Annotated in this window: 54 protein-coding genes and 1 tRNA gene (2 of these 55 only partly in view); 23 read left to right on the plus strand and 32 right to left on the minus strand. The window is 36.9% G+C overall.

The features are described from left to right. The 7 genes from CSP5_RS06185 to CSP5_RS06215 form a co-directional block, all read right to left on the minus strand. Positions 1–537, minus strand: partial view of a cytochrome c oxidase subunit I gene (locus CSP5_RS06185; protein ID WP_148689930.1) — the start only. 1,185 nt of this gene lie to the left of the window's left edge; only the first 537 of its 1,722 coding nucleotides appear in the window; its start codon is at positions 535–537; its stop codon lies off the left edge, out of view. Next, positions 537–1,016 carry a cupredoxin domain-containing protein gene (locus CSP5_RS06190; RefSeq protein ID WP_148689931.1) on the minus strand — a complete coding sequence of 160 codons (480 nt, stop codon included), beginning with the start codon at positions 1,014–1,016 and terminating at the stop codon, positions 537–539. The genes CSP5_RS06185 and CSP5_RS06190 overlap by 1 nt, the downstream gene beginning before the upstream one ends. Next, positions 1,013–1,261, minus strand: a complete 249-nt coding sequence (locus CSP5_RS06195) for a hypothetical protein (RefSeq protein WP_077076431.1) — start codon at positions 1,259–1,261, stop codon at positions 1,013–1,015. Before CSP5_RS06195 ends, CSP5_RS06190 begins: the two co-directional genes overlap by 4 nt. 43 nt (positions 1,262–1,304) lie before the next feature. Further along, a complete protein-coding gene (locus tag CSP5_RS06200) occupies positions 1,305–1,745 on the minus strand; it encodes a multiprotein bridging factor aMBF1 (RefSeq protein WP_148689932.1) in 441 nt (146 codons plus the stop codon). A gap of 85 nt (positions 1,746–1,830) precedes the next feature. Beyond that, positions 1,831–2,445 (minus strand): zinc metalloprotease, encoded by a 615-nt coding sequence (locus CSP5_RS06205; RefSeq protein WP_148689933.1) that lies wholly within the window; start codon positions 2,443–2,445, stop codon positions 1,831–1,833. After that, a complete protein-coding gene (locus CSP5_RS06210; RefSeq protein ID WP_148689934.1) occupies positions 2,445–6,086 on the minus strand; it encodes a tetratricopeptide repeat protein in 3,642 nt (1,213 codons plus the stop codon). The genes CSP5_RS06205 and CSP5_RS06210 overlap by 1 nt, the downstream gene beginning before the upstream one ends. Before the next feature lie 166 nt (positions 6,087–6,252). Further along, positions 6,253–6,732 carry a gamma carbonic anhydrase family protein gene (locus CSP5_RS06215; RefSeq protein ID WP_077076434.1) on the minus strand — a complete coding sequence of 160 codons (480 nt, stop codon included), beginning with the start codon at positions 6,730–6,732 and terminating at the stop codon, positions 6,253–6,255. Positions 6,733–6,837: 105 nt separating this feature from the next. Between CSP5_RS06215 and CSP5_RS06220 the strand changes: the two genes are divergently transcribed. From CSP5_RS06220 to CSP5_RS06230, 3 genes are all read left to right on the plus strand, one after another. Further along, the gene (locus CSP5_RS06220) at positions 6,838–7,278 is read left to right on the plus strand and encodes a 30S ribosomal protein S15 (RefSeq protein ID WP_021788965.1); all 441 of its coding nucleotides are present in this window, start codon (positions 6,838–6,840) and stop codon (positions 7,276–7,278) included. Between the two features lie 2 nt (positions 7,279–7,280). Beyond that, positions 7,281–8,627: a single-stranded-DNA-specific exonuclease RecJ gene (locus tag CSP5_RS06225; protein WP_148689935.1), complete on the plus strand. Its 1,347-nt coding sequence runs from the start codon at positions 7,281–7,283 to the stop codon at positions 8,625–8,627. Positions 8,628–8,707: 80 nt separating this feature from the next. Continuing rightward, complete coding sequence (locus tag CSP5_RS06230; RefSeq protein ID WP_148689936.1) at positions 8,708–9,355, plus strand: hypothetical protein; 648 nt, start codon at positions 8,708–8,710, stop codon at positions 9,353–9,355. Here the strand turns inward: CSP5_RS06230 and CSP5_RS06235 are convergent, their stop codons facing one another. From CSP5_RS06235 to CSP5_RS06250, 4 genes are all read right to left on the minus strand, one after another. After that, entirely contained in the window at positions 9,356–10,237 is an 882-nt protein-coding gene (locus CSP5_RS06235; RefSeq protein WP_077076437.1) for a hypothetical protein, read from the minus strand. Continuing rightward, a complete protein-coding gene (locus CSP5_RS06240) occupies positions 10,234–16,521 on the minus strand; it encodes a glycosyltransferase family 39 protein (RefSeq protein ID WP_148689937.1) in 6,288 nt (2,095 codons plus the stop codon). The genes CSP5_RS06235 and CSP5_RS06240 overlap by 4 nt, the downstream gene beginning before the upstream one ends. Positions 16,522–16,618: 97 nt before the next feature. After that, complete coding sequence (locus CSP5_RS06245; RefSeq protein WP_148689938.1) at positions 16,619–18,205, minus strand: phenylalanine--tRNA ligase beta subunit-related protein; 1,587 nt, start codon at positions 18,203–18,205, stop codon at positions 16,619–16,621. Between the two features lie 5 nt (positions 18,206–18,210). Beyond that, on the minus strand, positions 18,211–18,537 hold the full coding sequence (locus tag CSP5_RS06250) for a ribbon-helix-helix domain-containing protein (protein ID WP_021788956.1): 327 nt from the start codon (positions 18,535–18,537) through the stop codon (positions 18,211–18,213). Positions 18,538–19,116: 579 nt separating this feature from the next. On the opposite strand from CSP5_RS06250, the gene tes reads away from it, so the two are divergent. From tes to CSP5_RS06275, 5 genes are all read left to right on the plus strand, one after another. After that, positions 19,117–20,832: a tetraether lipid synthase Tes gene (gene tes / locus CSP5_RS06255; protein WP_077076858.1), complete on the plus strand. Its 1,716-nt coding sequence runs from the start codon at positions 19,117–19,119 to the stop codon at positions 20,830–20,832. A 14-nt stretch (positions 20,833–20,846) separates the two neighbouring features. Then, the gene (locus tag CSP5_RS06260; protein ID WP_021788954.1) at positions 20,847–21,254 is read left to right on the plus strand and encodes an archease; all 408 of its coding nucleotides are present in this window, start codon (positions 20,847–20,849) and stop codon (positions 21,252–21,254) included. Between the two features lie 80 nt (positions 21,255–21,334). Then, positions 21,335–21,883: a pyruvoyl-dependent arginine decarboxylase gene (locus CSP5_RS06265; RefSeq protein WP_021788953.1), complete on the plus strand. Its 549-nt coding sequence runs from the start codon at positions 21,335–21,337 to the stop codon at positions 21,881–21,883. A gap of 5 nt (positions 21,884–21,888) precedes the next feature. Further along, the gene (leuS, locus tag CSP5_RS06270; RefSeq protein WP_171970457.1) at positions 21,889–24,579 is read left to right on the plus strand and encodes a leucine--tRNA ligase; all 2,691 of its coding nucleotides are present in this window, start codon (positions 21,889–21,891) and stop codon (positions 24,577–24,579) included. Further along, positions 24,572–26,509, plus strand: a complete 1,938-nt coding sequence (locus CSP5_RS06275) for a bifunctional aldolase/short-chain dehydrogenase (RefSeq protein WP_021788951.1) — start codon at positions 24,572–24,574, stop codon at positions 26,507–26,509. Before leuS ends, CSP5_RS06275 begins: the two co-directional genes overlap by 8 nt. Here CSP5_RS06275 and CSP5_RS06280 read toward each other — a convergent pair. Then, a complete protein-coding gene (locus CSP5_RS06280) occupies positions 26,504–27,466 on the minus strand; it encodes an NAD(P)/FAD-dependent oxidoreductase (protein ID WP_021788950.1) in 963 nt (320 codons plus the stop codon). The two genes, CSP5_RS06275 and CSP5_RS06280, sit on opposite strands and share 6 nt — an antisense overlap. Before the next feature lie 104 nt (positions 27,467–27,570). On the opposite strand from CSP5_RS06280, the gene CSP5_RS06285 reads away from it, so the two are divergent. Then, a complete protein-coding gene (locus CSP5_RS06285; RefSeq protein ID WP_148689939.1) occupies positions 27,571–28,341 on the plus strand; it encodes a tRNA pseudouridine synthase A in 771 nt (256 codons plus the stop codon). Positions 28,342–28,372: 31 nt separating this feature from the next. Beyond that, a complete protein-coding gene (locus CSP5_RS06290) occupies positions 28,373–29,083 on the plus strand; it encodes an SDR family NAD(P)-dependent oxidoreductase (protein WP_021788948.1) in 711 nt (236 codons plus the stop codon). Between the two features lie 27 nt (positions 29,084–29,110). Here the strand turns inward: CSP5_RS06290 and CSP5_RS06295 are convergent, their stop codons facing one another. After that, positions 29,111–30,148, minus strand: a complete 1,038-nt coding sequence (locus CSP5_RS06295) for an SLAC1 family transporter (protein ID WP_077076443.1) — start codon at positions 30,146–30,148, stop codon at positions 29,111–29,113. A 240-nt stretch (positions 30,149–30,388) separates the two neighbouring features. Between CSP5_RS06295 and CSP5_RS06300 the strand changes: the two genes are divergently transcribed. Continuing rightward, entirely contained in the window at positions 30,389–31,939 is a 1,551-nt protein-coding gene (locus CSP5_RS06300; protein ID WP_077076444.1) for an aldehyde dehydrogenase family protein, read from the plus strand. Between the two features lie 19 nt (positions 31,940–31,958). On the opposite strand, the gene lipB is transcribed toward CSP5_RS06300, so the two are convergent. Continuing rightward, the gene (lipB, locus tag CSP5_RS06305) at positions 31,959–32,603 is read right to left on the minus strand and encodes a lipoyl(octanoyl) transferase LipB (protein WP_171970458.1); all 645 of its coding nucleotides are present in this window, start codon (positions 32,601–32,603) and stop codon (positions 31,959–31,961) included. Next, complete coding sequence (locus CSP5_RS06310; protein WP_145983979.1) at positions 32,575–34,425, minus strand: phosphoenolpyruvate carboxykinase (GTP); 1,851 nt, start codon at positions 34,423–34,425, stop codon at positions 32,575–32,577. Before CSP5_RS06310 ends, lipB begins: the two co-directional genes overlap by 29 nt. A gap of 161 nt (positions 34,426–34,586) precedes the next feature. On the opposite strand from CSP5_RS06310, the gene CSP5_RS06315 reads away from it, so the two are divergent. The 3 genes from CSP5_RS06315 to CSP5_RS06325 all read left to right on the plus strand — a co-directional run bounded on the left by CSP5_RS06315 (position 34,587) and on the right by CSP5_RS06325 (position 36,842). Beyond that, complete coding sequence (locus tag CSP5_RS06315) at positions 34,587–35,369, plus strand: hypothetical protein (RefSeq protein WP_077076446.1); 783 nt, start codon at positions 34,587–34,589, stop codon at positions 35,367–35,369. A gap of 220 nt (positions 35,370–35,589) precedes the next feature. Continuing rightward, a complete protein-coding gene (gene speD, locus CSP5_RS06320; protein ID WP_241810796.1) occupies positions 35,590–35,925 on the plus strand; it encodes an adenosylmethionine decarboxylase in 336 nt (111 codons plus the stop codon). An 8-nt stretch (positions 35,926–35,933) separates the two neighbouring features. Then, positions 35,934–36,842 (plus strand): hypothetical protein, encoded by a 909-nt coding sequence (locus CSP5_RS06325; protein WP_148689940.1) that lies wholly within the window; start codon positions 35,934–35,936, stop codon positions 36,840–36,842. Positions 36,843–36,957: 115 nt separating this feature from the next. Here CSP5_RS06325 and infB read toward each other — a convergent pair whose 3' ends face one another. The 6 genes from infB to CSP5_RS06355 form a co-directional block, all read right to left on the minus strand. Then, positions 36,958–38,700, minus strand: a complete 1,743-nt coding sequence (infB, locus tag CSP5_RS06330) for a translation initiation factor IF-2 (RefSeq protein ID WP_077076449.1) — start codon at positions 38,698–38,700, stop codon at positions 36,958–36,960. A gap of 16 nt (positions 38,701–38,716) precedes the next feature. Beyond that, a complete protein-coding gene (gene ndk / locus CSP5_RS06335) occupies positions 38,717–39,166 on the minus strand; it encodes a nucleoside-diphosphate kinase (protein WP_021788938.1) in 450 nt (149 codons plus the stop codon). Then, positions 39,166–39,447, minus strand: a complete 282-nt coding sequence (locus tag CSP5_RS06340) for a 50S ribosomal protein L24e (protein ID WP_021788937.1) — start codon at positions 39,445–39,447, stop codon at positions 39,166–39,168. Before CSP5_RS06340 ends, ndk begins: the two co-directional genes overlap by 1 nt. A gap of 5 nt (positions 39,448–39,452) precedes the next feature. Further along, on the minus strand, positions 39,453–39,662 hold the full coding sequence (locus CSP5_RS06345) for a 30S ribosomal protein S28e (RefSeq protein ID WP_021788936.1): 210 nt from the start codon (positions 39,660–39,662) through the stop codon (positions 39,453–39,455). 10 nt (positions 39,663–39,672) lie between these two features. Continuing rightward, positions 39,673–40,041, minus strand: a complete 369-nt coding sequence (rpl7ae, locus tag CSP5_RS06350) for a 50S ribosomal protein L7Ae (protein ID WP_077076860.1) — start codon at positions 40,039–40,041, stop codon at positions 39,673–39,675. A 72-nt stretch (positions 40,042–40,113) separates the two neighbouring features. Beyond that, entirely contained in the window at positions 40,114–41,004 is an 891-nt protein-coding gene (locus CSP5_RS06355; RefSeq protein WP_148689941.1) for a dihydrodipicolinate synthase family protein, read from the minus strand. Positions 41,005–41,110: 106 nt separating this feature from the next. Between CSP5_RS06355 and CSP5_RS06360 the strand changes: the two genes are divergently transcribed. Beyond that, positions 41,111–41,452 (plus strand): rhodanese-like domain-containing protein, encoded by a 342-nt coding sequence (locus CSP5_RS06360; RefSeq protein ID WP_021788933.1) that lies wholly within the window; start codon positions 41,111–41,113, stop codon positions 41,450–41,452. A 1-nt stretch (position 41,453) separates the two neighbouring features. Here the strand turns inward: CSP5_RS06360 and CSP5_RS06365 are convergent, their stop codons facing one another. Further along, complete coding sequence (locus CSP5_RS06365; RefSeq protein WP_148689942.1) at positions 41,454–42,059, minus strand: class I SAM-dependent methyltransferase; 606 nt, start codon at positions 42,057–42,059, stop codon at positions 41,454–41,456. Between the two features lie 230 nt (positions 42,060–42,289). Then, positions 42,290–42,363: transfer RNA gene (locus CSP5_RS06370), tRNA-Arg, on the minus strand. A 181-nt stretch (positions 42,364–42,544) separates the two neighbouring features. Here CSP5_RS06370 and CSP5_RS06375 point away from each other — a divergent pair. From CSP5_RS06375 to CSP5_RS06390, 5 genes are read left to right on the plus strand one after another with little or no spacing between them, the layout of a single operon-like run. Next, positions 42,545–43,132, plus strand: coding sequence for an exosome complex RNA-binding protein Csl4 (locus CSP5_RS06375; protein WP_077076452.1), 588 nt, complete (start codon positions 42,545–42,547; stop codon positions 43,130–43,132). Beyond that, positions 43,129–43,281, plus strand: a complete 153-nt coding sequence (locus CSP5_RS09790; RefSeq protein WP_021788930.1) for a hypothetical protein — start codon at positions 43,129–43,131, stop codon at positions 43,279–43,281. Before CSP5_RS06375 ends, CSP5_RS09790 begins: the two co-directional genes overlap by 4 nt. 9 nt (positions 43,282–43,290) lie before the next feature. Further along, a complete protein-coding gene (locus CSP5_RS06380; protein WP_077076453.1) occupies positions 43,291–43,506 on the plus strand; it encodes an LSM domain-containing protein in 216 nt (71 codons plus the stop codon). Positions 43,507–43,557: 51 nt separating this feature from the next. Beyond that, positions 43,558–43,875 (plus strand): hypothetical protein, encoded by a 318-nt coding sequence (locus CSP5_RS06385; RefSeq protein ID WP_021788928.1) that lies wholly within the window; start codon positions 43,558–43,560, stop codon positions 43,873–43,875. Beyond that, positions 43,872–44,474: an METTL5 family protein gene (locus CSP5_RS06390; RefSeq protein ID WP_021788927.1), complete on the plus strand. Its 603-nt coding sequence runs from the start codon at positions 43,872–43,874 to the stop codon at positions 44,472–44,474. The genes CSP5_RS06385 and CSP5_RS06390 overlap by 4 nt, the downstream gene beginning before the upstream one ends. Before the next feature lie 8 nt (positions 44,475–44,482). Here the strand turns inward: CSP5_RS06390 and CSP5_RS09990 are convergent, their stop codons facing one another. The 9 genes from CSP5_RS09990 to CSP5_RS06430 all read right to left on the minus strand — a co-directional run bounded on the left by CSP5_RS09990 (position 44,483) and on the right by CSP5_RS06430 (position 53,667). After that, on the minus strand, positions 44,483–44,614 hold the full coding sequence (locus tag CSP5_RS09990; protein WP_277868659.1) for a hypothetical protein: 132 nt from the start codon (positions 44,612–44,614) through the stop codon (positions 44,483–44,485). Beyond that, positions 44,611–45,402 carry a dienelactone hydrolase family protein gene (locus tag CSP5_RS06395; protein WP_083705323.1) on the minus strand — a complete coding sequence of 264 codons (792 nt, stop codon included), beginning with the start codon at positions 45,400–45,402 and terminating at the stop codon, positions 44,611–44,613. Before CSP5_RS06395 ends, CSP5_RS09990 begins: the two co-directional genes overlap by 4 nt. Positions 45,403–45,444: 42 nt before the next feature. Beyond that, positions 45,445–46,362 (minus strand): ornithine carbamoyltransferase, encoded by a 918-nt coding sequence (argF, locus tag CSP5_RS06400; protein WP_197683161.1) that lies wholly within the window; start codon positions 46,360–46,362, stop codon positions 45,445–45,447. Positions 46,363–46,367: 5 nt separating this feature from the next. Then, the gene (gene sucD / locus CSP5_RS06405) at positions 46,368–47,225 is read right to left on the minus strand and encodes a succinate--CoA ligase subunit alpha (protein ID WP_021788923.1); all 858 of its coding nucleotides are present in this window, start codon (positions 47,223–47,225) and stop codon (positions 46,368–46,370) included. A gap of 1 nt (position 47,226) precedes the next feature. Beyond that, the gene (gene sucC / locus CSP5_RS06410; RefSeq protein WP_021788922.1) at positions 47,227–48,333 is read right to left on the minus strand and encodes an ADP-forming succinate--CoA ligase subunit beta; all 1,107 of its coding nucleotides are present in this window, start codon (positions 48,331–48,333) and stop codon (positions 47,227–47,229) included. 241 nt (positions 48,334–48,574) lie between these two features. Continuing rightward, positions 48,575–50,215, minus strand: coding sequence for a thermosome subunit beta (gene thsB, locus CSP5_RS06415; protein ID WP_077076455.1), 1,641 nt, complete (start codon positions 50,213–50,215; stop codon positions 48,575–48,577). A 203-nt stretch (positions 50,216–50,418) separates the two neighbouring features. Beyond that, the gene (locus CSP5_RS06420; protein ID WP_148689943.1) at positions 50,419–51,912 is read right to left on the minus strand and encodes an FAD-dependent thymidylate synthase; all 1,494 of its coding nucleotides are present in this window, start codon (positions 51,910–51,912) and stop codon (positions 50,419–50,421) included. 4 nt (positions 51,913–51,916) lie between these two features. After that, the gene (locus CSP5_RS06425; RefSeq protein ID WP_021788919.1) at positions 51,917–52,408 is read right to left on the minus strand and encodes a Zn-ribbon domain-containing OB-fold protein; all 492 of its coding nucleotides are present in this window, start codon (positions 52,406–52,408) and stop codon (positions 51,917–51,919) included. Beyond that, positions 52,405–53,667: a thiolase domain-containing protein gene (locus tag CSP5_RS06430; RefSeq protein ID WP_148689944.1), complete on the minus strand. Its 1,263-nt coding sequence runs from the start codon at positions 53,665–53,667 to the stop codon at positions 52,405–52,407. Before CSP5_RS06430 ends, CSP5_RS06425 begins: the two co-directional genes overlap by 4 nt. Before the next feature lie 167 nt (positions 53,668–53,834). Between CSP5_RS06430 and CSP5_RS06435 the strand changes: the two genes are divergently transcribed. The 3 genes in view from CSP5_RS06435 to CSP5_RS06445 are tightly spaced (at most 1 nt apart) and all read left to right on the plus strand, a layout consistent with a single transcriptional unit that may run on beyond the window. Beyond that, positions 53,835–55,274, plus strand: coding sequence for an ABC transporter substrate-binding protein (locus tag CSP5_RS06435; protein ID WP_021788917.1), 1,440 nt, complete (start codon positions 53,835–53,837; stop codon positions 55,272–55,274). A 1-nt stretch (position 55,275) separates the two neighbouring features. Then, entirely contained in the window at positions 55,276–56,988 is a 1,713-nt protein-coding gene (locus CSP5_RS06440) for an ABC transporter permease (protein WP_021788916.1), read from the plus strand. Continuing rightward, a protein-coding gene (locus CSP5_RS06445; RefSeq protein WP_021788915.1) for an ABC transporter ATP-binding protein crosses the window boundary here: on the plus strand, positions 56,985–57,671 show its 5' portion. The gene runs 318 nt beyond the window's last position; only the first 687 of its 1,005 coding nucleotides appear in the window; its start codon is at positions 56,985–56,987; its stop codon lies beyond the right edge, outside the window. Before CSP5_RS06440 ends, CSP5_RS06445 begins: the two co-directional genes overlap by 4 nt.

Raw genomic sequence — 57,671 nt, forward strand, 5'->3', positions numbered from 1 at the left:
TGTGGATGTTCTTGATAAAAGTATGAATACACCTCCGAGAAGATATATCCAGAATGCAGTGGATGAAATTGACCCATATTTATCAGCCTTTACCTTTAGGAAAGAAGGCAGCAAATAATAGGCTATTCCCATTGCCCCCCCAAGTGCCCACATGTATATCATAAGTATTGAGTGTTCTGTTGTCAGAACGTCATAAAGCACTTCTCTTCCTGCAAAAAGGGTTGGATTTGGCTCAACCAGACTTACTCTCATCAGTAGCCCAAAAGATCCTGCAATGAAGAAGAATACAATTGCGCTCATGATATATCTCATTCCAATGCTCTTTGAGTCATTCAGAATAAAATTGTTTGGTGATAGGAAACCCCCCTTCCTTTTATTTTCTCTAAGATATGACCCATAGTCGTAATAATTATTTTCGTTTGCTGCAACATCCGCCTCTGTTTTTGCATTCAGGTACTTGTAATACATGAAGAAAAGAATTGCAAAACCTATTGAGAGTATTAAGGAAAGTTCAACAAGAAGTGTAGTTGATGACATTACTTAACCACCGTCAAATATCCTCTCATGAGGTAATGATCATATCCACAGTACTCCACACATTCGAATATAAATACACCCGTATGAACTGGTGTGAATGTTATTGTATTGTTTTGACCAGGTACTGCATAAATCTGGATGTCGAACTGAGCTATGTAAAGATCGTGTATAACTGCAAAATGATGAGAACCTTTCGAAGAACTCACAATTAAGGTATATGTTGTATTAACATGTATTGTCAATGAATCAGTACAGGTATGCGTCCCAGTGGCGTTTTCCTTTGTAAAGACCCATGCCCACTGCTCTCCTGTTACATCAATAATATGATTATTAGGATTTATGTTCGTGTGAGGCGTTTCCTTAGTGGCTATTGAGAAAGCAGGTAAGCCTGTGGTATAAATATTTAAGCCTGCCGCTGCCCCTAGCACAACCAATACACCTATAAGCCATAAAGCTTCAATTTTCATTTTCTTATTCATCTAAAATCCTCCCACTGATGACTCCTATCTCCTTTCTTAAATACTGGATAAAACAGTAAAAGACTTGTAAAGACTCCAGAAGCTATTCCTGCTCCATAGAAAGGAGAGGCATAAGTTGCCTCGATCTGCCCTTGCGTCGTAGCTTCGTAACCTGTCAGGAATATTGTTAACAGGATACTACTCACAATTCCAACAATTATAGAAATAATGAGGAAAATAGTTACAACATTTGCCCCTTTGCTCATAAGTCACCAATTATTAATTTTTATTAATAGTTTATGTTTCGCTTCAGAATTTTTCAACCAGTTTTATTTTAAGAAAAAGCTCTATTTTTCTTGCTGTTTTTATATCTGGTTTAAGACTCCCTCTTTCAATTGCAGCAATAGATGTCCTTTTTTCCTTTATTTTGGCGGCAAATTCATCCTGTGTCATACCAGTTTTTTCCCTTGTTTCTCTTATCAGGACAGCGAAGTCTGGAACTATTTCAAGTTCATCAATATCAGCCTCTTTAGTGGTCTTTTTCCTTGGTTTTTGCTGTGGAATGAAAACAGGTTTGGCACTTATATTTGATTGGCTGTGGGTGGAAACGCTTTTGATAACTGGTTTATTTCTGTAATTCTCAAGTGGAGTTCCGAATTTCTCACAGTCACTGCATACAGCCATCACCGCGCCATCAATTTTTACTTTCTTAAGGTGATCAGTCTTTTTACCACATAATTCACATTCCATCTCTATTCACTACCTCAATTTGTCATTTTCATTATGTTTATTTACTTTTTTCCTTTTCTGGCATGTTTTATAGGACCGCACTACTTCAAATAAATCCATGACCCAGAGAGACAAGAAAGGTAACTGAGAAAGCAAGCTCAATTATGTATATGTAAAAGTTCCATTTTAGGATACTGTATCCCGGTAGTGGGGGAACTGGCAATGAAGAAAAGACCGCAACCATTAAGCTTGAACCACTAATTATAATAAATATTTCACTCAGAGTACCAGAGCTAATGAATGAGAAGGCTGATAGAAGGGCTCCAAGGACAATATTCATAAGGGGAGAACTAAGAGCTATTTTTCCCTCAATTTCGTTGTTGACTGAACCTATGATCCTGGTGCACCCTGGGAGTGATATAATAAAACCAAATATGGAAGTAACTAGGGCAAATATAATGCCTGAGGTAAACAGAGTAAAATTTACCCTATATCCATACCTTTCAGAAAAAAAACTCATGCTGCCATAGCTTAGTCCTATTGCAATTAATGAGGAAAGGAATCCAACAGGAAGCAGCAGAAACAGGAATTTTTCTGGGGAGTAACCTGATATTATACGTCTATAGGCAATGCTGAGAGCTAAACCAAGTACAATGAATGAAATCAAGAAATCTTCTTTCGCGGAATGATGCTGCCTGATGTTGAAATTCAGGATGTCCATTAAGCAAACCCACCATCAAGACTCTGCACCGCTGCCTTGAGTTTCAATGCCCCCCTTATTCCAAGATTGAATTTTACGCTATATACAAATGGATTGGAATAGGGCATAGAAGCAGCCTGCTGTAATAATTTTATTGTAAGTGGGTCCTTTGGAACCTGACGAACCTTGAAGTGATAATACGAGTCATCAACGTAATCCTTGATCATCTTAACCAGTTCTATATCTTTTGAACCATTACCAAGAAAGAAAATTGGTAATGTTAATTCTTCAACTGTAGTTATTCCGGTCTTTTTGTAAATGTTCTTCATTATTCTACATGATTCCTGCTCGAGATATTCCATATCAATACCCTCAAAATTCGAGGGTGCATTCAGAAATTCATATATTTCATCAATCATGTTCACCTTTATCTTTGTATACATAACTGCTTCCCTTTTGTCTAGAAACTTATTATGCTTTATACAGGCCTTCATCAATCTTTCAGAAAGAATAATTATTTCTGCCCTGTTTTCTGTGTTCTTCAAAATGTTCATTAGATCGGTGAACTTTTCCTGGGTAATCGTTTTCTGATGCTCTCGCGATAGTAGATTTTCAGCTATATCAAAATTTTTTGTATTGATTAGAGTGAGTGCCACTGTTTCCGTTGAGTCTGCGTTTAATAGATCAGGGAACATTTCATAGAGCTTTAATACGTCTTTGTAAAGACCATTGTTAAAATTTATTCTTTCCATTCTAGCAAGAACTTCAATTTTATCTGTTCTTTGAGTGTTCAATTTCAGGTACTGGAAACAATCAGTATTTGCCTCCTCAAATTTACCGGCCTCCGCTAGCTTTTCCATTAGAACCGTTATTATCCTTACATCTGCAGGGTTATTCCTGAAAAGCATGCGCAGTATTTCCAGACTATCGTTGCTTTTCTGTTCAGATATCATTCTCGAGGATATATCAAGTCCAAGACTTGTATTGCTTGTCTTCTTGAGAAGAGAGATCAATTGATTTTTAATTATCCTGTTTTCCCAGTATTTATCAACTATATTCTCCAGAACAGCCTCCATTGGTTCATCGATTTTTCCAATACCCTTAATGGTGTTTGCAAGTTTTTCGACGTTTCCAGATGCCTCATATAGTTTTAGAGTGAATGCTGACTTATTTTTTAGTTTTTCAATAAAAATTTCGGCTTCCTTGAATTTACCCTGTTCTAATAATGATTCTACAAGTCCACCAGTAGTTTCCTCCCTAAATTCTTCCTGAAGGCTCTTTCTAAAGAAATGTTCTGCTGACACAGGGTCCTTATTTACGAGGTAATAATCTCCAAGCATCGAATTTATTCCTGCAGGTAATTTTAGAGCTGCATACTCGTTTATAACACTATCCAGTTCTTCCTTGCTTCCGAAATCTTTCAAATCGATGATATAATTGATTTTATCCTGTTCCTCGCTCGTTCTCATTTTGCAGATTTTACTATCGAGGTTGATTATATCCAGCGTGTTATTCTCCCTCTTTCTGAACTTTCTGAGCACCCTCAATGCCTGCAGATTTTCAGTTCCAGAGAACTCTAGTAGATCGATAAAATTTAGTAATTTTGTCTCATCTATCTTTGATAATCTGTCGTATATTGATGCCCATGGAACGTGAAGTCCACCTCCACTGTTGACTATTTCTTCAGTTTCTCTTATGACACTCTCAGCATCCATATCTTCAAGCCTCACCTGTAACAATAAAGCCCGGAAAGGGCTGGCCGAAAGTTGATTGTATGCAGATTCAAGTTTGCCTATCTTTCCCTTGGTCAGTTTTGCGTTATCCTCAGCCAGCATTGAATAAAAAGTAGTATATGGATCCTGATCCTTTATGACATTGAGAAGTATCGAGGATGCCTTATCATATTTCTTTTCCATTAATAAAATATTGAGTCGTGGATAATTGTAAATATTAATATCCTGATCAGGATTTATTCCATGTTGAGAAAGTATAAGATTTATTTTTGATTCAGCTTCTTCATACCTTATTGTGTCAAGATGCTTCCATAGTTCATTTAACCAAATAATATTGTTAAGAACTTCTCCTTCTATGAACCCCTGAATTGCAGCAACATCCTTCTCTTTAATTGTGTTACCGTAGACATAATCTCTTATAATTTCTAGATAAGACCTCATCTGAGAAGATAATCTGCCACTAATTGCGGAATAGCTTGACCATCTTTCGTTAGTTCTCATTGAGCCCAGTAAAGCACTATGAATTTTGTCGTTTACGTACTGAAAATCTATTAGAGATAGCGAATCAATGGCTTCGCTTATTCTTCCAGTTTCAATATTTGAGAGTAATATAAATAACAGTATTTCCTGATTGTTTCTGTCTATGTTTTGTATATTGCTTATTTCCAGTATTTTATTCCACAATTTTTTGTTTTCAAGTTCCCTTAGTACTGTTACGATAAATGCAGAATCTTCAGGCGATTCTTTTATATATTTTATACATTTTTGGAAATATTCATTATCCTTACCTTCCTGTTTCGATATCTCTGCATCAAGCTTAAGCCCCAACCTGGAGTTTAAGGTTTCTCCTGTTGCCCTTGTAAGTATGTTTTTTGCCTTTTTGGAGTTACCTTCAAAGAGGTACAGCTGGGCTATGTAAAGTATGGATTTTTGTGAAAAATCCTGATTTGAGCCAAGAGATTCAATATAATCCAGTGCCTCTCTGTAATTTTTCATTTTCACACATGCTTCTACGAACGATTCTTCCAGCTGTTTTGTTGATCTTAAAAGGCTTTTTCTCTTTGCCAGGAATGAAACTATTAACTCCCATTCGCCTAACTTTCTCATTGCTTCAACATATAACTCTATGGCTTCCTGATTATTCTGAGATACTGAGATTACCCTTTGTAGTATTTCCATGGCCTTTTGGTATTCACCAACTTTAATGAAAAGAGAAGAAAGCCGGATAAGAGAACCTTCTTCTTTGAAATTATCTATATCTACCGTTTTCAGCAGTGAAACCAGAGAGGGTGTTTCCAGATTTAAATCGAGAGCTTCTAGATAATCGAGTATATATTCAGTATTTGTAGGATCTGCGATGGTAATAAGTTTTAGAAATTTCAAAAGTTCTCTCTTTCCATGACTCGTCCTGTAATTTTTTGTGATTTCCTTATTTATAACATATGAATTATTATCTATGTACTTTCTGAAAAGATTTTCGTCAAAAATACCATTAGCAGAAAGTAGAAGTGCAGCGTAATCCCAAAGGTTTGTAAGAGATGCTAACTCATTTACATTATCTATAATATCCTGAGAATTAAATAATTTTATATTTGATTTTAGATATTCCTTAGCTAGATCTGTGTTCTTCTCATTTACCAGCGCTTTGGTGTAAAAGGATTGGATAATTTCGCTATCCTTGTTTGCAAGATAAAAATATTTGTATATCTTAGATTCCCAAACATGCATATTTACCCAAAGTTCCCTAACGACAGTGTCAATTTTTGCCTTAATCTCAGCGTCATTTTGAATAAGAAGTATATAATCAGGAACCTGCAGGACCTTTGTCAGTTTAGTCAATTGTTCCTGTCTTTCGGCTACATCTTTCGAGTCCAGAAATCTGTCAATTATCTTGTTTAGATTTCTTTTCGAATCATCGCTTTCCAACATACTCTGTCTATTATACCATATCCATATAATAATTTAATGAGTTTGTTATCTTCTCATCGATGTAGATGTTATATTTTTATTCATTTTTCTTTCTGGTCATACATTTTTGAATTTTTTCATTAAATTTAGATTTTTCTTTTGTAATGTGTAGTGATTTATGGACGCATTAAAGATAAGTGTCTTTCAGTTGCACATAGTCCTCTGCGTTTGTATGGGCCATTTTTCTATATTCGTTAGAATTAGACCTTATTTTTCCTGGAATTCCTGCAACCATACTATTTTCAGGGATTTTTGTGTTTTCAAGTATTACTGCCCCCGCTGCAATAACTGTACCATCCCCAATCACACTTCCATTCATTATTATCGCGCCCATTCCTATAAGACAATTATTCCCAATTGTGCATCCATGCACTACAGCGTTATGTCCTATTGAAACATATTGACCAATATTTACATCGTATCCTGGATCGCAGTGTATTGTGACACTATCCTGAACGTTTGAGAAATCTCCGATCGTTATGGAACCCAAATCTCCCCTTATTGATGCAAAATCAAAAACAGAACAGTTATTTCCTATTCTCACTCTTCCCCTAATTGAACACATATTTGAAATGAATGTGTTTTTACCTATTGTTACATCGTTCATATTAATAGAATAGATCGAAATATAACTTATTTCCTATGATTTATTTAGAGAACTTGATGTAAGATTAATAAATAAGTAAACGATTAGGAGGAAAAGTGAAATCATATGGCGAGAATGCATACAAGAAAGAAGGGAAAATCCGGTTCAAAAAATTCTTTTTACGGTGCAAACCACAATTGGGTGCAGCAAAGTCCAAAGGAATTAGAAGAGATTATAATACAGCTAAGAAAAGATGGTCTAACAGCTTCTCAGATAGGGATTAAGTTACGAGATTCATATGGAATACCAAGAGTAAAGGCAGTGATGCATTCCAAAATGGGCGATATACTTGGAAAAAATAATTTAAAGAGCGATGTGCCCGAAGATTTAATGAGTTTGATTAATACATATAAAAGAGTTTCTGCCCATATGTTGCTAAATAAACGTGACCTAAACAATGGAAGGAAAAGGGCACTGATCATGTCAAAAATGTTGAGACTTGTTAGATATTATAAGGAGAATGGCTATCTAAAACAGGAATGGGAACTTAACAAGGTTCTTCAATAAGCATGATCACTGATTTAATTGGCAAGGAATTTTCGGAATCCCTGGAAAAGGGAAAAAGTTTTTTTTTAAAATACGACTATGTAAGGGTTCTTGCCCACTACGATGGGGATGGGACAAGTGCCAGTATAATATTAACAAAGTTGCTGTTAAGAAATAGTAAGAAATTTCATCTTGGTTTTATCAAGGATTTATCCTCTGAAGGTTTTTCTAAAAGAATAATGGAGGAACCAAATTTGCCAACCATAGTGGTTGATGCAGGATCCGATCAGTTAAAATTTCTAAAGGGAGATACTGCCGAAATACTGGTTCTCGACCATCACTTTTACAGTGGAGGTTCTAAAAAAGAGCTAAATATAAATGCAAGAGATTTTGGAATTGATGGGACTAGAGAAGCATGCGGGGCCACAATGGCATTTGTTTTTGCTCTCTTTATAAGTGAGGAAAATGCTGATCTTTTACCATTCATGGTATCAGGGGCTATAGCCGATAAACAGGACTTGGGGAGTTTTAGAGGACTTAATAAAACACTTATAGAGAAATATGGAAAAAATGTAGAGAAAAAACATGTGCTGAACCTGGACGGTGAATCTATACTTGATGCGCTTGTATATTCCGTTGACCCTTTTATAAAAAATATTTCAGGATCACTTGAAGGCACAAGAAAAGTGCTTGAAAAATTATCCATAAATCCAGAGACAAAACCAGAGGATTTGACAAGAGAGGACACATTAAAACTTGGAAGTTATCTCGGATACGTTCTTTCATTTCAGGGTGCCCATTCTGAAGCTATGTCTTATCTAGAGAAGGATGAAATGTATTTCAATAATGGTTTTTCAGCTTCATTACTTGCAAAAATAATAGATGCAAACTCCAAAAATGGTGATAACAATATTCCAATTGAATTTTTTATGGGAAATAATTCGCTCAAAAACGAAATGATTTCAAACAAGAGAAAATATGAAACGAGGCTAATAGACTACATAACAAGATCATACAAATCCATTACAAAGGAAAAGAACTTACAGTTCTTTTATGCCCCGGGATCTGAGATGGCTGGAGCCATATCCGGACAGCTTATGCTGTATCTTCTTGACCAGGATAAACCTGTAATAGGTTTTAACGTAGGTGATGACAGTACACTTATTTCATCAAGAGGAAATAGAAGAATGGTTGAAAGGGGACTTAATCTATCTAAGGTAATGAAGGAATGTACAGAAAAGGTAGGTGGCTCTGGAGGAGGACACGATATCGCCGCCGGTGGATCCATTCCAAGAGGGATGGAAAGACAGTTCATAGAAATAGCTGATGAAATGATAGGAAAACAGTTAAACCCTAACAAAAATGAATAAAATAAATTGCTATTGACCAAAAAGTAACTGTTATTAGGAATACAAAAACTTTTTAATGTTTCAATTGATTTGATTACTGAATGGCAAGGTTGGGAATTTACACCCTTGATTTCAGGTTCTATTATAGGGTGCTTCATCTTTTAAAAGAATGGAATGTGCCTTTTGTTTCCATAGAAAAACCTAATGATATACCTTCAGATGTGCCGGTTGTGCTGAGTTCTGTTGATGATATTGATATTCAATTTGAACAAATAAGAGATAACGATGCAATGAGAGCTATAAGACGCGCAATACCATATCTACTGGATAAGAAATTATTTAATGAGATATTCATAGGAATTGATCCCGGGCCAAAGCCAGGTGTGGCTGTGCTGGCAGATAGAGTTTTAATCGAAGCTTTTGAACTTGGAGATGTTTTTTCTGTGGCTGAAAATATAGAAAATATAATAATGGGATATAACACCCACTTTATGTCCATAAGGATAGGAAATGGTGATAAACCAAACAGAGAGAGGATTATCCAGGAACTGAAAAATGTAGATGTGCCAATTGATATTGTTGATGAAGGTGGTACGAGTATGCCTCATAAAACTCATGATAACGTAATCTCTGCTGCAAGGATAGCGAATATAGAGAATTTTAACAAAGAAAAGGTTCAAAGAATAAAGAAAAGTAAAAGAAGAACACAAATAGAAAGAGAATTTGTAACAATTAAAGCTTTTTTATGATTATTTTTTAGCAATCTTTTTTGGTTTATCTTTTCTATTCTTCCATTTGGGTTGCTTTGTACCCCTTCCTCTGCCTGAAGAGAGAACAAGAAAAACCATGAATATGATTACTATTCCTGAAATATAATATATCCAGCTATAGTTTGGTGGAGATCCATAGAAGAATTTTGATGAGTAAGAAACAGAAACACCATTTTTATAAGAGGCAGCATTGAGAACCTTCACTTCAAGTGTATTTACCTTGCCATAGTCCAGAACGTTGGAACTGACAGTTATATTTAGCTTTTCTTTTGAATAGGGAGTAAGCTTACTGATTGTGTCTGTTTTGAATGTTGCTCCGTTTATTACAAAACTGATAGTAACGTTATAATAAGGAATGTAGTTAGAATTATATACCTCTGCATACAATCTCACAGGAGCATAGACATTTACGTGGAATTCGGATGTATAATTGACTGGGGTGCCATAAAATGAAGCGGTCAGATAGATTGATCCATATATTGTCTGGTTATCTGCCTCAGGAGCTGTGATATTAAATTCGAAATATCCACTTTTCGAACTCTCATGTGTTGAGTTGAGTGGAGACATTCCTTTATCATAATTTGCTCCAAGATATAACGTGGCTGTGTAATTGGAATAGCCTGAAGTTGCATTTACAAACATTGTAAAATGTTGTCCCTCATAAACTGCAGAAATTGGTGATAATACCGCTGAGAATCCGTTAGTTGAAGTATATATTTTGTCTTGTTTAGCAGAAATTCTTTGATAAGAACCATTGTTTTGGTGTGAAATTGTTGAATTTTGTGAAAGAAATGTTGATGGAACAGCTGTGACTATCAGTGTAAATGCTATTAAGATTATGATTAGTAATTTCTTATTCATTTTCTCTTTCTCCCCCTTATAGCAACTCCTGCTATCCCACCAATTACAGCTATAGCAATTATAATTATTCCATACTCAACGGTCACAAAGGGATCACCAGTATAGTTAGATATAATACCAGGGCCTTTTGAATACACAGTTATTCCAGGTGCATCTGGAGAAGTGTAATGAATATTGACATATCTAACAACATTGGTATTTGTTAGATTTGCATTAATGGTGATATCAAAGGAAGGTGACGGAACTTTTCCTGGCTTAAAAACTACATTTATTACCTTAGTTTGTGAGTAATTCAATGCTATGTAACTAATAGTCTTCCCATTGTACTGGAAGCTAACATTCCATGAATCATGAACCAACGTTTGTATGCTGGTTGAATTCATTGAAAGGGATATGTTATCCGCGGTATTCCCCGTATTTATAAGTTTGTATGATAATACTGATGTTCCGTTATTATAACCAGGGGCAGTGTAAATCTGCTGTATTTCAAAGTTTGCATATTTAGTTATGTTAACCTTAACGAAATCCTGCGATTGACCCCCAGAGTATTTAATTTCTATAGGTACTCTGTTGATTCCATCTGGAACCATTGCAGTATTGTTCAACACTAACTGCAATTTTACTGAACCATTGATAGGCAAATTGTTTATTGTAGTTTTATTGAATTTCATAGCCCAGGAACTGCTCCCAGAGGAAAGTGTTATATTCTCCATCGAGTTTAAGTGATTTTTCAAAGTTATATAATATGTCACGGTGTTATATTCTGATGTTTTACTTATGGTATTTTGTGATACAGTTATATTTCCAATCAAAACCTTGCTCAGCATCAGATTAATGTCTTTCGTTGTGTTTGTAAATACAGACTTTGAAGTTTGGTATAGATAAGAGGTACTATAACCGTTCACTGTAACATTGCGTGAGATATAAGATGAGAAGGAATAATTTTCTGATGGTAAGATCAGAGGATATCCGTTCGATGTTACTCTGAATAGTTCCTTATTAAGTGTTACATTTACTGTCGTTGCCTTTTCTACTCCACTTACATAGGTGAAAAGCGATATAAAATGAGCATTTGATGCAGTTACAGTAATATTCTCTCTGTTAATAAATGGATTCACCGTAATAATTCCGGTTCCAGCCATCATGTACTGTGATGAATATGTGTAATACGTGTAATTCCCATTTTGAAGGTCTACTGAGAAATTCCCTTTGTTGCTTGTGGTAGTCTTATCAACAAGGGATCCATTTCTGTAAATATTTACGAAAAAGCCTGAGTTAGAACCACTCGAAACGCTTAGTTTACCCATAACATCTGTACTGAATGTTTCATTCTTTATACTGAGGGTCAGTGAAGTTGGTGCATTAAGTTGAATGTTTTTGTTTCCAGTTAGCACATATTCGCCACTATTAGTTATTAGATGGGATGTCAAATTAACATTATAGCTACCTGCTGGTAATAAATTCTTCAGTCCAGGCATCACAATTTTTTCACCATTGAAGATCAGAGTAAGACTCACTTTTCCATTTAAATTGTTTAGAATGCTCAGGTTGTACGATTGCATCAATGTTGCGGAGATCGAAGTATTTTGTGTGATATCTACCTCCTGTATGGAACTTTTCATACTTCTAGAAATGGAGTAAACAGTGTAGTTACCAGGCAATATTTCAGTCGGATTGGTAATTAATTTACCGCTCTTTCCGTAGATATATGCAGTGTTTACATTTACTATGGATAATGAGACTTCAGGTTTAAATGAAATGTTAAGACTCTCATTTATAGCGCCAACAGTAAAGGAATTTGTGTAGTTAAATACAAACATATTGCCACCATTAACTTTGAATACGTAACTCCCTGATGGCAGTGTTAGTTTTGCTGTACCATTAATTATCTGGGATGTTTGTGATGTTGTGCCTCCTATATTTATTTCACCGTTTAATGGGGAGGAACTCATTACTGGCTTGAAGTTTAAGGTCACTGATTTTAGGTTGACGTTTAGAGCTATGGCTACACTTGGAGTTAACTTGTATGAACTGGCAAAATATCCATCGCCGTATACTTTTAGTTCAAAGTTGCTTAATGAAGAGGTCTGCGTGTAGATTGAAGCATATCCTCCAGAAACATTTGCTGCTTCGAATGGCTGCTTGGCAAGTTTAAAGATGCTTATTCCCGAGTTTAGTGCTGATAAAGAGTTAAACGATGCAGATATTGCAGGGTTAAAAATCTCAACTTTTTCAACCGTAGCGTTTTGTGGTGACAAATAAATATTCTGGCTTACTGATATTGGCTCTACAATCGAAGCGTAGTAATTCTTTCCTGCTCTACTCAAAGTCTCATATATTCCATAATTATTTTCTGCAGGAAGAATGAATGTGACATTTTTCAGTGTAGTACCTTCGTACTGAAGAACATTGTTACCATAAATAACTCCTATAGATCCTGAATATTTAGAGAGATTTAGGTTATTGTTTATTATTGATGTTGCGTAACCTTTTGCGAATGATATTTTAATGACAGTTGTTTCGTTTATATTATATGATCCGAATGCCACATAATTTCCACTTGTTTTATAAATTGTATAATATCCTGGCGATACCATACCTCTAAATTCATTGGAACCTATATTGGTGAGATTAGTATAAGTACTCAAATCACCATTTTCAAGCAATGATAGATTGCCATTTACAATTGGACCTTTTAGTAATACCGTGAGATTTACTCCTAATTGAAGATTTAACGTTATGCTCTTTGTAGTATTCAATGATGTGAAAGATACATCGTTGATTCCAGAAACCAAATTTCCAAGGCTTGCATTAATCCTATACGTGCCTGAATCTAATGCTACATATGCTTCTCCTGAACTATTGGTCAACAATTTTTTATTTCCTACCATTACAGCAGCATACGAAACGGGCTTGCCTCCAGATTGTACATTAATATTAAGCCTATTTTCGTATACGAGGAGATTTTTTGATGTACTTGATCCATTGGATATGGAGATAGTGTTTACATTTTTATATACAGAGTTGTTTGAAATTACGCTAACATTGTAAGTTCCTATGGGAATGTTAACAAATTTGTAATTTCCATTTACTATTGGAGCGAGAAACACCTGTCCAGACGTAGAATTACTTATTTTGACCTTTCCGCTATTAATCTTTGTTGAAGTATACCCAGACGATTTAGGTTTTTCAATTGTAACACTACCTGAAGCTGAGGTGGGCGCCGTTACAATGTTCTTTTGAATGTAGTAATTAGGCAGTCCCGTCGTTTCATTTATTCCAATAACTTTTCTTTCCGCCATTGCTCTGCTTATCACTACCTTTTTGGCTGTTAAAAAGTTTTGTCCCTCCAAGAATTCCTTATTTAATGCACCGTAAGAATAAATTAATGTATCATTTCCGGGAAGAACGGTAATGTTATAGAATCCGTTCTTGTTAGTCAGAACTGTGCTATGCGGTATGTTATATTGATCATATTCAGTTACCCTTATTCCAGGAAGTGGTATTCCACTGGGAGTTTTAACCTGACCTTCAACTATAGCTCCTGGGAAGTATCTCAGAATTGGATCAGATGACTGGATAATGGAAGATAATCCAGGGAATATAAACGCCGTTCCCTTTCCAGAATGCTCAAGAGAATATGCTTTTTGAAGCGAAATTATGGAGAAGTCATTTGGATGACTCGAATAATTAGTATATGGATTGTAAGGCACTCCTTCATAGCATATTTCAAAATTACTCATGTTAAATGCTGGTTCCATTGTGTACCGGCTACTACCATATGAGAGACCTGGGATTCCATTGGTTTGACCGACAGCAGATGGTGGAAGACCGACCAGTGCTTTGTATATGGTGGTGTTGTAAAATGCTGGTGTATAACCCAGCTCATATGATGTGACAGTTGCAGTTACAGGCGTTTCGTTAAGAGGGAATGTCCCGTTTGTGGTAACTGCATAAATCTGATAATACTCATATGGAACAATTGCTCCAGATGAAGTAGAGTAGGCCGGTGTGTCAGTTAAATAAGCTGGTGCATAGAACGTTCCAGTATTAGTTGCAGATAATGGGAATAATGTGTGATCAACCTGTATGTATTGAATGCTCCAACCTGTTGCTTGTTGTAGTTCTTGATAGAAATTAATCAGGTTCGGAAGGCTTAGCTTTGACGCGAGTTGTCCTTTTTCAAGTGCGTAATAAGCATTTGCTGATGTTATGCTTGTATTAAACTTACCATAGATCGTTGAATTATCTGCAATCCATTGTTTATAGTTCATTGGATTTTTGTAGATATTTTGAAGTAGTGTTATTTCTGAATTGTTAAAATACTGTGACAATACGCTCTGTAAAGCAGGAGAGAATTTTCCACTTGAGTTATCCAGAGATGCCTGCATAAGCCTTGATGAGAAAAGGGCCACTATTTGAGATTCATTTGTGGAAAGTAGAATTTGACCGGCTACCTGATACGCCTGTTGAAAGTCATCAGCCACGGTTGGGTGATTTCCCTGATAAAGTTCCTGGAATCCATAATCCCACCAATTCACATAAGCTGGCTTATCTGCAAGAGAAAGGTTCGCTTGCTGCTCTGCAAGCCAGGCCATTGATAGTGATAGTGGGGAACTGCTATTTGTTATTTGGGAACCTGTTGTTCCAAAATATGCACTTTCATTAGCGAGGTATGTTGGAGGCTTTGCAAATGATGGTAGAGCTGAATAAACCTGGTGATTTACTCCAGTTGCCGAATTCACAGGGACTGCTGCTGACATTACTCCTAATCCTGAAGGTATTAATATTCCAAATACAACTATGATAACCATCACAGCCTGAAGCCATGATATGTCTCCTTTTATACCACTTCTCTTTCTAAAAGCTTTTTTAGTTCTGGTATCGTCCTTTACATTTGAAAGTTTTAGTATATCTGCAAAGTAGTATAATAATGCACCTCCCATTATGGCATATGCTGGTGACGCAGTTATGTTAAATCTGGCAGCTGTAAAACTCATATAAATGGATACTGTGGAAAAGATGATTAAAAATGCCAGAGAGTCAGTCTTTTCCTTGATGAATTTGTAGATAATGAACATGAACCCCCCTATACCTACTACAAACTGGGCTACACCAAAACCTCCAATGTATTGGCCAAGTGCTGGAGCTTGAGCCTCCGCTATAGTTGAATATAGCTTTGTTTTTATAAAATACCCTTCACCGCTTATGATTTCTGTATAGATATGAGGAGATAAGAAATACATCCCTCCGATAAAAGCTGATACAGTCAATACAAGCACAGGGATAGCAATTATCCATGGTTTTCTTCCTACTATGCCTATCAGAGCCGCAATAAAAATCATTCCTACTCCAATAAGTAGAGGTGGCACATACCATATAGCTGGGGCATTGTTTGCGGCATAATAATAATACCCACCCATGGCAAATGACAAAAATACAAATATTATACTTATGTAAAGAAGATAACCAGTGTTCCTCGAGAGAAAGAGATTTATTAATAATTGTGCCACTACATAAATGGTAATAATTGCCAGTATGTATGCATGACCCTGCCATGATAACATGAGAGCACCATAGGAAGCGCCTGCGAACAAAGCGTAAAATGTTGTCTTTTTATTTGATTTGACGTAGTTTATTATGCTGGAATAATAGTTATTTACTTTCAATAGACTTCCTTCTATTATCCTGTTCTTATTGGCATAATGAACGGCTCTTTCAAAGAAATAAATAGCAAAAAATGCGAATATAAGCTCTGGAGTATGCATTCTTCCATCAGAAAGGATACCTGAGGTCAGATTACTTGGCATAAGTGTGTATAAAACTGCACCTATCATTCCGGCTTTTTTACCAAGTATACTCTTTCCAAGCAGATAAACTGGAATTATAAGAAGAGCACCAAACACTGCATCGAATTCCATGAATGAGTAATACGCTGCGTGTAAAGCACCTCCTAATATTGGTGCGGTAATAGTTGCAACAAATGCTATCATCCAGTGGAAAAACAATGGTCTTGGATCTCCAGAGCCTATTGGATAGTTTAGGCCACTGGTGTGTAGCAGAGAAACGTGAGTTGTTAGTATGTGTATTATTATATAATAATTAAAATAGGGATCACTTCCACCAGAGAAATTCGCATATCCGTTTAAGAATGACTGTCCCCACATATAATAATTAGACAGAAACATATAGAGTGAAAACAGCAACAGGACTCCTGCGAACTCCCAATTACGGCTGAACCAGCCTTTAAATTTTTTTATAGATTCAATTTCCTGGAGTTCCATTTCTTGACTACCGAAGACGCTAATACAATTGAACTATTAAAATGTTTAAGAATATTCCACCCATTGATTTCCCTAGATATTTGAGAATTTCAGCCTTTCAATTTGAATTTGTTAATATTGAACCAAGGCTTAACTCGAGATAGACAGTTGGAAACGGGATATTAAATTTTTCAAGTAAGAAGGGATGTACTTCCCCTAGAAAATTTGATAAAGAGTTATTTTCAGAAAAGATAATATTCCCTGACCGTCCATTGATAAAATGATCATTTTTGGTTGGTCTGATTTCAGATAATCTAACATTCAAGGCCCGCAGCAGAGCATCCAGTACACCTTTAATTGTGTCGTAAGATGCTGATTTTCCACTCATTATGCATCCTAAGGAGGTTTCCTGTGTTCCGTTGTCCCTGATGCAATCACCTACCTCAAACAGTGTCTGCGGAAATGGTTGAGCCCGGTTTCTTTCAACTGCCCTTATAAGACTTGAGAGTAAGTCCTGTCTTATTCGACTGAAGTCGGAACTTTTGGGATTGTTTATTTGGAAGAACTGATCCAAATCAATTGAATCTGAAAGGACAAAATTCTTTACCTCTTGAAATCCCAGTCCTACCATTAACTCTCTTAGAACATTTGAGGCGTGGTTGATTCTATTTTCTTTTCCAATAAAGTTATTCTCTAATACTCCCTCGTGAATGTTTTCAATTCCGTAACCTTTTATAAAGTCTTCTATTATATCAACCTCTCCCATTATGTCTACTCTGCCTATGGGAATGGAGCAATATCTCTCATTGTATTTAATTCCCATTTTTGCTAATGTTCTTAGCATGGTATCCTCATTAACTTTTATTCCTACTATATTTTTAATGATCTCAGATGAGATTTTGATTTTATTTAAACTTAGATTATTCTCGTAGCTTGAATATCTTTCTGGTAGGGAGATATTTATTCCCTTACTTAAGAAATACCCAGCCATTAGTCTAAATCCAAGGTCCAGTCCCTGTTGTGATGTTGCCGTTATGTCCACAAGCATTCTCTCTGTCCTGGAAGTTACTCTGGTTCTGTATGAATTGAAAAACGGTGGAACTGATATAATACCTGATTCATCAGAAACTCCTACAACTTCTTTATTATTCTGTAATAATTGATATTTTATCCCTTTTTCATGCTCTGTTAATAGTTCAGAAATCTTTCCTTTCATTCCATCATAAGTTGTTATTACTTCATTAGCGTCAACTGGACCATAAACAATTTTTCCTCTAATAGCAGATAAATCATGAGCTCCAATGGCAAATTTACTTCTACTTTTCCCAACCGACTCTGAAACACGATCGGAATACTCCAAAAAATCTTGATTTAAAATATTATGACTGTTGTCATCCTTAAGACCATCGGTCATAAAGACAACAAAATATGGTCTTGTTCTGGCTGCATGAACTGAAATATTTTCTTTTTTTAAAAATATTTTTCCATTCCTCATTTTTCCAGTTTTGTATATTTGAAAACAGTTGAAAAGAGATGCAATGGAGTAAAGGTCTGGTCTATCTGGATTCAACTCTATTTTTATATCATCTTCAACCTGAGGTTCGAAACTGAATCCAATTATTCTTGAAAATTCGTAAATGTTTTCCTTCCAATCTAAGCCGAAATATTCTTCTAATGTTTCCCGGTTTGATCTTATTACTACCATATATATCAATCCTTTTTGTTCCGTTCCAAACTTTCGCTCTCGTTACTAATTTTATTTCTGGTATATTCTTTCAACACGCTTCTAATTAGATCATCAATGGACACAGCTTCTCCTCTCTGCAATAATGAGTTTAGGTCATCTACCATTTTCCTTGTCAACTGAACTTCAACTTTTTTATTAATTCCTTCATCGTCATTTTTTTCGAGAAATTCTCTTAGTGCAATCCTGATGATCTCGGATATGCTTTCATAATTATATCTGTCTAAAAGTCTTTCCATTCTATCCATATCATCTTCTGATAATCTAATTGTTATTCTATAAGGAACTGCCATAATGAACCGCCATTAAATATGTTTCATTAAGTTTATTCAGTTTATAAATATTTGTCCTAAAAATCTCTACACACGTTGAGAATAAACGTTAACAACCTTACCTAAAAAAGCTTTATCATACCATTTTATTCAATTAAAATATTAAAAGAACTCAACTTTTAACAGTTGTTAAATCCCCTTTTTGTAGTTCTAAGAGTGAAATAAACAGAACGACTTACAGTAATATCAATAAGCAAAAAGCCCTTTAAATTTCATTATATAATAGAGATCTGATGTGATTTTATCCTAGGACATTTTATCCAAAAATATCTTTATATTGTACAGAATAAATAAAAAGATTTGACCCAATTAAACCCATTGTTAATAAAAAATAGACATATAAGCTGAACCATATTCCGATAAAGTAGTTCCCAAAACTACAAAACTCTTTTAATATTGGAATGTCTACAATAGAAATAAGGTGAAAAAAAATTGATTGCAATGGAAGAAAGGAATAAATATCCCGAAGTCAGATTTGCCAGTGACTTTGAGATAAGCAAGAATGCACCGTTCAAGACCGTCGATGAGTTTATAGGTGCCATGAGGAACCTTATCTCAGATGACATGATGCTAATAAGGGTTACAGAAAGCTTGTGCCCAATATGTGTTGATGATGAGAAATTCGACCAGATGAGAATTCCAGCCATAGTTTATGAAAATGCTGGAGAAGTAAAGTTAATAAAGGAATGCGCTGAGCATGGAATAACAAAGGAGAAATACTGGGAAGATTACGATATGTACCAGGAAGCCAAAAAATGGCAGGATCCCGGAGTTAAGATATTAAACCCACACGTTGCATACCTTGAGTCAAAAATAGTTTGTCCTACACACTGCGGACTTTGCGTAAAACATAAGTCACATACTGGACTCGGAAATGTAGTAGTTACAAACAGGTGTGACCTTTCCTGCTGGTACTGTTTCTTCTATGCAAAAGAGAATGAGCCAATTTACGAGCCATCACAGGACCAGGTCAGAATGATGCTAAGAAGGATGAGAAATGAAAAACCAGTAGGAGCTAATGCAGTTCAAATAACAGGTGGAGAACCAACAATCAGAGACGACATACTTGATGTGATCAAAATAGCCAGAGAAGAGGGGTATGAACACATACAGTTGAACACGAACAGTGTAAGAGCAGCCTTTGACCCAGATTTCCCGAAGAAGATAAGAGAAGCTGGTTCCAACGTAGTTTATACGAGTTTTGATGGACCGACCCCAAGATCAAACCCAAAGAATTTCTGGGAGATTCCGGCCGCATTACAGAATTACAAGAATGCTCCAATGGGAGTGGTTCTGGTTCCAACAGTTATAGGCGGAATAAATGATATGTACCTTGGTGATACAATCAGATTTGGTCTTTCTAACATCGATTCGGTTAGGGCAGTAAACTTCCAGCCAGTAAGTTTGGTAGGAAGAATGCCAGACAGAATGAGAGAAAAACAGAGAGTCACCATACCAGGATGCATAAAGAAGATTGAGCAACAGACTGATGGTATGATCGGAAGAGAAGACTTCTTCACAGTTCCTTCTACTACAAAGGTTTCAAACTTTGTTGAGCAGCTAAAAGGAAAGGATATGTACAAACTTTCAATACATTTTGCCTGTGGAATGGGAACTTATCTCTTCAAGGAAGGAGACAAGATTACTCCAATAACCAGATTCATAGATGTAAGAGGAATGTTCGAGTACATTGGTGAACTTGCGGATGATATAAAGGATTCATCATTCAAGACTGTTAGGAAAGTAACTTCAGCAGCAAAACTGTTAGCCAGTCTCAAGAAATTCGTGGACTATGAAAAGGCACCGAAGGATTTCAGTATAAAGGACATGGTATATAACGCATTTACTGAGGGAGATTACCACGGATTAAAGGCTTTCCACTACAAGAGTATGTTCATAGGATTCATGCACTTCATGGACCCATACACATATGATGTGGACAGAGTTGAAAGATGCGATATCCATTATGCAATGCCTGATGGAAGGGTTGTTCCATTCTGTGCTTTCAATGTTATACCTGAGCTCTACAGAGATGCAACGCAGAGAAAGTATTCAATTCCTGCTAAAACATATGAAGAGAGAACGGGAAAGAACCTGAAGAAGGAAAAGTACTTCAGGGAGTACACACTGGAAGAAAAGAAGTCTATACTAAACTTCTACGAGAAGAGCATAGGCAGGAAACTTTCACAGGATGAGATTGGACTCAATCTCAACGAAGCCATACCAGTGATATCTTCTGACAAACCAGAAGATTAATCCTATTTTTTATAATGTTTAAAATTGTTGATCACGAAGCCGATACAACTATAAGATTTTTTTACAGCAGTATTGATGAAATAGTAACGTCAATTATAAAGAGTTTTCAGGAAACGGTTTTAGGCAGATCGGAAGATTTGGAATGGGGAGAACTTGAAACTATTAATATTGCAATCGATTGTAAGTTAAGCTACAAATTTTTAGCTATCGATCTTTTTAATGAAATGATTTTTTTAATGGAAGAAAAGGACATATTTCCAGTTGAGATGAAAAAGATAAGTTTTAATGGGGACTCTAACAATCTGGAGATCATCTATGGCAAGTGCCTAAACGTTAGAAATTATAACGCTATTCCAAAAGCAGCAACAACAAACAGTGGTAAGACCTCTGACCAATTCTTTGATATAACACTTGACCTGTAAATAAAGAAAGTGGATGTTTAGGAACCAGAACTGAGCTTATACTAACTAAAGTTTTATTTTGTGAAAGTATTTACCTTAGTATGACCAATTTAGTACCGAGTAAGCTTTTTTTCACCAGAGGTGTCGGAAGAGGAGATACCATGTTAAGATCCTTTGAGGAGGCACTCAGAGATGCAGGAATAGCCCAGTTTAACATCGTCGCAGTGAGTTCCATATTCCCCCCTGGTGCTCAGATAGTAAGCAGGGAGGAAGGATTGAATTATCTGAATCCTGGACAAATCCTCTTTACTGTACTTGCAAGGAACGCTTCAAATGAAATGAACAGAATGCTTTCTTCTGCAATCGGATATGCAATTCCTACAGATAGGAGCAGATGGGGGTATCTGAGCGAACACCACAGTTTTGGGGAAACGGAAAAAAAAGCTGGCTTTTTTGCTGAGAAGTTAGCAGCTGAAATGCTTGCAAGCACCACTGGTGAACAGGATCAGCTGGTGTGGGATGGCAAGAATGAAGAGTACAGATTGAAAGATAGAATTCTACAAACTAAGAACATATGCTCAACCGCAGTGGTTTTGAAGGAGGATGAATGGACAACCACCATAGGTGCAGCAGTATTGATAGTTGAATGATCCAAATGAGTGAAGAGAAGGAATGGCAGGACAAGTGGAAGGAAAGTGGGATATTTAATTCTGAGCCTGATCATAGAAAGAAGTACCTCATAACTGTACCGTGGCCATACACAAGTGGGCCTCTTCACGTAGGTCACGGGAGAACGTACACGTTAGCAGATATTATGGGCAGATACAAGAGGCTAATGGGGTATAATGTTCTTTTTCCAATGGGTTTTCACGAAAGTGGTACTCCAATAGGTTCAATTTCAGAAAAGATTAAACGTGGAGAAGAGAAGACAATTTCCCTATATAGAAAGTATATATCAGAATATGAAAATAACGAGAGTATTAATGAGATTATAGAAAGCTTCAAGGACCCGCTGAATGTAGCTAACTACTTTGCCTCAAAAATTACAAAAGATTTCATGGCATTAGGTTATTCTATTGATTGGCGAAGATCATTCAGATCAATAGATCCGGCTTATAGCAAATTTGTTCAGTGGCAATTCAGAAAACTTGGACACCTGAATTTGCTAAAACAGGGAAGCCATCCTGTTTTATACAGTCCAGAAGATGGAAATGCAGTTGGAGAAGATGATATTGAAGACGGTGACACCAACAAGGTATCCATTGAAAAATTCTCTATGGTACTTTTCAAAAATACCACTGATGATTATTATCTGGCAGCTGCATCTCTTAGACCAGAAACCCTCTTTGCTGTTACAAACCTGTGGATCAACCCTGATTCTAAATATATGAAAATAAGAATCAATGATAAGATAATAGTTGTTTCAGAATATGCTTCAAAAAAGGTTCTATTACAGTTCGAAGATTCAGAGGTAATTGGAGAAGTTACTACTGTTGAGTTACTGAAGGGGTCTTATACTGTTCCTTTTGCAGAAAATATAGTGAACGTTTACTCAAACCATGGAATCAATCCTGAGCAGGCTACCGGTGTAGTGTATAGTGTTCCCGGCCATTCCGTTATGGACCTGAGCTTTATCCACAGCCTTGGCCTTGATATTCAAGCTATTCATATAATATCGGCCAAGTCTGGATTGTCAAAAGCTTCAGATTATTTGAAGAAATTTGATGATCCAGCAGTAGCGAATACAGAGATTTACAGGGACGAATTTTATGATGGAACTATGGTCAATAATTTACCATTTATTGGAGGTAAAAGCGTAAAAGATGCAAGAGATGTAATGAACTCGAAGCTTTTTGAAAAAGGTATTGGGTTTTTGTTTTATGAACCTTCAAGGCCGGCAAAGACCAGGGATGGAAAGCCAGTAATTGTCTCCATAATGCACGACCAGTGGTTCATAGATTATTCCGATGAGGTTTGGAAAAAACATACTGTGGAAAATGTTTCAAGAATGGAGTTTTTTCCCGAGTTTTACAGGAAAAACATGTTTGACGTCATCGATTGGATCGAAGAAAGGGCATGTGCCAGGAAAAGAGGGCTTGGAACACCTCTTCCCCAGGATCCTTCATGGGTTATTGAATCTCTATCTGATTCAACAATCTACCCTGCGTTCTATACATTTTCTCATCTAATAGATGGAAATGTAACAAAAGAAATAGATGATGAATTCTTTGATTATGTAATGAATGATCAGGAAGAAAGAATTCCAGAGAAGCTTGGAGATTTATCTGAAAAGGCGAAAGAGGAGTTTCAATACTGGTATGGCGTTGATCAGAGGATTACCTCAGCTTCACATATGTCCAACCATCTTGTATTCTATCTCATGAATCACAGGGCGATACTTGGAGACCGCTACCAGCCTGGAGGAATTTCAATCATAGGAATGGTTATATCCAATGGTGCTAAGATTTCAAAAAGTAAAGGGAATGCTGTTTCCCTTCTTGACGTGGTTAAGCAGTACGGGGCAGATCTTTTCAGATTGTATGTGGCACTTGTTGCCGAGGTGGATTCGGTGCTTGACTGGAACGAGGCTGAAATAGAAAATATACGAGGAGTGTATGAAACTATCAGGAACACACTTAATATGCAAGGAAACAACTCAAAAAAGGATAAGTATACTGAAATCTTTAAAATTAAATTCAAGCACCATCTTAGAAATTACTATGAGAAAATGGATAAATTCCAGATAAGAGGGGCCTATGTGGAAATGGTCTACGAAGTTCTGAGAGAGATGAATCAGCTTGGAAGTCTGGGAATGGATATAGGCACTGCTGTTCACGAGGTCAGAAAGGAATGGGTTCAGGTATTATCATGTGTCGTTCCCCACATGGCTGAATCCATATGGAGTCAATTTGAGGGGAGTGGTTTTGTTTCAAATAGTGAAATGTCCATAGAGGCCATTTCAGATAATGAAATGAAAAGTGAAAGAAACTTTGACTATACTACATCTCTTGCTGACGATATAAGATCAATTCAGTCGGTCACAAAAATTAAACCTTCGGAAATTAAAATAACAGTATGCAATGAGAAGATAAAAGAAGAAACAATGAAAATAATAAATGGAGATCTCAATGTGTCTATGAAATCAATTATTGGAAACGTGAAGAAATATCGTGGGAAACTCAACATGGATGTTAATGAAATGACTGCAATTTCAGAATTCAAAAGTATACTGGAAAAAATTTTTTCCACAGATGTAATCATAGAGGAGTATGACGGAGATGGCAAAGGCAAGGTTCCATTACCGGGAAGACCAATAATCGAATTAACGGGTGATAGAGTTGGATGAAATAGATTTTAGGGTTGAAAGTGCCAGAAAGCTTGGAAATGATTCTGAACTTGTTCTGCACGGTGGAGGAAATGCGAGTGTGAAGGTACTGGAGACAGATCATGCAGGAAGAATTATAAAAATTCTCCGGGTAAAGGGCAGTGGTTCTGACATGGCTACCATTGACAGAAGAGGTTTCACTGGTGTCAGGATGGAGGATTTGTTGCATGCACGAACGATTGAAGAAATGAGCGATGAAGAGATGATGAGTTATCTAAGGAAGAGCATGATAAATTCCTCTGAACCTTCTCCATCCGTTGAAACTTTTCTTCACGCATTTATACCCTATACTTATGTTGATCATTCCCACTCAGATCATATACTCATGCTTACCAATTCAAACCTGAAAAACGAGGACATTAAGGCGATACTTGGTAATGTAATAATTCTAGATTATTATCCACCAGGATTCAAGCTTGCAAAGAAGGTTCTGGACATAGTGAATAAAATAACCCCTGATGTTGATGGCATTGTTCTGTCGAAGCACGGTCTATTTACTTTCGGTGAGACTGCGGATGAAAGTTATGAAAAACATATAAAAATTGTTAACAGAGCCAGACAGTATATATCAAAAACAATTAAGCAACCCCTATTTAGTGAAAAATTTAAGAGAAATGAATCTGCCTATGAGGAACTCCCGGAAATTAGGGGGCTTGTTTCTAAAAACTATAAGAAAATACTTCTCGTGGACAGATCAGATGAGGCAATAAGAATTGCTTGCTCCGAGGAGGGGGAAATATTCAGGGAGAGTGGACCTGCTACACCGGACATGCTTATACGTACGAAGTATGATTATTTATATCTCACAGGAAAAGAAGACATTAGTAAGGAAGTTGAAGAATACTCACAAAAATACGAAAAAGAATATAAGATGTACATAAAAGAATTCCCAATGCATGATCCATTCCCATCTATTATTCTGATCAGGGGTTTTGGAATCATTACAGCTGCAAGAACGTACAGGGAATGTTCAATTATCAGGGACCAGTTTGTTCATTCAATGAGAGTAAATTCTGTGGCAGAGAAACTTGGAAAACACTCTTTTATCTCCAGAAAAGAGGCCTTTGATATGGAATACTGGCCACTGGAAGAGGCAAAACTGAAAAAATTTAAACCCAGGAAACTTGAAGGTACCGTTAGTATTGTAACCGGTGCAGCCAATGGAATTGGACTTGAAGCTTTCAGAAAACTTGCTGAAAATGGCTCCAATGTTGTTGGTGTTGACAAGGAAAAGTCAGTCATCGATATTGCTAGATCAATTTCCAATGAATTTGGAACTGAAACTCTGGGCTATGAAATTGATCTCACAGACACTGAGAGAGTAAGAGAAATGATTAGAGATATTCGGGATAAGTATGGAGGTGTGGATGTAGTGTTCCACAATGCAGGAGTACTGAAATCAGAATACATTGAGGATATTCAGCTGGATACTCTCATGTTACATTTCAACATTAATTCTCTTGCCCCCTTCATAATTTCTCAGGAGGTTTTCAAAATAATGAAAAAACAGGGAATTGGTGGGAATTTTGTTTTCAACATAACAAAGAACCTTACCAACCCTGGACCTGGTATGATATCCTACGGGACAACCAAGGCATTTTCCGCACAGCTGTCTCATTATATTGCAAAGGAGGGAGGTAAGTTTGGTATCAGATCAAATATCATAAATCCTGACAAAATATTCAAGAACTCTAAGATATGGGAAAATGGTGTTCTTGAGGCAAGAGCAAAAGCTAAAGGAATTACTGCTGATGAATACAAGAAGGGAAACCTTCTCAGGAAAGAGGTGCTTCCAGAACACGTTGCAAACATGCTAATAGCAATGTTGGATGAGGATACATTTGGGGCGACTACAGATTCCATGGTTCCTGTTGATGGTGGTATACTATAGGAAATGAGCGAGAATTTTCCTGAGGCTTAGGGAGAAGCCAAATTTCTTTACTTCATTCAATGCCAGCTTCAGTGAAAAAATATTGGATGGTGTGATTATCTTTCCTGATTGAACATTTTCCACCAAATTTGCGATCTTTTCGAATTCCTTCATTCGCTTACTTATTCTGTCCCTGTAAATAATAGATATTTCTTTAACGTCATCGCTCTTTTTTATGCTTTGGAAAAGTGCTTCTGCAGATTCCAGTGCGGGAATTATGCCTTCACCCAGAAGTGGCGATATATATCCGATGCTCTCTCCAACTCCTAACACATTGCCTGAAGTTATGTTTTCATTTATGGGTCTCATCCTTATTCTTCTTGATACTGTTCGGATAGCTTCATACCTTTCTATATGAGATTTCACTTCATCTAAATCTATACCACCTGCCCCGATATGATACCTGTCCCTCAGTGGAAAGGACCAGAAATATCCTCTTCCCTCTGGAAAGAAATAGAAATAAAATCCCTTGTATTCTGATTTTCCGCTCACCTTTTCAATGGCAAACATCTTTTTGTCATTTCTGCTTGCGGGAAGATAAAACCTTGAGATTCCTGTGGCATCAATGATCGGCTGATCTGGATTTGAAGGACAAGCTGATTGCAGTACTTCTCCACCACACATCAACTGTTCCATCTTCATTTTGTTAATTGTACATAAACCAACATTTTCCGCCTGTATTGGATTGAAATTATTACCTGCTACTTCCACGTTTACGTTTTCAACCTCTAAAACCTGATCCATTTCGATATTCAGATTATTGAGATAGGGCCTTAAGAGATTCTTATTTGTTGCAAATCCGCATGGTATGTAAAAATCCTTAACCTTTGGATCAAATATTCGTACTTCATATCCTTCTCTCCTCATCCTACCATAAAGATATGAACCCGCTATACCTGATCCTGCGATATTCCACACATAACCGCATTATAACATTTTTATAAAGCTTGGTGCTCCATCCCAATATTAATCCAGAGAAAGAAGATACATAAGGGTTAATTAACATCCTAAAATTTCAGAGTGTGAGATATCTTCTTGGATTTTCCTATGCCGGAACAAAATTTACAGGTTTTCAGAGAGGTACCGGTGAGAGAAGTGTGGAAGACAGCATTTTGCAGATATTGAATAAAAATTCACTAGGCTTGAATCTAAGATGCTGCTCAAGGACAGATCGTGGGGTATCAGCAATAATGAATACTTGTACCATAGATTCTGATAGAAATGTTGAGGATATAATTGGAATATTGAATTCGAGTCTGGAAGATATTTACTTCCATAAATACACGAAGGTGTGTGATGATTTCAATGTGCGTAAGGTTACTTTTAAGAAATACATCTATCTCCTTCCTGAAACTGGAATATTCCCTTTTATTAATATCGACGACCTCAAAAAATTTGAGGGCGAACACGATTTTTCTAATTTTTGTAAATTAAATGGAAGAAATACTGTAAGAACAGTAACAGAGGTTAATGAATTTCAGAGAAATAATGTTAGATACATATCATTTGTGGCAAATGGCTTCCTGTGGAACCAGATCAGATTTATGATTGGATATGCCATGGAAAGGGCCAGAGAAAAGGAAACGCCAGATAATCCATTTTCATACGAATATAGAGTGAGAAGGCTGGCTCCAGCACAATTTTTATTTCTGGAAGAGATAGTCTACGATAAGATTGATTTTAGAAAAGTAATAAGAAAATCCACCAGAAAAAAGGTGGAAAGATCCTATATGAGTTCTCTTACCATGTTGAATTTTAATAAATTCATGCTGGATTTGACAGAGGATAGATGATTTTTAAATAGATCAATATATATGGATATTCATGGGAATACTGGAAGAATACTTCGATGGAAAGACGTACGTGATAGCAGGAATTGGTCCAGGTCAGGGTCTATCTACCGCAAGATTGCTTAAAAAATTTGGAGCCAATGTTTATGGGATCTCAAGAAGTGGAGTTTTTCCTTCTGAAAAGGTTGATAAGGGCATAAAGATAGAGAAATGCAATCTCGAAGACGTCACAGAAATAAGAAAAACCTTAGAGGGAATAGTAAAAGAAGGCGGAGTCATAAATGGGTCAGTTAACAATGTTGGAACTTGGGAACCAGCTGATAATAAGGTTGTGAAACCAGATACCTTAATGAAATTCTTCAGGTTGAATGTTATGACTCAATATAATTTGATATACACTTTAAAGGACATACTTGACCCAGGCTCAAGTATGGTAAATATTGGCGCATCGAGGCATCTGTTTGGAGCGAATCATTCAGGATATACCATTTCAAAATATGCAATTGAAGAAATGACAAGAATAACTGCGTCTGGACTGCGGAAAAATGGTATCAGAGTTAACTCAGTACTGCCAGGTTCAGTTGGTAAAGATGATAATTTTGGGAGTATATTTCCATTTGGCTTCAACGATGGTAAGGTAATGGACCCTTTGAAGATAGCATATGTATCTGCGTTCCTACTTTCCCCTCTTTCAGCTGGTATAAATGGGGAATCACTGACAGTTGACGACGGAATGGGACTATAAAATATATAAAAATATTATTAGTTAGGATTACTTAAATGAATTAATTTTTATCCTAAAGCTAAAATTCTTTATTAATGCAAAGGAATACAGCAGGAATACTAGAAATGAGATAACCAATGTACCTAATTTAAAAAAATATGTTCGGGTACTATTCCACAGGAGATAAGTTGCAAAATCTGCTATTCCCACTGGAAAGACATAGGCAAAGAGAGATGAAGTATATTTATCAAATTTTGTGAAAACCAGGAAACTTAAGGCTATGATCAGGTACAGAAGGATTGCGCCCCAAATCATAATTGAGATCTCTAATAAAATTGCCTCGGGAAATTGAAAACTATGACTCAGGTCAAGATCTGGGAGAAGCAAAAAGTTGAGTACAAACATACTGAGACCACCAACGGGAAGCATTGTGAATGGAATTTCCTTCTTTGGTTTACCTCCTGAAAGGTATGAATGAAAAACAGATGTTGCTATAAACAAAAATTGCATTATTGATATACCAAAACCCATCATTGTGAGATATACTATGGTCATAATGAGATAGCTGAACTCACTTCCTTCTAGATCTGGAACCAGAACTGAGGATAGAATTATGCCCCCGGCCATTACAATAGAAGGTATTATATTTACGAAGGTGAGAGATCCCTGCCTTATTTTTCCACTAAAAACTCTGTAATCAAATACTACGTTTATTATAAGCGAATAGATAAAAGCCAATATGAAGATGAATGAGAAAATCCCCATGATATTGTTACTTTTACCGAAGAATGTTATATAGAAAAACCCAAACGCATAAAATATTACTGATAGGAGTCCGGAGATACTGAGATTTGTACTTGATATTAAATCTCTCTTTAAGGAACCAGTGCGGGTAATATATTTTAGGATCCATAATACCGAGGAGATCAAAAATATAACTAAAACTACAATAAAGGCAATCTTTGAAGCAATAAGCAAAATATTAGAATTAAGTACCAGAGAAAGTATAAAGATAGAAAGAACCACAGATGTAGATGCAAGAATGAATGTAAGCAATACTGGATCGAATTTTTCTAGAAATTTCATATATTGTGTATTTCTTGATTAGACTTTTAATTTCCTCTAGAAAATCAGGCAATGTTGTATTCGATTCCAATAGAAATAAAATTTCTTGCATAAATGATAAGTCCCTATCAAGACTAACATCTGTTCCGAGATAATAAAAAATAACCATAAAATAGAGATTGGAATAAGAAAAATATCACTGGTTTTTCAGTTCTGTATAAAATGATGCAATATTTATGTATGATCCAAACATTTAGAAGTATGCCATTCGAAAATGAAGTTACATATGTTAAATATGTAAAAAATGGAAAGGAAAAAGAATTTAACGAATTGTATGATAAAGCCTGTGAGGAAGCAAAGAAATATATTGGAAAAGAATACAAAAATATTATAGGAAAAGAAGTAGAGGAGAGTAATAAGATTAAGCATACCTCCCCAGTGGATGGGAAGGAGATAGGTATTTTCCAGGCTGGTTCACAGAAGTATGTTGATGAGGCAATCTCCATGCTTAAAAAGGCACAGAAGTCATGGTTCAAGTCAGGGTATGTAAATAGGGCCAGAGTAATGCTGAAGGCTGCTGATCTAATGTCGAGAGATAAATTCCTGATTTCTGCACTGCTTGCTTATGAAAATGGGAAGAACAGAACAGAGGCAATGGCAGACGTGGATGAGGGGATAGACTTCCTGAGGTATTACGCACTGAATCTTATTGAAAATCAGGGTTTTGTAAGATTTACCGGAAAGGGATATGAAAATGAGGAAAGTATGTCCTACATGAAACCATATGGTGTTTTTGCCGTAATAGCACCATTTAATTTCTACGCCATAACTGCCGGTATGGTTGCTGGACCATTGATTACAGGAAATTCTGTACTGCTAAAGCCGTCAAGTGATATACCACTCACTTCTTACCTATACGTGAAAACGCTGATTGAGGCAGGTGTACCATCTGAAAACATTGCTTTTATTTCTGGAAAAGGAAGTGAGATTGGACCGTATATAACAGCTCATAAGGATATATCAGGAATACTTTTCACGGGATCCCGCGATGCAGGTATAAGTATATTTAAGAATGCAACTAAGGATAGGCCAAAAGTGGTTATTACGGAAATGGGCGGAAAGGATACAATCACTGTTACTTCTAAGGCAGATATTAACAAGGCTGTAAATGGTGTTTATAGAGCAGCCTTTGGGTATTCTGGGCAGAAATGCAGTGCCTGTTCAATTGCTTATGTAGAAGAGAAAGTTTATGATCAATTCCTTACAAAGATTAAGGAAACGACTGATAAACTAATCGTTGGAGACCCAAAGAAACTTGAGACTTACATGGGACCCGTGATTAATAAGGAGGCAGTTGAGAAATTTAAGAAATATTCAGAAGTAGCCAGAAAAGATGGAAAGATTTTATCAGGAGGAAATGTTATTGAAGGTCCTGGAAACTTTGTGAGACCAACAATTGTTACCGATCTGCCAAAAAATTCCGATATAATTAGACATGAATTGTTCTTACCTTTCCTTGCAATAGTTAAGGTAAAGAACCTGGATGAGGCTATAGAAAGGATAAATGAATCTGATTACGGACTTACTGGAGGTATATTTACTGAAGATCCATCTGAGATTCAGAAATATTTTGATGAGGTCGAGGTTGGAACAATATATGCAAACAGAGAAAGAGGAGGTTCCACAGGGGCAATGGTTGGTTCACAGCCATTTGTTGGATGGAAGCTTAGTGGAATCAGTGGAAAAGGTACAGGCTCATTCTACTATCTGCAGCAGTTTTTGAGAGAACAGTCACAAACCATAGCTCACTGATATCAGTAAAATATTTTTATTATATCCCTAAATTTTCTTTAAGAATTTTCAGAAAGAGTCCTTTTTCCTCCTCCATATGGTATGTTTTACCGTTAAGTTTAGAAACTGAGGTCATCACTGACCAGTCAAAGCCGCATGGATTAATAAGGCTAAATTTTTGAAGATCTGTGTTAACGTTTAGCCCGATGCCATGAAGTGTAAACCCACCCTTAAGCGCAAAACCTGTAGAAGAGATTTTATGATTTCCAACCCACACTCCAGTTTCTTTTTTAAGTCTGGAATGTGCAACTATTCCATGCTGCTCCAGGTACTGGATTTCTACTTCATGAACAAAGTTAATCAGATCAAGAATGTTTATTCCCCTCTGGTTAAGGTTAATCATGAAATACGCAGTGATCTGTCCAGGTCCATGATAGGTTATTCCACCCCCTCTTTCTATAAAATAAACTCCTTCCAGATTTGTTGTGTTCCCATCCTGATGAATACCACAGGTATAAACAGGCTCATGCTCACATATAATTATGGATTCCCTACCCGAGCCATTTATCATTTCGCTGTTGATTTTTCTCTGAAGAGCCAGAGCTTCTAGATAAGGGAAAGTTTGATAAATTGAAAACTCTACTTTTCTGTTTATTTTACCACTTTTCAAGCCTTGACTTAACATTGTAATATGTCTCCCACAGTTCATCTGGAAAATGACTTCCAAAAGATTCAAAAAATGGCCTTACGGTTTTAAGTTCTTCAAGAAATCCTTTCCTATCTATAAGGAGTAATTGATTCATGGTGTTTTTATCTATCGTTCCATAATCGAATGAATCCAGTGAAGGTACATAACCCATAGGAGTTTCAACAGCGTCTGTTATTTCTCCATTTACCCTTCCCAGTATCCATTTTACCACGTACATGTTTTGGCTGTATCCTGGCCATAAAAATCCCCCACTTTCATTTTTTCTGAACCAGTTAACATTGTATATCCGAGGTGGTTTTTCAAGTTTCTTTCCCATTTCTAGATAATATTTGAAATAATCTCCCATGTTATAGGGCATGAATGGCCTCATTGCCATTGGGTCATTTCGTAACTCTCCAACCTTTCCAATTGCAGCTGCAGTAGTCTCTACCCTCTGCATTGCGCCAAAGAGGACGCCTTCATCCCAGCTTCTGGCTTCCATTATAAGTGGCATAAGATCACTTCTCCTTCCTCCGAAAAGGAAAGCACTTACTGGTGCTCCATTTGGGTTTTCATAGTCAGGAGACAGATTTCTGTATTCCTTTATTGGAGTGCTGAATCTGGAGTTGGGATGGGCGGCCTTATCCGTTCCATCAAAAGGTTTCCCCCTCCAGTCAATAAGACCTTCGGGCACCTCTGACATACCTTCCCAGTATGGACATTTTCTTGAGTCGATTCCAACGTTCGTGAATAGAGTGTTTCTTTTGATTGCATCCATTGCCCTTGGATTTGTTTTATAACTCGTGTGCGGAGCAACTCCGAAGAAACCATATTCTGGATTTATTCCTCTAAGTTGACCATTTACAGGATGCATCCAGGTAATATCGTCACTTACCAGATAGGTGTCCCATCCTGCCTTTAGAAAATCATCGGGAGGCTGTAGCATAGACAAATTAGTTTTGCCGCTTGAACTTGGAAAGGCCCCAGAAATATAGGTCATCCTTCCAGTAGGTTCTCTTATTCCAATCATCATCATATGTTCAGCCATCCATCCCTCTCTCTTTGCCCTGAAAGAAGCTATTCTCAGTGCATGGCATTTTTTGCTAAGCAGAGCATTTCCTCCATAATTTGTATTGAAGCTTATCACGGTTCCCATTCCATCATTTTCGTCTGGAAAATGCAAAATGTATCTCTTTTCTGGGTTAAGATCTGCTGTAGCATGCATTCCAAGAACGTATGAGTTGCTCAAGGCTATTGGCTTTGCAGTAACCCTACCTACCCTGGTTATTTTCATAAGGTTTAGAACGACATACAGACTATCTGTAAGCTCTATCCCACCCTGCCCAAAAGGAGAATCTATTGGTCCAAGCCAGTATGGTACAATATAAAGTGTTTTTCCCTTCATCGCTCCTTCGAGGTTTGTTCTTGCTATTTCGATGGCTTCATCAGTATTAAGCCAGTAGTTTGTTGGTCCCACATCATCATGAGAACCACGTGTGCATATGTATGTGTCCTTTTCAGATCGGGCTACGTCGAACGGTGCACTTCGGTAAAGATAGGAATTTGGATATTCAGTATCATTCATTTTGATCAATAAGTTTTCTTCAACAAGACGGTTAATTACGTCCTGCTCTTCGTATCCTTCTATTACTTTTATATCTGGCTTTCCTACGAGGACCCAGTATTCTGATATATCCCTAAGTGTTCTTTCCATGAGACTGGTATTGTAATTACTCATCGCTCTAAAGAACACACTATCTTTCACCAAACTTTCAATTTCTTTTTTCTGATTTTCCATTTCTTCTGCAAGCCCTAACATTTTTGAACCTAACACTTCATTTTTTAAGGTATAAAAAGAATTTGTCCCAATATTAAGTCAATTGCATATATCCTCTATTTAAAATATATAGAGTTAAATCTAAATCCCCTCTTAGTCCCGAGTTAAGAAATATTTTAATACAATGAGATCCATTAAGGTCGATGGATTCATCAATCTCCTTGAAGGATATTAATGTGAATGAGGTATCTTTATTCATAAAAATCTTGAAAGGGGAAACGAACCTCACTCTAATGGCAAAAGATCTTGGAATTACACTCCAGGGCGTAAGATATTATATAACTACTATGAAAGAAAAAGGATTTCTTGAGGACTTTAAGATCACTCCTAAGGGATATGAATACCTGAGTTCTGTGATGAAATTGCTAAAAGGTTTTGTTGTTGAGGGGACTGACATCATTTTTAAATCAACTGACTGGGAGTGCATTAGTGACAGTAATTTCAAAGCCGGAGAAATTGTTTACCTTCATATGGATGGAGGGTTTCTGCATGCATGTAAACAAAGCAAAAATAATGAGGCAGAAGCCATTGCCGTCGAAAGTGCAAAGGCAGGAAATAAGCTGAGAATAAGGGACATAAAGGGTATAATAAACATTAATTTTGGGACAGTATGGATAGAGACTATAGAGAATCTAAATGAGAACAACTCCGAAATAATCAGAGATAGAATAATAAAATTAGTAGAAACCGAGAGAGAGAATTTCAGGATATTTGTAATGGGAGAAGGTGCCTATTCCATACTTTCCAGTGAGATTGACGTGAACATATTCGCACCTCTTGCCGGAGCCTTTGATTGCGCAAATAGAGGACTAGACTCAAAGATATACACAACCGCTGAATCCCTTAACCTAAATTTTGAGGAATTTTCTGCACTCAAGGAAAAATTTCCCAATGTGAAAACCAATCTTACAACCTTTAAAATATAATATTGAAAGTATATTAGTCAAAATATTCGAACAAAGGTTAGTTGTCCATAGTTTTTATTCACTATGATGAATTTAAAAAAGTGGATCAACATGTATCAATATTTAAATAATAAGAAATTATGACTAGTTCATACACAAAGAGGTGCAATGATGGAGGACGATGAAGGTGGCCGTGGGAATTCATATTCTAGCAGACATGTATGGTATAGAACCAGAGCTTCTGGAGCGAAAAGAGAATTTGATGGAGATAATTGAGAGGTCCATCAGGGTTGGAAACCTCACAAAAATTTCATCGGATTACTATCAATTTGAACCAGTAGGTGCAAGCGGTATCGTTTTACTAGCTGAATCTCATATATCATTCCATACCTGGCCAGAGTATGGTATGATTGCGCTGGACCTATTCACATGTGGAGATCCAGAAAAGGCAGATATAGCTTTTCAGTACATTAAGGAAAAGTTGAATCCTAAAGAAGTTCAGTTCGTAAAGCACGAGCGTGGTTCAAAAGTGTCATTAAGTAATGCACCCCAGCCAGCTGCAACTCAGTTTGTTTAAAGCTGGTAATGAACCGTAAACAAAATTTCTTAATTTTAGCTGTATTACTTATTGCTGGTTCTATCGTTTTTTTTACCCGGGAGCCAGTAATTATTATAATTTTCATTATTGCGATAATTTTTGGACTCGACATGAGTTCTGATGAATTGTACGAAGAGATTGAAAAGATCACTGGAAGGAAACCGGGTTTGTTTTATGGACTGACACTCTTTTCATTTCTAACAAGTTTTGATGAAATTGCTGTATCGGCTAGCTCTATTGCAGAAGGATATCCAGGCATATCCATAGGAACACTTGTAGGATCCATTGTTGTTACCCTGTTGATTTTTCTTGTTATTCTAAAATTTTCCAGAACTAAGATTGAAAAAAGATACGCTCCCTTTTTATTAATAGCCCCAGTTTATATTCTTCTCCTAGTAGTACTTCATATGGAAGAAGTTCCGGTAATATTACTTTTAACCATTGTAACTATAGGTATTTCGTTTTTCGCATTTTATTATCTTAGCAGTAAAGAAAGAATTACGGAAGTGAAAGTTGATAAGAAAGAAAAACAGGTTATTGGGACCAATATTCTGGAACTTATCATCTTTGTAGTTAGCATATTAGTTTTTTCACTGTACCTATCGCGGGGCACAGCTTCCATGGGGATCGATTTGAATATAGGAGAGGTCAACTCAGGATATATTATACCAGGTATTTTAGGCTCAATTCCTGAGATAGTGGTCATAAAGAGTTCTATAAAGAGAAATGATTCAAAGAGTGTTGCAGGGATTATAACTGGCAGTACTGTTATAAAAGGTGGAATTCTGCTTCCCTTACTTGCTTTTGCCTATAATTATACTCCAGCCTATAACAATATTACTATTTCTGGTAGTGTCGCCATCCTGATTATTACGATCATTTTAATTTTCTTATAAATCTGATTCATGCTTCTACAAGACCCCAAAATTTCTAACTTATGAGTTTACGAATCTATAGTGGATTGATCTATAATATTACTTAAATATCCAGCAGCAGTCCTGTGCATGAATCCTATACTCTCGTTCCCCAGAAAATATTCTCTTTTCTCTTTATTTTAATAATTTCTTCCAGCGTTTCCATCGTTTTTTCGTCCAGTGATCTTTCCTTAAGTTTTTTTACTACATCTTCAGTTATGTCTACGTATATAGGCTGATCTGCAGAAATTTGCCTGTTAAGGGTAACTCCATCAATTGCTACGGCAACTTCCTGGCCAGCTTCAGCAAATCTTTTTGAGACTTCTCCATCTCTTATGCTTTTTATGGTACCAGCATACTTGCCATCATCCCTTATCATGTTGTCCCCTACCTTTATCCTTCCAGATAATATCTTTACTCCTACTATAATGGGTTTTGCAGCACGGAAAATATATTCTGGCATTATAACCAGCTTTGATGGAATCGGCATACCCTGCTTGCTTTCCTCGTCCATCTCCTCCTTCTTATTTTTCAACCATTTTTCAATTTCCTCAATGAGTGAATATATAACCTTTGAAGCAACAACTGCAACATCATAGTTCATTAAGTTATTTTTAGCGTCGGTTGAAAGATCAACATTAAATCCCGCGAGAATTCTATCCATCTGATCGGGGAGTGTTGAGACATCAATCAGGTCTCTCTTACTTATTTCACCTATCTGAGTTGAACGAATCTTGATACCACGGGTTCCAAGCTCAAATGCAACTGCCTCGAGTGAACCCAGAGTATCTGCCTTCAGCGTGATACCATGTTCATCCAGATCTATCTTTACCTGACTCTCCTCCTGCAGTTCTTTGATTATGGAGTCTATGTCGCCCTTGGCTTCGATTAGGGTTGTGCCAGGAATCACATCAAGCTTATCTGAAATTGCAATTCTTACCCCAGATGCGGAGTTTACGACACTTCTTTCTGTAACCTTTGTTGATTTTGAGGAAACATTAGTGAACAGTGCCTTAATTTTTGTCTCCTTCGGGCCTTCTGATGTATTTACATATACCGCCATTCCAGTTTTTAGTTTTCCCTGATATAGAATTGAGTCCAGAGTCATTCCCAGTGACTCTTCCCTTCTTATCTCAAGGACATTTGCCTTTGCCAGGTTGTTTATCAGTGCAATTGAAGGTGTAAGAAATCTTTGTGCTAATCCTGAGATTGTCATGAGAATTTCGAGTATTCCTATGGAATATTTTGCACTTGACGGCACTATGGAAACATTTTTGGTAAAATCAGTTATTCTGTCAAATCTATCTGCCGTAAGATTGTGCTGGTACAGTTGATTTATTATAGCATATAATTTGTTGTCCAACTCATCAATATATTCCTGTCTTTGCTCCTTTAGGAACTCTGAGAAGCTCGTATTTTCTGGTTTAATAAAGTAAGCCAGTGTATCAATCTTATTGGCTACTATTATGAAAGGTGTTTTAAATTTTCTAAGAATATTTATAGACTCAACCGTTTGAGGCATTATACCATCGTTTATGTCTATTACAAGTATGGCTATATCAGCCAGAGCACCTCCCCTTGTCCTCATATTTGCAAAGGCAACATGACCAGGAGTATCAACAAAAAGAAGGCCTGGAATCTTGAACATTTTTGAAGAAATCTTTCCTCCTGAAATCTCAATAATACGCTGGATACTGATCTCAGTTGCACCAATCCTTTGTGTGATACCTCCTGACTCCTTCTTCATGAGGGAGGTTCCTCTAATGGAGTCTAAAATACTTGTTTTACCGTGATCAACGTGACCAAGAACACAAACAATTGGTTGTCTGAGGGCTTCCATACAATAATATTACACCTCAGAATAGATTTTCATCCCCATAGGTAAAATCGAGAATTTCACTGCTATTGAAGAATATTGGATATTCGTGATTGAAAGATTCTACAGAATCTGAAGCATGAATTATATTCTTATCAATGCTTATGGAGAAATCCCCTCTTATTGTACCGGGTGATGCTTTTGAACCGTCCGTTGCGCCAACCAGACCTCTTACGACTGATATGGCACTGTTTCCTTCAGCCAGAATCGCTATTATTGGACCACTTGTAATATAAGAAACAAGATCATTAAAAAATGGCTTATCCTTGTGAACAGAATAATGTTTCTCAGCTTTCTCCTTACTTAATTTCATCAACTTGAGTCCTTTTATATTGATGCCCTTTTGTTCAAGCCTTTTTATTACTTCTCCTGACAGTCTTCGTTTAACTCCATCAGGCTTTATTAAAATAAGTGTTTTTTCTGCTGCCATTATTGACTGCCTTCTTGATTATTAACTTCTGTACTTACAGGCTCGCTTTCGACCTGTTTGCTCTGTTCAAGATTGTGGGCTTCTGATGCTTTTCTTATGGCCTTTAAATTTTGGTATTCTCTTGTCCATTTAACTTTTCTTGGTACTCTTTTCAGCTTTGTTTGATTTACCCTGCATTTTTTACTGCAAAAGTTTATGATAGCTCCATCTCTTCTAATATAAACCATTCCAGTTCCTGGTTCGATTTCTGTTCCACAAAAACTGCACTCTCTGCTGACCATAAAATTCACCTCATTGAAAGCTTCTTAGCTTCCCTGGCGGTTTCTCTTAGCATCAATATGTCTCCAACTTTAACAGGACCAAGGACGTTTCTGGCTATAATTCTTCCCTGATCCCTGCCAGCCAGTACCCTAACCTTAACAGTAGTAGCCTCACCGGTCATACCAGTTCTACCCATTAATTCAACTACTTCAGCTGGTGTTGCATCATCTAACATTTAATACACCTCACTTATTGAGGTTTGCTACTTCTGATGTTATCTGCTTGAGTAGTTCCTCATTCTTCCCTACGTCTGTAATTGAAATTGAAGCAGTTGACCCTATTGCTACTTTCGATCCAAGTTCGGATCTTGTTTTCACATAGGCAAACGGTACTTTCCTCTCTTCACATAACTTAGGGATAAAGTATACAACCTCTGGTGGGTTTACATCCTCGGCTATTACAACGAGCTTGCTTTCCCCCCTTTCTATTGACTTTATAACCTCATTTGTACCTTTTTTGATTTTTCCACTTCTATAGCAATTCTCTACTAATTCCAGAATCTTTTTCTCTAAAGACTCGGGAGTTTCAAACTTGACATATGTTGTTTTGTCCATGCTTTTCTCCTCCTTCACAGAGTAAAACGTTAACTTAAGATTATATAAATAGTTTATTGGTAAAATTGAATTTTATTGAGGTTCTATGTGAGTTGTATAATTCAGCACATCCATGATCTTACTTTCTACAATTCTTGGTATTGTGGTAATTGGGTCCGGTAATTTTCCCTTTATGTTATGTTTCCTGTAGAATGCTGCATAGACCATTGATGGAAATGGATATTCATTAACCATTTTAAAGAATTGATTGAATATTCTCTGTGTCTTCGTTGCCATAGATATATTTCCATCTACAAAGTATTTATAAACGTCTGTAACCAGTGGATTTATATTTGTGGTTCCGCAAACTCCTCCTTTAGCACCTATAGAAAGTGCCTGTAGTAGAAGATCATCCTGCCCCTGAAACACCTTCAAACTATCAGAAAAATTGGCTGCAACTTCGTTAAAAAATCTTATGTCTCCTGATGAGTCCTTGATACCCTCAATTCTACCAATATTTTCTACAAGAGATTTCATTGTATCTATTTCAACTCTTGAACCTGTGAACTGCGGAATGTTATAAATATAGAACTTTCCTGAGAAAACCTCTGACACCGCCTCAAAATGCCTTATTATCCATGATTGTTCTGCCTTGTTATAGTATGTAGGTTGCAGGACTATCTTATCAAATCCCAAATCTTCTGCATATTTTGCCATCTCCCGTGCTTCCTCGGTGTTTTGTGAGCCAACTCCTACCAGTACTTCAAAATTTGAAGCCTCTTCCTGAATCATTTTCAAAAAAGATTTTTTTGTTTCCAGAGTCATCAAATTAAAAAGGCCGTTGCTTCCGAGCGGAAATATTTTATTAATTCCAAATTCTTTCATGTCATCGAGAAATACTTTCAGGTTTTCCCTTGAAGGTTTTCCCTCACCGTCAAATGGAGTGATCATTGGACATATTACTTCGACATTAGATGTTTTCATAGTTCCACATTACAAATTACCGTAAAAACATTATTTAAATTTTCCTTAAGATAATTTTTCTTATTTTTATGAGATTTTATTTTATACTGATTAGGGATTGCTATTTATGTCTATAATGGATTTCTTCAAGACACCTCAAAATTTAAAAGAACTATCTCCAGAGGAGGTAAAAACTAAATTAAATGAAGGGAATGCTAAAATTATAGATGTCAGAACTAAAAGAGAATATGAGGCGGGCCATATAAAGGAAGCAACCTTGATACCACTAAGTAAAATAAAGAAAAAAACTAAGGATCTTTCCTTTGACGAAGAATATATTCTGATCTGTGCAACAGGACACAGAAGTAGAGCTGCTGGAGCCACTCTCTTAAGAAATGGGTTTAAAAATGTGTCTCATTTGAAGGGAGGAATGGGAGCATGGAAAAAAATGGAAAAGCAGGAAAAGTAATCTACTCAATCTTTTGAGTGAATGAACAACGAATAAATTCTTTGTCTTTTTTGATATTAAAATTAAGGTTTAATTCGCTTCCAATTTCTTTAAATTTTTCCTCACTCATTGTATGACTATTTGCGATTCTTTTATAGAATGTTTTCTGAGGCTGAAGTTCATAAATGTTTATATGTCCTTGCTGTTTTAGAAATTGCATAAGGTAAATAATGGATTCATTCCTCTGTTTCCAGTGATGAAAACTCATACTTACGTAAATCATATCAAACTTGGAATCTGTTGGTATCATTCTGCTACTTCCCTGCTTGAAATTAATTTTTTCTGTTGACCCTTTTTTCCTAGCTTTTGATGCTGCAATTTTTATCATATCCGGTGACGGGTCAATACCTAGATATGTTGCTGAAGGGTTTAAATTCCATAGAGATATAAGCATATTACCCGTTCCGCAGCCCACATCCATTGCATTTGAAATTTTATAAGATAGAAGATCATTTAAAACAAATTTATTATACCTCCTAAAGACAGGAATTACCTTGGATATGTTATAGAAATGAGATGATATCGCTCCAAACTTTTCTTCCCCTTCAACGTAGAAGTCATCACTCATACTAGGTTATTTTTTAAGTATTGAATAAGATTTCTATTTTTTTCTATAATTTTTTAATATTTAATTATTTTCAGTTAAATGGGAACAAAGTCAAATGAGTTTTCTCTATAAATTAAAATTAAATATTACCTGAACCCATCATTTCATAACAATCTCAATAAAAACCCTGGTTTTGGAAATTTAATGGGCATACCAACAGTTTTTCTTTAATTTTAACTTTAATTTTCTTACGGGCCTGCCGGGATTTGAACCCGGGTCCTCGGCTTCGAAGGCCATTAGGATATCCTAGCTACCCCACAAGCCCTTTTCATAATTGTTTCATTAATCAATATCTTTATGATTGCTCCTGTTGTCTGAATAACAAATTCAGTCGTTTCATCATGGGATCAAAATAGGCACAGTTTATAATTCCCATACTGGGAAGCAATAAATATAATGAAAAATTGAAAACATTAATAACATGAATTGATTTAACAAATTCAGAAATGATTGGTATGGGAGAAGAAAAGACTACTTATGTTATTCCTGGAGATGTTCTGGCCTATTCAGAAGAATATTTACCTGGAAAAAACACACTTGAGGAAAACTCAAGAATAATTTCTGCTACCTCTGGAGAAGTTAAGAAGAATGATAAAGAGCTTGTTGCCAGCGTAGATAATGGAATAAAGAGAATTCTACCGAGGATTGAAGATATTGTCTATGGTAAAATAATGAAAAATGATTCAAGACAGGTTTCAATCCAGATTGTGGGAATAGAACAAAATGGAATACTTGAAAATTATATGGCAGACGGATACATCAGAAACATGCAGGACTACAAAAAGGAAGATAGAAGAGCTCAGACCGTTCATATAGGAGATCTAATAAGAGGAAAAGTGATCAGGGTAGGTCAAAACCTAGAAATAACCCTAAATGGAAACAGACTTGGTGTTCTTAAATCTAGATGCTCGAGATGCAGAGAAGTGCTTGTACTTAAAAACGGCGTTCTTTTCTGTGAAAACTGCAACAGGAGCGAAATGCGAAAAATAGCTCCTGATTATGGATCGCCTGAATTTGGGGAGATGAAAAAATGAAAGGAGAAACCAACATAAAGGATATCGAAAAACTAAACAAGGATATTGTGAGTTTGAGGAAGGAGGTTGACGACATGAAAGACGTCATTAGGGGACTAATACAGTTCATAATGAGGAAGGAAGATATTGACAGCGAGGAATATAACTGAGGGATGAAAATGATAGTACCGATGAAAATATTGGAAGAGAATTTGAACAAAAAAGTATCGTTATTGCTAAAGGATAACAGGACATTGGAAGGCGTATTGACAGGATACGACGAGTACATGAATATGGTCATGGGGTCGGTTGAGGAAACAGGAGAAGAACTTAACAGAAAACTTGGAACAGTAATAATCAGGGGAAGCAACGTAGTAAGAATTGTACCAATTTAATAAAACACCTCAATAAAAATAAATTTAATTATTAATTATTAATCATGCAATATGCCTTCGGTTAAAAGGAAAGATCCAAATAAAATTATAGCTCAAAGAAGAGAGAGCAATAACTTGAGGAATATTCCAGATATTCTAATACCGATTTGGCAGATTAAAATAAGAGAAAGATTTGGGATTGATGTAGATAGGGAGATAGCCAGATATATAGTCCTTGCCGCTCATGAAGAGGGAACATGGAAAAAGCAAAGGGCCATACGAAAGATTGAGGATATATTACGATCAAGAGGCATGTCAAGAGAGACTTCAAAGAAAGTTGCCGTTGATGTAATCAAGATGGCGATTGGCGGAAAGAGCAGGGAAGATTGAAACTTTCTAAAAAGGATTTGGAAATACGATTATCAAAACTGCAGCCAATAAGTAACCCAAAGAATGAACTTGAGCAGTATTCAACCGATTCTGTGCTAGCTTCAGAGATTTTAAACCTTGCATTCATAAACGGAAACATAAAGGAAAGAACAGTTATGGACGCTGGCAGTGGCAACGGGATCTTTTCATATGGTTCTATTTATTTTGGTGCAAGATTGGTTACTGCACTGGAAATTGATAAAGATCAGGAGGGAGTACTTCATAAAAACCTAAGCGGTTTCAAAAATGTTGAAATATTAACTGATGATATAAGGAATATAAATGGCCACTGGGACACAGTGTTTTGTAACACACCTTTTGGCTCGGTTATAAGAGATTCGGATCTACCCTTCCTTGAGAAAATATTCAAAATTGGTGATTTCATTTATCTAATTCATAACTGGAAAGTGAAAGATTTCGTTCTTAATTTCCTGAAGGGGCGTGCAACAGTTCTTTCGTACAGCAGAAAGAAACTTATCATTCCTAGAACATACAGCCACCACGAAAAAGATCGGGTATCTATTGATGTTTTGTTCTTATATGCAAAAAGGCTGGAATAGAGGAAGTCTCAAACCTTTTCAAGTTTCTTATAATCATTGAATGTCTTTCCCTTATCTGACATGTATTTCTTGGTTACATCTACCCATACATAGAAACAACCATCAAATATGCCTTCCTCTTCCTGTTTAATTTCACTCATTTCATATACCTCCTGTAGAAATATTTCACTTTTTCCCATGCATCTTCTGATGCCTCCTTATTATAACTCATTCCAGTGTCGTTGAAAAAGGCATGATAGGTACCAGGGTAAAGCTTCATTTCGAAATCGGTCTTGTATTTTACAACTCTTTCCATGACCTGAGGCAGAGTTGCATTTATACCACTGTCCTCGCCTGCATAGATTCCAAACACAGCTCCCTTTATGTGTTCCATTTCATCCAGATTTCTTGGACTTGCACCATAGAATATAACTGAAGCTTCGAATGCTTTTGATGTTGAAAGCTGAAAGGCAAGACCCCCGCCCATGCAGAACCCAATTATTCCTTTCTTACTAACACCTTTCATCTCCTGTTCGTATAATTTGGAAAGATCGGAAAGCATTCTCTTTTCCATTAGCTCTCTTTTTTCTGAGACAAACTCAAAAATCTGTTTTCCAACTGGAGACAATTTTCCCATTACCTCTTTTATTGCCTCAGGATCTCTTCTTTTTTCTGGAGGAAGCGACCACATAGGACGCATGGCATCCATTATGTTCTCTTCGGTAAATACCTTCTTGTCTTCTGGTCTTGAATATAAGTCAGGTGCAATAACGTCGTATCCTTCCATTGCCAGTTTCCTGCTAAAAGATTTAATAAATGCTGTGAGTCCCCATATCTCCGAGACTACCATTATTTTTCCCCTGCTTCCTTCCGACTTAATTTCTAGGTAATCTAACTTCAGATCATTTTCAATACTGAACTTTTTCATAGACTCTGTTAATTCCGCCATACTCTGTAATGCTAAAAATTGTATAAAAAATTATGTTTCCTTTTAATTGCTTAAAAGGTAAACAATTGCTGCTTTTGCACTATGCAGCCTGTTTTCAGCTTCCTGGAAAATTACACTGTTGATGCTATCTGCGACTTCGTCTGTTACTTCAAGTCCCCTGTGAGCAGGAAGACAGTGCATAAAAATGTAATCTTTTTTTGCATTTTTTACAAGTTCACTGTTAACCTGAAATGGCCTAAGATCCTTTTCCTTTTCTTCCCTTTGCTTTTCCTCTCCCATTGAAACCCATACATCTGTATATATTATATCCGCAGATTCCACTGCTTCCCCAGGTTTATCGGTCAATGTAACAGTACTGCCAGTTTCCCTTGCTATTTTTTTTGCCTTTTCTATGAATGACTGATCAGGCATATGATTTTTAGGAGTGCCTATGGAAATATCCATTCCAGTCATTGCGCAGGTAAGCACTAGTGAATTTACCATATTGTTCCCATCACCAACGTATGAAAACTTCTTTCCCTGAAATTCTCCTTTCTTTTCGGCTATGGTCATAAAATCTGCTATCATCTGAAGTGGATGTTCCTGGTTGTCTAATGCATTGATTACAGGAACCGAAGAGTATTTTGCAAGTTTAACCACGTTTTCATGACTGAAAGCTCTGTAAGTAATGATATCAAGCATTCCTGATAGAACTCGTGAAGTGTCTTCTACCGTTTCACCTCTGCCCATTTGCATATCTGAGGGGTTTAGGTAAAGTGCATTTCCCCCAAGTTGGTACATTGCTGTTTCAAGAGAAACTCTAGTTCTTGTACTTGATTTTTCGAATATCATCCCCATGGATCGGCCTTCAACCAATGGGCTGGTCTGGTATCTTGATCTCTTGAACTTTAACCCCATATTTACTATCTCGCTAAAGTCATTCCTGATATCAAGAATCGATACCAAATCTTTTTTAATCATAGGGATCACTCCAGAAGTGATGGTACATCTGTTGGGTACTCGGCAACCTTTACTCCAGCTGCATTGAAAGCTTTAATCTTAGATTCTGCAGTTCCAACTCCCTTTTCTATAATGGCTCCTGCATGACCCATTCTCTTTCCTGGTGGTGCACTTCTTCCTGTTATGTATGCCACAACCTTCTTTGTGATGTGCTTTTTTATATACTGGGCTGCAAGCTCTTCATTACTGCCACCTATTTCACCCACAAGAACGATTTTTTCAGTGTCTGGGTCCTTTTCATACTGCTTCAGTATATCTATGTAGTTAAGACCTACTACAGGATCTCCACCAAGCCCTATGACTGTGCTTTCTCCCATACCACTCTTTGTAACAGCATCAACAATTTCATAGGTTAGTGTTCCACTTCTTGACGCTATTCCAATGTTACCTTTTCTGAATATTTTATTTGGCATGATTCCAATTTTGCATTTACCAACGGCTGTGATTCCAGGTCCATTTGGTCCTATTACAACTGCACCCTTTCTCCTTGCATTGTGCACTATTTCCATTGAGTCGTGGAATGGCACATGTTCTGTTAGTATGTAAATGAAATTGATCCCTGAGTCGATTGCCTCGAAAGCCGCATCCTTTACAAAAGGGGCAGGCACGCTGATCATGGTAGCATCTGGCTTAAATTCCATTGCATCCCTGACTGAGCCAACTATGGGAACCCTGTCCATGAACTTAGTTCCAGCCTTTCCGGGGGAAACGCCAGCAACTACCTTTGTTCCAAATGCAAGCATTTCTCCAGCATGAAATGCACCCTGATGCCCTGTTATTCCCTGAACAATTACTTTTGTATTCTCATCAACATAAACGCTCATTTTAATTACCTCCTGCTAACTTTACAACTCTCTCTATTGCTTCCATCATTGTGGGGAATGAATCTATATTACTATCCTTTAGTATTTTCCGTCCTTCATCATCCCTTACACCACTCAATCTAACAACAATTGGCTGTGTTATTGAGAGCTTATTCTTTGCCATTACTATACCATTTGCCACTGTGTCACATTTAGTGACCCCACCAAATATATTGACCAGTATTGCCTTTGGTTTCGCCTTAAGCACAAGATCGAAGGCATTTGCAACTATATCTGAATTATCCGTTCCTCCGAGATCAAGGAAATTTCTTGGTTTTCCCTTGTGAAGAGTTAATGCATCAAGAGTTGCCATTGTTAATCCGGCTCCGTTTGCAATTACTCCAATATTCCCATCAAGTTCAATAAACGCATAGCCTTTCTGGGAAGCTTCTAATTCCAGTGGTGTCTTCTCTGGATCAACTACTTCAAACTCCTTGTGCCTGTATACTGAATCACTGTCAACAACAACCTTCGAGTCTGCAGCTATAAGCTTTCCTTCTTCGGTTATGACGAGAGGATTTATTTCTACCAGTTCACAATCTTCTTCGACCCATATTTTATAAAGTGTTTTCAAAATAGACATAAACTGTTTAGCTATATCAGGATCCAGTTTCATGAACGCTACAGCTTCTCTTCCTATGAAATCAGAATATCCAAGAATTGGGTCTATATGTCTTGTATAAAGTTGATCGTGAGGGATTGATTCAATCTCTACTCCTCCCTGAGTTGTAGCAATAAGAATTGGCTCTTTTTCTGTTCTATCCAGAGCAATACTTACATACATCTCCTTTTTGATGTGAATCATTTCTTCAATCAGAACCTTTGTTACTGTTAGACCTCTAATTTTAGCTCCAAGTAACTCTTTTACACCATCGTTAAGTTCCTGCTGGGACTTGGCAAATTTTATTCCTCCAGATTTGCCTCTTCCTCCAAGAAGGATCTGAGACTTGACCACCACGGGTTTTTCAAAATTTCTAATGTCTGACTCTTTTTCAACAAGATAGCTTTCCGGTACTGGAATACCGTACTTCCTAAAAATCTGTTTTCCCATATACTCGTAAAGATTCATATTTTACCGTAAGGCAATTACATAAAAGGATAAATAATATTTTACATTATATTAACTTCTTAAGTCTACCTGATTTTGGTTACCTTTTGAGTTTAATTATTGTAAATTACGGATCATGGATAAGTGACAAAACGAGTTTAAATTCGTAAAATTTATGATCGGTAAAAATGTTAGAATTTTTTTTAAATCTGAGAACAAAAGAGTGTAAATATTAATAGGTGAAATTTAAAAATCAAAAGCATTAGTATGGTGGCATTCCGCCCATACCGCCCATTCCACCCATGCCTCCCTGGCCGCCGGGGGATGGCGCGCTCTTCTTGCTTGCTATGACATCATCTATTCTCAATATCATAGTAGCAACTTCCACTGCGCTTTCCAGTGCATGTCTTTTTACTTTAAGTGGATCGAATACTCCAATTGCATACATGTCAGAGACTTTGTTATCAGAGAAGTTAATTCCTGTGTTAATATTCTTCTTTTCATGCTCTGCCTTTAGCTGTATAAGGGTGTTGATAGGATCCATACCTGCATTTTCTGCCAGAGTTCTAGGTATAACCTCAAGAGCCTTGGCAAAAGCATCTATAGCGAGTTGCTCTCTTCCGCCAACACTGGCAGCATATGATCTTATTCTCAATGAAAGTTCTGATTCCACTGCTCCGCCACCTGGAAGTATTTTTCCGTCTTCCTTTGTAATTGCAACAACTCTTATGGCGTCATTAAGTGCTCTTTCGATCTCAGACACAACATGTTCGGTTCCACCTCTGATAAGTATACTTACTGCTTTTGGATTGCTGCATCCGGTTACAAATGTCATTCTGTCGTCGCCTATCTTTTTCTCTTCTACCTTCTTTGCTGAACCAAGATATGATGCTGAAAGATCGTCGAGATTTGTAACAAGTTTTGCGCCAGTCGCCTTTGCAAGTTTTTCCATGTCACTCTTCTTGACTCTTCTTACTGCATAAATACCTTCTTTCGCAAGATAGTGCTGAGCAATGTCATCTATACCTTTCTGGCATAGAACCACATTTGCGCCACTCTTTTTTATCTTGGAAACCATTTCTTTGAATGTGTCAACTTCCTGATCTAGAAAATCCTGTATTTTAGAAGGATCTGAAATTTGGACCTTTGCCTCTATTTCTGTCTTCTTTATTTCCAATGCTGAGTCAATAAGTGCTATCTTTGCATCGTTAACTACAGAAGGCATCTTGGAATGAACTTTTTCCTTATCTATGACAAGCCCCATAATTAGTTCTGTCTCGTTTACACTTCCTCCACTCTTCTTATCAATCTTTATGCTGGATGGTTCAACTGTGAACTTATGATTCTTTTCTTCAGCCACAGCATTTACTGCTTTTACAATTAATTTATATAGCATGTCTCCGCCTAGCCCTATGTTCTTACCTGAAAGTGCAGTTCTTGCAACCTGTTCAAGAGATTTGTCGTCCTTTACATCCTTTGCGATGGCGTCTAACTCCTTCTTTGCCTGATTTACGGCCAGTCTGTATCCATTTGCAATAACTGTTGGATGTACTCCCTGTTCAAGAAGTTCCTCTGCCTGCTTTAGGAATTCGCCCGCAAGTACAACTGAGGTTGTGGTTCCATCTCCAACTGCTGTATCCTGTGACTTTGCAACTTCCACTATCATCTTTGCTGTAGGATGATCTACATCCATTTCTTTCAGAATGGTTGCCCCATCATTGGAAATAATAATATCTCCAATCGAATCTACAAGCATCTTGTCCATTCCCTTCGGTCCAAGAGTTGTCCTCACAGCCTCGGCAATGGCTTTTGCTGCATCTATATTATTTTTCTGTGCATTCTTACCCTGATCCCTGCTTGTACCTTCCTTTAATATAAATATCGGCATTTGTCCGTTTAACATCTTTTTTCCTCCTTATTTCTACTTGGTAAATTTGTTCTTCAATATAAATTTTATGCATATTTTTACGATAAAAATTCTGTAATTGAACCATTCATCTATCCTTAGCTTGGTTACATTTCTTAATAGTAAAAATGAAAATAAAATTGATAGATATCAATTTCAACAGCCATGTTCAGCAGGAAACATTACTTTTTGAATCAATTTCATAATTTTTTAATTTTTTCCTCTTTTCTGTATTCCTGGAAAAATCTACCCAGTGGATACTTACCATAATCAACGAATTTGAATAGTGGCTTAAATTCTGGCTCCTGATCCAGAAATGTGCCAACCATTTTAATTGCAGTTTCCCTAAGATCTGGGTGTGACTGGGGAGTTGATCTTAATTCGCTGAAATATGCCAGTTCCCTGAGATTTGTATTAACAAGTATCTCATAATTCGTGCAATATGGTAACACATATTGTGCCAGTTTTCCACCAGAATCCTTCCTTATGTGAATATAGAGTTTTCCTACATCGTCTAATAATTGTTTCATTCTGGATGAAAGATCGGGATTATTGGAAACATATTCTGGAATATAATAACCATGTTCGGGAGTAATATCTTTCCTTAATATACTCATAAATCTGTGCCTCTGGAACTCCCTGAAAGCGCCATAATTCATAACGATCCTGTATGTCAGATTAATAAACTCAAACGCCCTTGGTAATTTATCTCTTCGGCTCCTTCTTTCATCGGCAATTAAGTCTATTATGTCTTTCTTATTCTGGCCAATGTAAGTGGGATTAGAGAAGCATAAAATATTTCCTATATTTGATGTTTGCTTTTTATTATATTCTGTTAAGGTTACATCTACTGAATTAATTCCTTTTCCATCTGTACTTGAAAGGGATTGAGTATCTTTCTGTTCAATTCCGGGCTCATGATTTTTGGTGTAACGGGGATCTCTAGCGGACTTTACTAGATTTTCAAACTCGCTGAAGAGTTCGTCATAAAGTAGATCAGAAATTTCCTTCGCTTCTGGTATTCCGCTTTGATCCAGTTTTTGGATTAGATGAATGAATGCCCTGATATTTCCGGATATGCCCATATTCGTCAGGGTGCTGGAAGGAAGGATTGCCCTCATGTCATCCAGTGTTCTTGATCTAACGGCAGTTTCATAGGCCTTTGAAGCTGAATCTTCCCCTTCAGTTTGGAAACTCGAAAGTGGAAAATCTGTTTTTAAATTCTCCTTAATTATTGGAATTCCATATGAATAGAATTCAAATAATTTTTCCATTAAGGAATTATACTCACCTTCAAATTTTTTCGCAATACCAGTCTTTTCAAAATCAAGAAATAGGTATTTTCCATCTACTTTTTTTTCATAGCTAACATATCTTGAGGATTTTTCAAGATAGGATAAACCAACCCTGCATTCCTCGATTAACTTTGTTACTATATTTGATATCCCCTGTATGCCTATTTGAATCGATATTAATTCAGCTACAGATTCATCGCCATACTCCAGAAATACCCGCTCATAAAATTTCTTACCTCTGTCTGGATTTTCCTGAAATTCCTTTTTATAAAGTTCCCTTATATCAAGCGATGATGTCCTGCTATACCTTGATAATAGCGCCCCTCTATCTACCTGATTTTCCATTTTTAAAATAAAAACCCTTTTATCCGGATTAGAAAAAAAATTGTCAGAAGTCATATTTCTATTCCTTCATCGGTACGAAATAGACGTCTGTAGGACTAAAAGTAAGATTTCTCTTGAATTTTGCTCTTACTTTCATGCCTATTTTTAAATCTTCCTGAGACGCTCCTATCAGTCTAGCCATGAACAGAGAATCAACACCCTCAAACTCCACCATAATAAGGTTAAACGGAGTTTCAGGAAGAAACTTTTCACTTCCAAAGTAACAAGTTGTAAATGTGTGGATTCTCCCCTCGTTTGGTAATTCATGCCACTCTGTTTCTGAACCACAAAACATGCAATGTCCCCTTGGTGTTGCATATACATATCCGCAGCTCTTGCATTTGCTACCCATCAGTTTCTTTTTTCCCAGTGCCCTGAAGAATTCTGAATCCTGTGCATAACTGTGGATGTAATCTATTTCATAGCTGGATTTTACAATAAGTGGATCAGTGTTGTATACCTCCGTTCCACTCTGAGTTTCTGGCATTTTTGCATCATAATCTATGGTCATTTTACCGCCTCCATAATTGATACAGTTACATAAGTACCCGTTCCAGCGTGACTGTGAATAAGTCCTCTCTTGGCATTCTTTACCTGAAGCGCGTCGTCCTTGAAATGCTTCTTTATGGAATGTTGCAGTTGCCAGAACATGAAAACAGATTGCATTATTCCAGTTGCACCCACTGGATGCCCTGAAGCCAGCAACCCACCAGATGGATTTACAGCAACTTTCCCGTTAATATCTGCTTTTCCTTCTTCCACGAAATGTCCTCCCTCTCCGTATTTGCACAAACCAAGATCTTCGTATGTCTGTATCTCTGAGGATGTATACGCATCATGTAACTCTACCACATCGATCTCTTCCAGTGGGTCTGTAATGCCTGCATTTTTGTAAGCCTCTATTGCCGCAGACCTTCCTGCTCTAAATGAGTGAACACCTGGATATTTTAGATTTTTATAATCTGATTCTTTCTCATTAGCCAGAAGCGGAACCTTCAACATTGGTCTGTCAGATAGACGCATTGTGTCTGTTCCGGTTCCAATACCCGTAATTTTAACTGGATGGTCAGACATTTCGAATGCTTTTTCTTCCGATGCAAGTATAGCAACAGCCGCTCCATCTGACATTGTACAGACGTCGAGTCTTGTAAGCGGATATGATACCATCTGAGAATTTCTCACGTCTTCAACTGTGATTTTCATCGGACTTTGTGAATAGGGATTGTGTATTGCATTGCCGTGATTCTTTACAGATACCTTTGCAAGCTGTTCTACTGTTGTCCCGAACTCGTGCATGTGTCTTACGGCCATCATAGCATAATAACCCGTGTAAAAACCTCCAACCGGATAGTCAAAGTTTGTATCGCTTGCAAGTGCTATGAATTCATTCCCTTTCCATGTATTCACATGAGACATTGTTTCAAACCCATAAACAGCACATACATCCATTCTTCCTGAGGCAACTTCTTCCACTCCAGTTTGAAACGCCAGTCCACCTGTCGCACCTCCCCCTTCAACTCTTTTACTTGGTTTGGGGGTTAGTGCAAGATAATCCTGTGCCATAATTCCTGACATTAATTGTCTCTGAAAATGATCAGAGAAGTATGAAGCTACAGAGCCGTCAATATCTTTCACGCTGATTCCAATGTCATTCAGGGCATAATCAAAGGCCTTCTTTGTTCTCAATCTAAAATCCATTGCAGGGTTAGACTTAGTAAACTTTGTCACCCCTCCTGAAACCATATATACATCTCTTCCGCCATTTTTCATAATTTCACTGTTCTTTTATGATATCTTTATATTAAAAAGTTAGTTTGATTTAATTAGCTTCCAAAACTCATTAATTATATATAAAATGCATTATATTTATATAAATTGAGACAATATTCTACATAGAAAAAGATTAAGTTTTGAACCAGATATGGCTTTGAGTCAAAATGCAAAGCTCAAAAAAAGGTAGCTCCGTTAAGTGGATTGCCGCAATTGTGGTGATTATAGTAATTGTTGCAGGATTGGGTATTTTATTTTTTGATAAGCCCGCAAAAAAGCAAACGATTAATGTTATGGTAGATAGTGGAAGTATGACAGAATCATATTTGAAAGCTGTGGCTCAACAGTTTGAGAAGAAAAATCCAAACGTGAATGTACAGATTAACTCCGTTGGATATTCAGATATGACAACAACTGCACTTGCCGCTCTTCAGGGAAAAACATCGCCTCCAAATATATTTATGTACTATGCCTCCCAGGCCCCAGCCCTGGCTCCGTATCTCTATAATCTAAACAGTTCACTTGGGCAGAAATATCTGAACTCTGCAAATTTCCTATCAGGTGATTTGGCATCAGGTTCTTATGCACCCAATGCAACTGGAAATGGTTATAACTTTATAGGAATACCAATTCATACTGTTGTTGGTTATATACTCGTGTATAACAAGACAGTTTTCAATAACGCAACACTTGAAAAGGGATTCTATGATCAGTATCACTATAATATTACACCTTCTAAACTGGGCAACTGGACAGCATTGAATGCCGTATCAAGCTATGTTTCCACACACACTAAATTCAATGGAGCCAACAATAAATATGCCCTCATGTTTCCTGATAGTGCATCACACTCAATAATAGATACTTTCTACAACCTGTTTTACCCCTATGGTCAGGGACAGAGCACAACAGGAATACCAGCAAATAGCTCACCTAACTACTGGACATATTTCGGATTTCAAAATGGAAAAGTAGTGCCTTCATTTAACAACAGTTACGGTATACAGGCCCTAACAATGTACAAGAATTTAACTAGTTACGAACCAAGTGTAAGCTCACAACCCATAGGTTATGACCAGCAGGAACTCTTCTTTGGAACCGGCGATTATGCTATGGGTCTGGCATGGTCAAGCTTTATACCTACATATGAGAACTCGTCTTCACTGGTTAAAAATGATCTTGGAATATCTCTGCTTCCAGGCGGCTACACAGGATATTCTCCAACATTCCTTGGGGTAAATCCTTACAGCAGTAACATTACACTGGACCTTAAATTCCTTCAGTTTGCATCATCATCTTCCGAGTTTTCAATGGGAATTAAGAACTACTCCTACGTTCCTTCTACATATTCTGGTCTCTCTTCAGCATCAAAATTGTCTAATTTCACCTGGCTTTCACAAATCAATAACTATTCAAGCACAATTAAGGTAGATAAAACATATTCTCAGGTATTTCTAAAAGCCTCCCCACTGTTTTCAACTCTGATTCCAGATTTCAACGACCAGGTTCTTAAATATCTGGAAGGGAAGACAACTGCAAAGCTAGCTTTAAGTACAGCTGCCTCAGAATGGGTAAAGGAATTAAACAATCAAGGAATTACCCTGTAACATGTCAAAGTCTTCGATTAGAAAGCAGGCAATAATTGTTACTTTGCCTGCTCTCATCTACTTTTTTATTTTTGTCCTGTATCCAATTTTCGACAACGTAATAATTTCTTTTGAATCTTTTAATTTTGCGGAGGTAGCAACTTTTGTTGGAATTAAGAATTATATTATACTGGTTGAAACCCCTCACTTGGACCAGCTCGTGGACAATACGATCATTTACACCCTAGCAGTTCCCGTTATAGATGTTTTACTTGCTATTCCTCTTGCTACCCTTATAAAAAGACTGAATAAACCCTATTTAATCCCGCTTATCCTGCTTCCTTCATTCATTCCACAGGTGACATCAGCAAACATTTGGCTCCTGATGATGAATCCATCCTATGGTATTCCGTATTATATAGGTCATCAAAATATATTCCTTTCAGCCTGGAGTGTTGTTCTAGTTGATGTTTGGTCCAGTCTTCCCCTGGCAACGCTCATAATTTATTCAGGTCTAAAGTCTGTACCGCCTTCCATAGAAGAAGCAACCTCAATGGATGGAATAAGGGGTACCAGAAAGCTGATAAACATAGAACTTCCGTATATAAAATCAAACATACTTTCTGCTTTTGTTCTGATGTTAATGTATGGTTCATTCACTTTTGATCCAATTTACGTTCTCAATTCATATTCAAGCCCTTTTGGTATTAATGATCTATCATACTTTGCTTATCAAAATTATTATGGGCAGGATATAGGACTCGCTGCTGTTATAATAATAATTGTTTCTGTTCTTTCCTCATTGTTTACGGTTGTGTTTGTTTATTTCACTCTGAGAAAGACAAAGGTAAGAACTTCAAGAATGTGGAAGTCAGGCATGAAATATCTGCCCAATAAAGAAATTCCAAAAGTCCTGGTTTATGTCGGGATGGCACTTTTTATAATATTCCTTATAGGGCCAGTAGTATTCCTAGGACTTGATTCCATAAAGCCTTTATCTGAAATAATAAGAATACCACCCATGTTTTATCCGAAGCATCTCACCCTATCCAATTATAAAGTTGCCATAAACACCGGTATACCATATTTTACTTCTAGTATTATTGCCTCTCTTGTCGCTTCAGCAATAGTTGTGTTGATAGGTCTTCCTGCAGCCTACGTTGCTGCAAGGTATAAACTTGGCGGACTTAAATTCATAGGCTTTGTACTTTTTATTTATTCCCTCCCAACAATCATTTTCCTTATACCTATGCATAATATTATAGCATCACTGGGACAGTTAAATGAGATAAGTGGATTGATTATTTCATACCCCGTATTCATATTGCCTCTTTCAATATGGATGATGTATAACTTTTATCAAAATTTCCCCAAACATGTTGAGGAGGCAGCAAATATGGATGGAATGAATCTCTTTAGAACCCTAAGAAAGATCATTGTACCCTTAAGCTATGACGGTATGTTTGTGACATTCCTCTATGCTTTCATACTTGCCTGGGGTGCCCTTATATTCCCTCTTGCACTTACATACTCACCATTTAATCTTAGTATATATTATCCAAATGGGGCTCAAACTATTACGATACTTATAGGAGGGGCAATAGGTCACGAAGCAGTTGGTTATGGAATGCTCGCAGCTTCAAGTATCCTGAGCATTATTCCATCAATTATACTGGTTATAATTGTTAGGAACAGAGTGGATAAATTGTGGAGAACCGGAGGTAATGTTAATTGAGTGAAATAAAGATTGAAAATTTAAAAAAGACATTTGGAAATTTTACTGCCCTTGACGTTCCAGAGCTTACATTTAATGAGAAGAGCTATCTTACCATCCTCGGTCCTTCTGGATCTGGAAAGACGACACTTCTTCGAATAATTGCTGGTCTGGAAACCGCTGATACAGGAACAATGATCGTAGAAGGAAAGGACATACTGAACAGTCCACCATGGAAGAGAAGTATAGGTCTTGTATTCCAGAATTATGCTCTCTATCCTCATCTGAGCGTTTATCAGAATATAGCAACCCCTCTCATCCAGCTAAAAATGAATCAGGGAGAAATAGATAGAAAGATTAGCGAGATATCCAATATCATGGGGCTCGATGATAAGCTCTCTAAGTTACCAAGAGAACTTAGCGGAGGTCAGCAACAGAGAGTAGCCCTTGCGAGAGCAGTTATAAAAAGACCAAATATTCTTCTTCTGGATGAACCACTTTCAAATCTGGATGCAAAGGTAAGGGTTGATCTAAGAGATTATTTAAAGAGAATCCAGAGGGAATTTGAACTAACGGCAATACATGTAACGCATGATCAGGTAGAGGGGATGGCCCTTGGAGACAGCATGGTTATAATACATAAAGGCAAGATTGAGCAGACAGGCAATCCCGAAGAACTTTACAGACACCCAAAAACTAGATTT

The sequence above is a fragment of the Cuniculiplasma divulgatum genome (genome assembly GCF_900083515.1).
GTDB lineage: Archaea > Thermoplasmatota > Thermoplasmata > Thermoplasmatales > Thermoplasmataceae > Cuniculiplasma > Cuniculiplasma divulgatum.

Excerpts from the sequence above, each read along its gene's own strand:
- CSP5_RS06260 (WP_021788954.1), top strand. The coding sequence starts at position 20,847 with ATGTTTAAAATTGTTGATCACGAAGCCGATACAACTATAAGATTTTTT.
- CSP5_RS06190 (WP_148689931.1), bottom strand. The coding sequence starts at position 1,016 with ATGAATAAGAAAATGAAAATTGAAGCTTTATGGCTTATAGGTGTATTG.
- CSP5_RS06200 (WP_148689932.1), bottom strand. The coding sequence starts at position 1,745 with ATGGAATGTGAATTATGTGGTAAAAAGACTGATCACCTTAAGAAAGTA.
- CSP5_RS06220 (WP_021788965.1), top strand. The coding sequence starts at position 6,838 with ATGGCGAGAATGCATACAAGAAAGAAGGGAAAATCCGGTTCAAAAAAT.
- CSP5_RS06215 (WP_077076434.1), bottom strand. The coding sequence starts at position 6,732 with ATGAACGATGTAACAATAGGTAAAAACACATTCATTTCAAATATGTGT.
- CSP5_RS06225 (WP_148689935.1), top strand. The coding sequence starts at position 7,281 with ATGATCACTGATTTAATTGGCAAGGAATTTTCGGAATCCCTGGAAAAG.
- CSP5_RS06435 (WP_021788917.1), top strand. The coding sequence starts at position 53,835 with ATGCAAAGCTCAAAAAAAGGTAGCTCCGTTAAGTGGATTGCCGCAATT.
- CSP5_RS06230 (WP_148689936.1), top strand. The coding sequence starts at position 8,708 with ATGGCAAGGTTGGGAATTTACACCCTTGATTTCAGGTTCTATTATAGG.
- CSP5_RS06300 (WP_077076444.1), top strand. The coding sequence starts at position 30,389 with ATGCCATTCGAAAATGAAGTTACATATGTTAAATATGTAAAAAATGGA.
- infB (WP_077076449.1), bottom strand. The coding sequence starts at position 38,700 with ATGGAAGCCCTCAGACAACCAATTGTTTGTGTTCTTGGTCACGTTGAT.
- CSP5_RS06325 (WP_148689940.1), top strand. The coding sequence starts at position 35,934 with ATGAACCGTAAACAAAATTTCTTAATTTTAGCTGTATTACTTATTGCT.
- CSP5_RS06235 (WP_077076437.1), bottom strand. The coding sequence starts at position 10,237 with ATGAATAAGAAATTACTAATCATAATCTTAATAGCATTTACACTGATA.
- CSP5_RS06295 (WP_077076443.1), bottom strand. The coding sequence starts at position 30,148 with ATGAAATTTCTAGAAAAATTCGATCCAGTATTGCTTACATTCATTCTT.
- CSP5_RS06210 (WP_148689934.1), bottom strand. The coding sequence starts at position 6,086 with ATGTTGGAAAGCGATGATTCGAAAAGAAATCTAAACAAGATAATTGAC.
- thsB (WP_077076455.1), bottom strand. The coding sequence starts at position 50,215 with ATGTTAAACGGACAAATGCCGATATTTATATTAAAGGAAGGTACAAGC.
- CSP5_RS06240 (WP_148689937.1), bottom strand. The coding sequence starts at position 16,521 with ATGGAACTCCAGGAAATTGAATCTATAAAAAAATTTAAAGGCTGGTTC.
- CSP5_RS06420 (WP_148689943.1), bottom strand. The coding sequence starts at position 51,912 with ATGACTTCTGACAATTTTTTTTCTAATCCGGATAAAAGGGTTTTTATT.
- CSP5_RS06365 (WP_148689942.1), bottom strand. The coding sequence starts at position 42,059 with ATGAGTGATGACTTCTACGTTGAAGGGGAAGAAAAGTTTGGAGCGATA.
- CSP5_RS06375 (WP_077076452.1), top strand. The coding sequence starts at position 42,545 with ATGATTGGTATGGGAGAAGAAAAGACTACTTATGTTATTCCTGGAGAT.
- CSP5_RS06355 (WP_148689941.1), bottom strand. The coding sequence starts at position 41,004 with ATGAAAACATCTAATGTCGAAGTAATATGTCCAATGATCACTCCATTT.
- CSP5_RS06385 (WP_021788928.1), top strand. The coding sequence starts at position 43,558 with ATGCCTTCGGTTAAAAGGAAAGATCCAAATAAAATTATAGCTCAAAGA.
- CSP5_RS06245 (WP_148689938.1), bottom strand. The coding sequence starts at position 18,205 with ATGGTAGTAATAAGATCAAACCGGGAAACATTAGAAGAATATTTCGGC.
- rpl7ae (WP_077076860.1), bottom strand. The coding sequence starts at position 40,041 with ATGGACAAAACAACATATGTCAAGTTTGAAACTCCCGAGTCTTTAGAG.
- tes (WP_077076858.1), top strand. The coding sequence starts at position 19,117 with ATGAGGAACCTTATCTCAGATGACATGATGCTAATAAGGGTTACAGAA.
- CSP5_RS06195 (WP_077076431.1), bottom strand. The coding sequence starts at position 1,261 with ATGAGCAAAGGGGCAAATGTTGTAACTATTTTCCTCATTATTTCTATA.
- CSP5_RS09990 (WP_277868659.1), bottom strand. The coding sequence starts at position 44,614 with ATGAGTGAAATTAAACAGGAAGAGGAAGGCATATTTGATGGTTGTTTC.
- CSP5_RS06290 (WP_021788948.1), top strand. The coding sequence starts at position 28,373 with ATGGGAATACTGGAAGAATACTTCGATGGAAAGACGTACGTGATAGCA.
- CSP5_RS06395 (WP_083705323.1), bottom strand. The coding sequence starts at position 45,402 with ATGGCGGAATTAACAGAGTCTATGAAAAAGTTCAGTATTGAAAATGAT.
- CSP5_RS06250 (WP_021788956.1), bottom strand. The coding sequence starts at position 18,537 with ATGGCAGTTCCTTATAGAATAACAATTAGATTATCAGAAGATGATATG.
- ndk (WP_021788938.1), bottom strand. The coding sequence starts at position 39,166 with ATGGCAGCAGAAAAAACACTTATTTTAATAAAGCCTGATGGAGTTAAA.
- CSP5_RS06345 (WP_021788936.1), bottom strand. The coding sequence starts at position 39,662 with ATGTTAGATGATGCAACACCAGCTGAAGTAGTTGAATTAATGGGTAGA.
- CSP5_RS06425 (WP_021788919.1), bottom strand. The coding sequence starts at position 52,408 with ATGACCATAGATTATGATGCAAAAATGCCAGAAACTCAGAGTGGAACG.
- CSP5_RS06265 (WP_021788953.1), top strand. The coding sequence starts at position 21,335 with ATGACCAATTTAGTACCGAGTAAGCTTTTTTTCACCAGAGGTGTCGGA.
- lipB (WP_171970458.1), bottom strand. The coding sequence starts at position 32,603 with ATGTTAAGTCAAGGCTTGAAAAGTGGTAAAATAAACAGAAAAGTAGAG.
- CSP5_RS06440 (WP_021788916.1), top strand. The coding sequence starts at position 55,276 with ATGTCAAAGTCTTCGATTAGAAAGCAGGCAATAATTGTTACTTTGCCT.
- CSP5_RS06430 (WP_148689944.1), bottom strand. The coding sequence starts at position 53,667 with ATGAAAAATGGCGGAAGAGATGTATATATGGTTTCAGGAGGGGTGACA.
- CSP5_RS06205 (WP_148689933.1), bottom strand. The coding sequence starts at position 2,445 with ATGGACATCCTGAATTTCAACATCAGGCAGCATCATTCCGCGAAAGAA.
- CSP5_RS06315 (WP_077076446.1), top strand. The coding sequence starts at position 34,587 with ATGGATTCATCAATCTCCTTGAAGGATATTAATGTGAATGAGGTATCT.
- CSP5_RS06360 (WP_021788933.1), top strand. The coding sequence starts at position 41,111 with ATGTCTATAATGGATTTCTTCAAGACACCTCAAAATTTAAAAGAACTA.
- argF (WP_197683161.1), bottom strand. The coding sequence starts at position 46,362 with ATGATTAAAAAAGATTTGGTATCGATTCTTGATATCAGGAATGACTTT.
- CSP5_RS06380 (WP_077076453.1), top strand. The coding sequence starts at position 43,291 with ATGATAGTACCGATGAAAATATTGGAAGAGAATTTGAACAAAAAAGTA.
- leuS (WP_171970457.1), top strand. The coding sequence starts at position 21,889 with ATGAGTGAAGAGAAGGAATGGCAGGACAAGTGGAAGGAAAGTGGGATA.
- sucD (WP_021788923.1), bottom strand. The coding sequence starts at position 47,225 with ATGAGCGTTTATGTTGATGAGAATACAAAAGTAATTGTTCAGGGAATA.
- CSP5_RS06340 (WP_021788937.1), bottom strand. The coding sequence starts at position 39,447 with ATGGTCAGCAGAGAGTGCAGTTTTTGTGGAACAGAAATCGAACCAGGA.
- CSP5_RS09790 (WP_021788930.1), top strand. The coding sequence starts at position 43,129 with ATGAAAGGAGAAACCAACATAAAGGATATCGAAAAACTAAACAAGGAT.
- CSP5_RS06310 (WP_145983979.1), bottom strand. The coding sequence starts at position 34,425 with ATGTTAGGGCTTGCAGAAGAAATGGAAAATCAGAAAAAAGAAATTGAA.
- sucC (WP_021788922.1), bottom strand. The coding sequence starts at position 48,333 with ATGAATCTTTACGAGTATATGGGAAAACAGATTTTTAGGAAGTACGGT.